At 37.8% G+C, this 57671-nt stretch carries 53 protein-coding genes (1 of these 53 running past the window's edge); 26 read left to right on the forward strand and 27 right to left on the reverse strand.

The genetic code is table 11. The features are described 5' to 3' along the window. Nucleotides 1–68: 68 nt before the first annotated feature. Both ACESK1_RS00650 and ACESK1_RS00655 read right to left on the reverse strand, forming a co-directional pair. Entirely contained in the window at nt 69–695 is a 627-nt protein-coding gene (locus ACESK1_RS00650) for a type II CAAX prenyl endopeptidase Rce1 family protein (RefSeq protein WP_372916866.1), read from the reverse strand. A 120-nt stretch (nt 696–815) separates the two neighbouring features. Further along, nucleotides 816–1256 (reverse strand): 3D domain-containing protein, encoded by a 441-nt coding sequence (locus ACESK1_RS00655; RefSeq protein ID WP_372916868.1) that lies wholly within the window; start codon nt 1254–1256, stop codon nt 816–818. 370 nt (nt 1257–1626) lie between these two features. Here ACESK1_RS00655 and ACESK1_RS00660 point away from each other — a divergent pair, with 370 nt between their 5' ends. Beyond that, nucleotides 1627–2058, forward strand: coding sequence for a peptidylprolyl isomerase (locus tag ACESK1_RS00660; protein WP_372916870.1), 432 nt, complete (start codon nt 1627–1629; stop codon nt 2056–2058). A 56-nt stretch (nt 2059–2114) separates the two neighbouring features. Here the strand turns inward: ACESK1_RS00660 and ACESK1_RS00665 are convergent, their stop codons facing one another. From ACESK1_RS00665 to ACESK1_RS00680, 4 genes are all read right to left on the reverse strand, one after another. Beyond that, entirely contained in the window at nt 2115–2288 is a 174-nt protein-coding gene (locus tag ACESK1_RS00665) for a hypothetical protein (protein ID WP_372916873.1), read from the reverse strand. A gap of 77 nt (nt 2289–2365) precedes the next feature. Next, the gene (locus ACESK1_RS00670) at nt 2366–3052 is read right to left on the reverse strand and encodes an N-formylglutamate amidohydrolase (protein WP_372916875.1); all 687 of its coding nucleotides are present in this window, start codon (nt 3050–3052) and stop codon (nt 2366–2368) included. Then, nucleotides 3049–4269, reverse strand: a complete 1221-nt coding sequence (locus ACESK1_RS00675) for a glutamate-cysteine ligase family protein (RefSeq protein ID WP_372916877.1) — start codon at nt 4267–4269, stop codon at nt 3049–3051. Before ACESK1_RS00675 ends, ACESK1_RS00670 begins: the two co-directional genes overlap by 4 nt. Before the next feature lie 2 nt (nt 4270–4271). Beyond that, complete coding sequence (locus ACESK1_RS00680) at nt 4272–5723, reverse strand: RimK family protein (RefSeq protein WP_372916878.1); 1452 nt, start codon at nt 5721–5723, stop codon at nt 4272–4274. Nucleotides 5724–5913: 190 nt separating this feature from the next. On the opposite strand from ACESK1_RS00680, the gene ACESK1_RS00685 reads away from it, so the two are divergent. Then, entirely contained in the window at nt 5914–7200 is a 1287-nt protein-coding gene (locus ACESK1_RS00685; protein ID WP_372916880.1) for a dipeptidase, read from the forward strand. An 866-nt stretch (nt 7201–8066) separates the two neighbouring features. Further along, complete coding sequence (locus ACESK1_RS00690) at nt 8067–10382, forward strand: penicillin-binding protein 1A (protein WP_372916882.1); 2316 nt, start codon at nt 8067–8069, stop codon at nt 10380–10382. Nucleotides 10383–10435: 53 nt separating this feature from the next. Here the strand turns inward: ACESK1_RS00690 and ACESK1_RS00695 are convergent, their stop codons facing one another. Continuing rightward, the gene (locus ACESK1_RS00695) at nt 10436–12607 is read right to left on the reverse strand and encodes a catalase (protein WP_372916884.1); all 2172 of its coding nucleotides are present in this window, start codon (nt 12605–12607) and stop codon (nt 10436–10438) included. Nucleotides 12608–12755: 148 nt separating this feature from the next. On the opposite strand from ACESK1_RS00695, the gene ACESK1_RS00700 reads away from it, so the two are divergent. After that, nucleotides 12756–13244, forward strand: coding sequence for a hypothetical protein (locus ACESK1_RS00700; RefSeq protein WP_372916886.1), 489 nt, complete (start codon nt 12756–12758; stop codon nt 13242–13244). Nucleotides 13245–13296: 52 nt separating this feature from the next. Here the strand turns inward: ACESK1_RS00700 and ACESK1_RS00705 are convergent, their stop codons facing one another. After that, complete coding sequence (locus tag ACESK1_RS00705; RefSeq protein ID WP_372916888.1) at nt 13297–14811, reverse strand: DEAD/DEAH box helicase; 1515 nt, start codon at nt 14809–14811, stop codon at nt 13297–13299. A gap of 196 nt (nt 14812–15007) precedes the next feature. Here ACESK1_RS00705 and ACESK1_RS00710 point away from each other — a divergent pair, with 196 nt between their 5' ends. Both ACESK1_RS00710 and ACESK1_RS00715 read left to right on the forward strand, forming a co-directional pair. Beyond that, on the forward strand, nt 15008–15706 hold the full coding sequence (locus tag ACESK1_RS00710; RefSeq protein ID WP_372916890.1) for a Crp/Fnr family transcriptional regulator: 699 nt from the start codon (nt 15008–15010) through the stop codon (nt 15704–15706). 107 nt (nt 15707–15813) lie between these two features. Beyond that, the gene (locus ACESK1_RS00715) at nt 15814–16371 is read left to right on the forward strand and encodes a hypothetical protein (RefSeq protein WP_372916892.1); all 558 of its coding nucleotides are present in this window, start codon (nt 15814–15816) and stop codon (nt 16369–16371) included. Between the two features lie 52 nt (nt 16372–16423). Here ACESK1_RS00715 and cysM read toward each other — a convergent pair whose 3' ends face one another. Beyond that, entirely contained in the window at nt 16424–17311 is an 888-nt protein-coding gene (gene cysM, locus ACESK1_RS00720) for a cysteine synthase CysM (protein WP_372916894.1), read from the reverse strand. Continuing rightward, the gene (epsC, locus tag ACESK1_RS00725) at nt 17304–18098 is read right to left on the reverse strand and encodes a serine O-acetyltransferase EpsC (protein WP_372916896.1); all 795 of its coding nucleotides are present in this window, start codon (nt 18096–18098) and stop codon (nt 17304–17306) included. The genes cysM and epsC overlap by 8 nt, the downstream gene beginning before the upstream one ends. Before the next feature lie 251 nt (nt 18099–18349). Between epsC and ACESK1_RS00730 the strand changes: the two genes are divergently transcribed. Then, the gene (locus tag ACESK1_RS00730) at nt 18350–19543 is read left to right on the forward strand and encodes an MFS transporter (protein WP_372916898.1); all 1194 of its coding nucleotides are present in this window, start codon (nt 18350–18352) and stop codon (nt 19541–19543) included. Here the strand turns inward: ACESK1_RS00730 and ACESK1_RS00735 are convergent. Together ACESK1_RS00735 and ACESK1_RS00740 are read right to left on the reverse strand one after the other, a co-directional pair. After that, the gene (locus tag ACESK1_RS00735; protein ID WP_372916900.1) at nt 19537–21399 is read right to left on the reverse strand and encodes a T9SS type B sorting domain-containing protein; all 1863 of its coding nucleotides are present in this window, start codon (nt 21397–21399) and stop codon (nt 19537–19539) included. The two genes, ACESK1_RS00730 and ACESK1_RS00735, sit on opposite strands and share 7 nt — an antisense overlap. Before the next feature lie 45 nt (nt 21400–21444). After that, nucleotides 21445–23685: an FUSC family membrane protein gene (locus ACESK1_RS00740; protein ID WP_372916902.1), complete on the reverse strand. Its 2241-nt coding sequence runs from the start codon at nt 23683–23685 to the stop codon at nt 21445–21447. Nucleotides 23686–23852: 167 nt separating this feature from the next. On the opposite strand from ACESK1_RS00740, the gene ACESK1_RS00745 reads away from it, so the two are divergent. Next, nucleotides 23853–24848, forward strand: a complete 996-nt coding sequence (locus tag ACESK1_RS00745; protein WP_372916904.1) for an NADP-dependent oxidoreductase — start codon at nt 23853–23855, stop codon at nt 24846–24848. On the opposite strand, the gene ACESK1_RS00750 is transcribed toward ACESK1_RS00745, so the two are convergent. Next, nucleotides 24845–25249, reverse strand: coding sequence for a hypothetical protein (locus ACESK1_RS00750; protein ID WP_372916906.1), 405 nt, complete (start codon nt 25247–25249; stop codon nt 24845–24847). The two genes, ACESK1_RS00745 and ACESK1_RS00750, sit on opposite strands and share 4 nt — an antisense overlap. Nucleotides 25250–25404: 155 nt before the next feature. Further along, a complete protein-coding gene (locus tag ACESK1_RS00755; RefSeq protein ID WP_372916908.1) occupies nt 25405–26118 on the reverse strand; it encodes an SDR family oxidoreductase in 714 nt (237 codons plus the stop codon). Nucleotides 26119–26329: 211 nt separating this feature from the next. Between ACESK1_RS00755 and ACESK1_RS00760 the strand changes: the two genes are divergently transcribed. From ACESK1_RS00760 to ACESK1_RS00775, 4 genes are all read left to right on the forward strand, one after another. Continuing rightward, on the forward strand, nt 26330–26707 hold the full coding sequence (locus ACESK1_RS00760; RefSeq protein ID WP_372916910.1) for a hypothetical protein: 378 nt from the start codon (nt 26330–26332) through the stop codon (nt 26705–26707). A gap of 88 nt (nt 26708–26795) precedes the next feature. Beyond that, nucleotides 26796–27416, forward strand: a complete 621-nt coding sequence (locus tag ACESK1_RS00765; RefSeq protein ID WP_372916912.1) for a YqaA family protein — start codon at nt 26796–26798, stop codon at nt 27414–27416. Nucleotides 27417–27520: 104 nt separating this feature from the next. After that, nucleotides 27521–28312 carry a DUF1206 domain-containing protein gene (locus ACESK1_RS00770; RefSeq protein ID WP_372916914.1) on the forward strand — a complete coding sequence of 264 codons (792 nt, stop codon included), beginning with the start codon at nt 27521–27523 and terminating at the stop codon, nt 28310–28312. A 97-nt stretch (nt 28313–28409) separates the two neighbouring features. After that, a complete protein-coding gene (locus tag ACESK1_RS00775) occupies nt 28410–28568 on the forward strand; it encodes a YqaE/Pmp3 family membrane protein (protein ID WP_372916916.1) in 159 nt (52 codons plus the stop codon). 81 nt (nt 28569–28649) lie between these two features. On the opposite strand, the gene galE is transcribed toward ACESK1_RS00775, so the two are convergent. Continuing rightward, nucleotides 28650–29690 (reverse strand): UDP-glucose 4-epimerase GalE, encoded by a 1041-nt coding sequence (gene galE / locus ACESK1_RS00780; RefSeq protein ID WP_372916918.1) that lies wholly within the window; start codon nt 29688–29690, stop codon nt 28650–28652. A gap of 166 nt (nt 29691–29856) precedes the next feature. On the opposite strand from galE, the gene ACESK1_RS00785 reads away from it, so the two are divergent. From ACESK1_RS00785 to ACESK1_RS00795, 3 genes are read left to right on the forward strand one after another with little or no spacing between them, the layout of a single operon-like run. Continuing rightward, a complete protein-coding gene (locus ACESK1_RS00785; protein ID WP_372916920.1) occupies nt 29857–30135 on the forward strand; it encodes a DUF3817 domain-containing protein in 279 nt (92 codons plus the stop codon). Between the two features lie 2 nt (nt 30136–30137). Then, on the forward strand, nt 30138–31433 hold the full coding sequence (locus tag ACESK1_RS00790; RefSeq protein ID WP_372916922.1) for a mechanosensitive ion channel family protein: 1296 nt from the start codon (nt 30138–30140) through the stop codon (nt 31431–31433). 33 nt (nt 31434–31466) lie between these two features. Further along, nucleotides 31467–32567, forward strand: coding sequence for an endonuclease/exonuclease/phosphatase family protein (locus ACESK1_RS00795; protein WP_372916924.1), 1101 nt, complete (start codon nt 31467–31469; stop codon nt 32565–32567). On the opposite strand, the gene ACESK1_RS00800 is transcribed toward ACESK1_RS00795, so the two are convergent. The 3 genes from ACESK1_RS00800 to ACESK1_RS00810 all read right to left on the reverse strand — a co-directional run bounded on the left by ACESK1_RS00800 (nt 32564) and on the right by ACESK1_RS00810 (nt 34861). After that, on the reverse strand, nt 32564–32959 hold the full coding sequence (locus ACESK1_RS00800) for an acyl-CoA thioesterase (RefSeq protein WP_372916926.1): 396 nt from the start codon (nt 32957–32959) through the stop codon (nt 32564–32566). The genes ACESK1_RS00795 and ACESK1_RS00800 overlap by 4 nt on opposite strands. A 130-nt stretch (nt 32960–33089) precedes the next feature. Further along, on the reverse strand, nt 33090–33503 hold the full coding sequence (locus tag ACESK1_RS00805) for an NUDIX domain-containing protein (RefSeq protein WP_372916928.1): 414 nt from the start codon (nt 33501–33503) through the stop codon (nt 33090–33092). 5 nt (nt 33504–33508) lie between these two features. Continuing rightward, nucleotides 33509–34861: an NAD-dependent succinate-semialdehyde dehydrogenase gene (locus ACESK1_RS00810; RefSeq protein ID WP_372916930.1), complete on the reverse strand. Its 1353-nt coding sequence runs from the start codon at nt 34859–34861 to the stop codon at nt 33509–33511. A 178-nt stretch (nt 34862–35039) separates the two neighbouring features. Between ACESK1_RS00810 and ACESK1_RS00815 the strand changes: the two genes are divergently transcribed. Beyond that, nucleotides 35040–35447 carry a glyoxalase gene (locus ACESK1_RS00815; protein ID WP_372916932.1) on the forward strand — a complete coding sequence of 136 codons (408 nt, stop codon included), beginning with the start codon at nt 35040–35042 and terminating at the stop codon, nt 35445–35447. Here the strand turns inward: ACESK1_RS00815 and ACESK1_RS00820 are convergent. Further along, a complete protein-coding gene (locus tag ACESK1_RS00820; protein ID WP_372916934.1) occupies nt 35424–36155 on the reverse strand; it encodes a DUF3307 domain-containing protein in 732 nt (243 codons plus the stop codon). The two genes, ACESK1_RS00815 and ACESK1_RS00820, sit on opposite strands and share 24 nt — an antisense overlap. Then, on the reverse strand, nt 36152–36802 hold the full coding sequence (locus tag ACESK1_RS00825; RefSeq protein ID WP_372916936.1) for a hypothetical protein: 651 nt from the start codon (nt 36800–36802) through the stop codon (nt 36152–36154). The genes ACESK1_RS00820 and ACESK1_RS00825 overlap by 4 nt, the downstream gene beginning before the upstream one ends. 203 nt (nt 36803–37005) lie before the next feature. On the opposite strand from ACESK1_RS00825, the gene ACESK1_RS00830 reads away from it, so the two are divergent. Continuing rightward, complete coding sequence (locus tag ACESK1_RS00830; protein ID WP_372916938.1) at nt 37006–37455, forward strand: transcription elongation factor; 450 nt, start codon at nt 37006–37008, stop codon at nt 37453–37455. 12 nt (nt 37456–37467) lie between these two features. On the opposite strand, the gene ACESK1_RS00835 is transcribed toward ACESK1_RS00830, so the two are convergent. Further along, complete coding sequence (locus ACESK1_RS00835) at nt 37468–39513, reverse strand: HD family phosphohydrolase (RefSeq protein ID WP_372916940.1); 2046 nt, start codon at nt 39511–39513, stop codon at nt 37468–37470. A 114-nt stretch (nt 39514–39627) separates the two neighbouring features. Here ACESK1_RS00835 and ACESK1_RS00840 point away from each other — a divergent pair, with 114 nt between their 5' ends. Both ACESK1_RS00840 and ACESK1_RS00845 read left to right on the forward strand, forming a co-directional pair. After that, the gene (locus ACESK1_RS00840) at nt 39628–40809 is read left to right on the forward strand and encodes an acetyl-CoA C-acyltransferase (protein WP_372917117.1); all 1182 of its coding nucleotides are present in this window, start codon (nt 39628–39630) and stop codon (nt 40807–40809) included. Nucleotides 40810–40833: 24 nt separating this feature from the next. Further along, nucleotides 40834–41583, forward strand: coding sequence for an NlpC/P60 family protein (locus ACESK1_RS00845; RefSeq protein ID WP_372916942.1), 750 nt, complete (start codon nt 40834–40836; stop codon nt 41581–41583). 50 nt (nt 41584–41633) lie between these two features. On the opposite strand, the gene ACESK1_RS00850 is transcribed toward ACESK1_RS00845, so the two are convergent. Beyond that, nucleotides 41634–42878 carry a tetratricopeptide repeat protein gene (locus ACESK1_RS00850; RefSeq protein ID WP_372916944.1) on the reverse strand — a complete coding sequence of 415 codons (1245 nt, stop codon included), beginning with the start codon at nt 42876–42878 and terminating at the stop codon, nt 41634–41636. A gap of 23 nt (nt 42879–42901) precedes the next feature. Next, on the reverse strand, nt 42902–45433 hold the full coding sequence (gene gyrA / locus ACESK1_RS00855) for a DNA gyrase subunit A (protein ID WP_372916946.1): 2532 nt from the start codon (nt 45431–45433) through the stop codon (nt 42902–42904). 247 nt (nt 45434–45680) lie between these two features. Here gyrA and ACESK1_RS00860 point away from each other — a divergent pair, with 247 nt between their 5' ends. Next, entirely contained in the window at nt 45681–48242 is a 2562-nt protein-coding gene (locus tag ACESK1_RS00860; protein ID WP_372916948.1) for an ATP-dependent Clp protease ATP-binding subunit, read from the forward strand. Nucleotides 48243–48316: 74 nt separating this feature from the next. Here ACESK1_RS00860 and hutH read toward each other — a convergent pair whose 3' ends face one another. After that, entirely contained in the window at nt 48317–49828 is a 1512-nt protein-coding gene (gene hutH, locus ACESK1_RS00865) for a histidine ammonia-lyase (RefSeq protein WP_372916951.1), read from the reverse strand. A gap of 112 nt (nt 49829–49940) precedes the next feature. Then, the gene (locus ACESK1_RS00870; RefSeq protein WP_372916954.1) at nt 49941–51467 is read right to left on the reverse strand and encodes an NAD(P)H-hydrate dehydratase; all 1527 of its coding nucleotides are present in this window, start codon (nt 51465–51467) and stop codon (nt 49941–49943) included. A gap of 126 nt (nt 51468–51593) precedes the next feature. On the opposite strand from ACESK1_RS00870, the gene gcvT reads away from it, so the two are divergent. From gcvT to ACESK1_RS00890, 4 genes are all read left to right on the forward strand, one after another. Next, a complete protein-coding gene (gene gcvT, locus ACESK1_RS00875) occupies nt 51594–52676 on the forward strand; it encodes a glycine cleavage system aminomethyltransferase GcvT (RefSeq protein WP_372916956.1) in 1083 nt (360 codons plus the stop codon). A gap of 5 nt (nt 52677–52681) precedes the next feature. Then, on the forward strand, nt 52682–53497 hold the full coding sequence (locus ACESK1_RS00880; RefSeq protein WP_372916958.1) for a sugar nucleotide-binding protein: 816 nt from the start codon (nt 52682–52684) through the stop codon (nt 53495–53497). Between the two features lie 80 nt (nt 53498–53577). Then, a complete protein-coding gene (locus ACESK1_RS00885; protein ID WP_372916960.1) occupies nt 53578–53865 on the forward strand; it encodes a 4a-hydroxytetrahydrobiopterin dehydratase in 288 nt (95 codons plus the stop codon). A 96-nt stretch (nt 53866–53961) separates the two neighbouring features. Further along, complete coding sequence (locus ACESK1_RS00890) at nt 53962–54681, forward strand: YebC/PmpR family DNA-binding transcriptional regulator (protein ID WP_372916962.1); 720 nt, start codon at nt 53962–53964, stop codon at nt 54679–54681. A 75-nt stretch (nt 54682–54756) separates the two neighbouring features. Here ACESK1_RS00890 and ACESK1_RS00895 read toward each other — a convergent pair whose 3' ends face one another. Continuing rightward, nucleotides 54757–55959, reverse strand: a complete 1203-nt coding sequence (locus ACESK1_RS00895; protein ID WP_372916963.1) for a proline dehydrogenase family protein — start codon at nt 55957–55959, stop codon at nt 54757–54759. A gap of 107 nt (nt 55960–56066) precedes the next feature. Here ACESK1_RS00895 and aroB point away from each other — a divergent pair, with 107 nt between their 5' ends. Both aroB and ACESK1_RS00905 read left to right on the forward strand, forming a co-directional pair. Continuing rightward, complete coding sequence (gene aroB / locus ACESK1_RS00900) at nt 56067–57134, forward strand: 3-dehydroquinate synthase (RefSeq protein WP_372916965.1); 1068 nt, start codon at nt 56067–56069, stop codon at nt 57132–57134. A 79-nt stretch (nt 57135–57213) separates the two neighbouring features. Continuing rightward, nucleotides 57214–57519: a hypothetical protein gene (locus ACESK1_RS00905; RefSeq protein ID WP_372916967.1), complete on the forward strand. Its 306-nt coding sequence runs from the start codon at nt 57214–57216 to the stop codon at nt 57517–57519. A 71-nt stretch (nt 57520–57590) separates the two neighbouring features. Here the strand turns inward: ACESK1_RS00905 and ACESK1_RS00910 are convergent, their stop codons facing one another. Next, on the reverse strand, nt 57591–57671 hold the 3' portion of the coding sequence (locus ACESK1_RS00910) for a type 1 glutamine amidotransferase domain-containing protein (protein WP_372916970.1). The gene runs 468 nt beyond the window's last position; the window shows 81 of its 549 coding nt (coding positions 469–549); its start codon lies off the right edge, out of view; its stop codon occupies nt 57591–57593.

The following is a 57671-nucleotide window of genomic DNA, read 5'->3' on the forward strand; positions in this document are numbered from 1 at the left end:
TTCGGAATGATCGTTGTTTTTTTAATCCTTTGGTGGTTATTAGGTAATCTTGGTCTTTAGGAAAGTGTTTACTTAAAAAATTGCCCTAAACCCACCGTAAATATTACAAACCCATAATAATAATGTTCAAGACAAACATTTAGGAAACTTTTAGTTGAAAAGTAGTTAAAGATAAAAATCCAGGCTGCCAGGAAGGTAGCTACTGGCGCTATCCAATTATCATAAATTAAATGGGTAAGGCCAAAAATGAGTGCATTGGCAAACATCAACAGATACTTTGAAGGAATTAGGTTCTTATACCTCTCGAAAAAATACACTCTGTAAATGAATTCCTGAGGCACTACTGAAGCTATAGGATACAGGAAGAAAGTGATTAAGTATTTCTTCGATTCTTCTACGGGATATTCAAATAACAAATCGGGAAATAACCAGCCGGTAAATAATATTATTAACAGTGTAATGAGAAACATCCGCGGCAGGCTTTTCGTGAAATATTCCTTATCAAAACGGAAGAAAATGACATTATTAAAATTGGTATAGCGTTGAAGTAAAAGAAAGAAAAAAGCAGCAATGAATACCAGGGGAATAATTTTTTTCCACCCCTCCAGGTACATTCCGGTTAAATAAGGTGCCAATCCAAAGAAGACCAGAAGTTCTAAAACTTTAAAAGGAATGGAAAAATATATTCTTTTCATATTCATTCTATAGATACCTTCTTAAAAAACCTATTCTAATATCAAACTTTAAAATTGAACCGATAAATTTAAATTTTTTCAGCTTATCAGGTTTAAACCGGGTCACCTGTTGTTAAATTACTATTTAAGCGTATCTTCTTCTTTCTTCGCGAAATAGATTTTCACTTTGCGCCTACCCCATTCCCTGGCTTTTTCCACATCGATTCCCATATAAATATCTATCTTATTTTTCCAGCGGTAATGCATTTTATCCTTTACAAGAAAAACCCCGTCAAAACCTTCGATTTTAACAGCGGTATTATGATCAAGGCCTCTTTGGATAAGATCCCGGGATACAGCTATCGCTTTTAACCCCGGTTTCAAGGTATCTCCCCAGGCTGTGACGGCAGGATTCCCGGGGCCGGTCTGCCAGCTAAGTGAATTATATGCAGAAGCAGTAACTTTAAGGCTATCCCACACTACTTTAGGCTCAGAAGATTTTTCAGCTTCAAAATTACAACCTGAAATACCTGTAAGCATATAGAGAAACATACAGAAAATTACGGTCGACAATAGACGCATTCCAATCATTATTGCTGAAATTAAAATTTTATGCTGAACGCAGAAATATCTAAGTTATTAGTAAAAATTACCAATCCCTAATTTGTTTTGTCTTAAAACCTGGATTGAAACCGCAAAAATGGATGCTTTAGAAATTGAGCTATTAAAGGTACCTCGGATCACAATTCTGTCTTTATATCTAAAAAACAGTCTGTTGGAATCATTTTTATAATTCCTGATTTCTGAAAACTAATGTTTTGTGATTCTGTTAATCTTTACAAAAGAAAAAGGTATTCCCCGTCGGTTAATTTGGGTTTTATCTTAATAACTGTACCTTTGCAGCTTTAAAAGGCTGAAGATTAGCCTATTTTTAAACTCGAAAAATATTATTATGAGTCAAGTAAAGCAAAATGACACGGTAAAGGTACATTACACCGGAAAACTAACTGACGGACAGGTTTTTGACAGCTCTGTTGAACGTGGGGAGCCAATTGAGTTCACTATGGGTCAGGGACAGTTAATTCCAGGTTTTGAAAAAGGCCTTATCGATATGGAAGTGAATGAGAAAAAGACCATCAATATTCCTAAGGAAGAAGCTTACGGAGAACCAAGAGAAGAGCTTGTTCAGGAGGTGCCAAAATCTCAACTTCCGGAAGAGATCAAACCAGAAGTTGGAATGGGACTGGTATCAAAAAGTCCTGACGGAAATGAAATGAACCTTGTGGTAAAAGAAGTAAAAGACGAATCTATCGTGGTAGACGGAAATCACCCGCTTGCTGGAAAAGATCTTGTTTTTGACCTTGAAGTAGTGGAGATCAAGTAATCATCACACTTTTATATAAAAAACCCCTGAAGTCTAATGATTTCAGGGGTTTTTTATTAATCGTCAACGAGGTCTTTTAGTTCTTCGTAGCTGGCATTTGTTTTAATCTGCAACCCATTGCTAAGGCCCACATGACAGCCGGAGTCTTCCTGGTATGCGATATACATGACTTGCGCCTTATTTAGATAAAACGTATCGTCGTTCAGGTCTTTGATTTCTATAAATTTCATTTTTCAAAAATTTATTCAATTTATGAAATATTCATGAGTTTTACGGTTATGTTAATGTGGGAAAGTTTGTAATTCCTCTATTTCCTTAAAGTTTCCTTAAGGGCCTTAAAGATGGCTTCCTTCAGTTTTTCATTCATCCTTTTTTTCTCGACGAAACTCTGATTCACCTCCAGTTCTATACCTGTATAATTCTCGGGAAATTTCTTTCTCAAATAGGTTGTAAATCCATCAGCCTTTCCCAGGTATGGATAATTAAACCTTATTTTTAAAGAGGAATCTTCTTCTCTTAACTTTGATTTTAAATCTTTACAGAATACTTTCTCCGCCTTACGGGATGAATCATAAAGCAGACCTATATCTGCATTCCGCGTTTCACCGTTTAGAACCGGCGTAAAACTATGTACAGAAAAATGGATCACCTTCTCCCCTTTTTCAATTAGTTTATTAATTCGATTTTCCACTTCAGCCCTGTATGGATTATACCAAGTGGCGATTAATTTATTTTTTTCTACTGAAGAAAGTCCTTTCGTAAATTCTGAAAATAAATGAGGGTGACCAATGGAGCGGTTCACTTCTACCAATAACCTGCTAACATTATGAGCAGCATTAAAATCTCCCAAAACTTTAAGGTGCTCAAATAAGTCTTTAGCCCCTGGATCGTAGCCACGGTGAGAATTCAGTATTTGAACTTCTTCAGTAAAGAGGTGATTAAATTCCTTCGGAATTTCATTAGACGCGTGTTCGCAGGTTATGACTAGCTTCACACTTTAAATAATTGATTGTCAGCCAGGCATTCTCCAAGTTCACTATATACTTTCTTTATCTTTTCTTCTGAAAAATCCCCATCGAGTTTTTTGAGAATCCGGGTTGAAAGGCTTCCGTTCTTTAAAATATATTCAATAGTATGCTGATGTTTCGCTGAAATTTGTGATTGTACCCTCTCGTATAATTTTTCCCAGATCTGCTTAACACTCGTCTCTTCTTTAATTCCGAAGATTGCTAAAAAAGCTTCATTCTGAATTTTAGTTTCTTCAGCATCCCGAATAACCATATTAAAAATTCCCAAGAGATCATCTTCATGCCATTTCTTAAGATCTTCCAGAGCGATCCATTCTCCAGTTATCAACAACTTCAGGCTTTCGATAATTAAAACTGCTATTGCAATATCAGCGGCGGGACATTCCTGGATATCGACCACCCTTATTTCTATAGCATTACGGTCAAAACGGGCTATGGCTCCTCTTGAATTGAGAAAATGATGATCAAGGATATTTTCAATATCGAAGGGTTTTATAGCGGTATTAATGGGTTTAAAGATTCGCTGGTAATAATCGCTTTTGTTGAACACCTGCTCCGGAATAACTTTTCCGGTCATTTGTGGGATCTCTTTCTGATTGGTTTTGTAAACTTCCAGGCGTGAATCCTTAAAACCTGTTGCCTTTCCTTCAAAAATAGGCGAGCTCGCACTCAATCCCGGAATTATCGGCAATAAAACCCTCACGGCTGCGTGTAGTTTTTCAAACTCAGCATCGTTATAAAATGGTAGGTTAATATGCATGCTTTGCACATTGCTCCACCCGTGTCCGCTGCAGTCAAAAATTCGGTTGTATAAGGCGTAGATCTTGCTGTAACTATGTTTCCAAAGTTGAGTTTCGGTTTTAGGGAGCATCAATGGATGCGAGGCCGAAGGTAATAGCAGCGTATCAAATTCTTCCAGCAGGGAATTGATTTCCTGAATATTTTCGGCGAAAAGCAAATCGAGATCTTCCAGATTGGCGGTAGGTCCATTGGTTTTAAGTTCGAGAACATGAGCCACCAGTTCGTTGCTCCATTCAATTTCACCGTTATCAATATCTGCAGATAAAGTTCCGTTTTTCTTTGTGAGTAGTTGGTCTACGATCGGGTTTACTCTCAGGCTTTTCTTTCGTACCAGCATATATTCCAGCTCTATACCAAAAACTTCAAATAGATGATACTTCATAATTATTTTTTTTCAAGACGGCTTTTTAAAGCCCCGAGAATATCTATATAAACCTGGTCGCCATAAAATGCATCTTCCACCCCGAAATCAATATTAGGATTGTCATTTATTTCAATTACCAGAGCTTTTCCATTGATCTCTTTCACGTCAATACCATAAAGGCCCTTCCCCATTATTTTCGCTGACTTCATAGCTACTTCCAATACTTTTTTAGGGATGTCCTCAATTGAAAAACTATCGGCATTTCCATCCTGGTTTTCTTTCTCGGCAGCCTTCCAGTTGTATATTTGCCAGTGATCTTTAGCCATATAATACCTACAGGCATAAAAGGGTTTATCATCCAGAATTCCTATACGCCAATCGAATTCTGAAGGCATAAATTCCTGCGCAATCACCAGATCAGATTTTTTTAACATGGCAGAAACCATTTCCTGATATTCCTCGGGCGTGGTTGCTTTTTTTACCCCGAAGGAAAAAGTAGAATCCGGCGATTTTAAGACAACAGGTAAGCCTGTGGTTTTAAGAACTGAATTTTTATTATCCTTATGTACGACCACCGTTTTTGGTGTAGGAATGCCAGCATTGTCCAAAGCTTCGGCCATAAAAACCTTATTACAGCACTTTAAAATAGCCTCAGGATAATCTATAATGGCGATTTCCTCCTGTTGGGCCTTTCGGGCAAAGGCATAAGCCTCGTTATTGACCTCGGTGCTTTGTCTTATAAATAAAGCATCGAAAGCCGATAAACGGGAAAGATCTTTTGGCACGACAACTTCAACATAGAAGCCCATTTTTTCTCCAATTTCAATGAATTTTTTAATGGCTTTAGCATTACTTGGGGGCGCCGGATCATCCGGGTTAACCAGGATTGCCAGATCATAATCGGCATTAACCGATCGCGGAGTATCATATCGCTTTTTGGCAAAATACTGGGTTGCGAATTCACGCATACTTTCTTTATGTTCTTCGGGAATTTCAGCTTCAGAAATTGCTTTAATATTCTTTACATTCCATTTGGTGGTAAAGTTGAATTTTACTCGTAGAAAGGGTATCTGAAAATGTCGATGAAACATTGTACTCAATTCGCGGTATTTTTGAGCAACGTTTTGACCAAAATATATACTGAGGGTGAATTCCTGGTTTTTTATATTCTTTAAACTTTTTTGAATGAGATCATCAAATTCTTCAGAAACTATTTTCACGAGCTTAGGCTCACGAAGGTCTACCAAATTTGTTACCGTAGGAATCGCAAGATGCCCTCGGGCTTCTGCTAAAAGCGAGACATAATATCCCCTGGATTGATAGGAATAATCTTTGCAAAGGTTAAATATGCGAGCTTTTTTTATCCTGGCGTATTCAGGATTGGTAAGGTAGGCTTGAGCTGAAATTATTTGAATATTTTCAAGTTCTAAATTCCAGGTTTCAGGTTGGTTAACTACTATAAATTTATTCATTTAATACTTTAAATTGTTATCAAATTTAGCTGAAAATCTTATTCCATTTACAAAGAAATCGGCAGGACAGTAAAAATAAATAGGATTGAAAATTACCAAAATTTTTCCTTCTTAAACCAAACCAAGTGCTCCTTCTATGCTTCATTAGAAAAATATTCCTATTTTCAGCAATTATAAATCAACAGCTATCATGAAAATTTTTAAAACCTCTTTTTTATTACTTTTTGGTGCCTTGAGTATGCAGGCACAGGATTATAACCAGGAAACTCTGGATAAGGCCAGGGAAATTCAGGATAAAATAATTACCATAGATACCCACGCCGATATTAACGTTAAGAATTTTACCAATGAATCTAACTACACTATGGATCTTGATACCCAGGTGACCCTTCCGAAAATGGAAGCCGGCGGACTTGATGTAGCATGGTTTATTGTTTACACGGGCCAGGACGAACTTAATGAAGAAGGTTTTGAAGCTGCATATACCAATGCAATGCAAAAATTCATCGCCATCCATAAATTGGTAAATGAACTCGCTCCCAATAAAATTGGTCTTGCCACTAACTCAGAAGAAGTAAGACAAATCTACGCTTCCGGAAAAAAAGTAGCCATGATTGGAATCGAAAACGGATATCCTATTGGGGAAAATATAGAAAATGTAAAGAAATTCTACGATCTGGGCGGGCGGTATATGTCACTTTCTCATAATGGGCATAGCCAGCTTTGTGACTCTAATACTGGAGAGGAAAATGACGAATGGCTCCATAATGGTGTGAGCGATCTGGGAAAAGAAGTTATTGCTGAAATGAACAAATACGGGATGATGATAGACGTTTCGCATCCTTCTAAGGAATCGATAAAACAAATGTTTGAGCTTTCTAAAGCACCACTTATAGCTTCCCATTCTTCTGCCAGAGAACTTTGTGACCATAGCAGAAATTTAGATGATGAGCTTTTGCTGCTTTTTAAAGAACACGGCGGTGTTGTGCAGACGGTTGCCTTTAGTGCATACGTGAATACTGAAAAAAATAATGCTTTTTCTGAGGCTTCGAGAAAGGTCTACGAGAAGAAAGCTCAGGAAATGAATTTCCAGCTTCTGGAACGCGACAGTGTTAGAAAACTTTCTCAGGATGACAGAAATATATATTATTCTGAATTCCAAAAAATAAGAAATGCAGCTCAGCCCGATGTTGAAAAACTTAAAGAAAAAATAGAACCGGTTGGGGTTAGCGATTTTGTAGACCATATAGATTATATGGTAGAACTGATTGGTATTGATCACGTAGGTATCAGCTCAGATTTTGATGGTGGTGGTGGAATTGACGGCTGGATGGATGCTTCAGAAACACTAAATGTAACGGCAGAACTTGTAAAAAGAGGATATACCGAAGAGGAAATAGCAAAACTCTGGGGAGAAAACCTGCTTAGAGTTATGGACGAGGTTGAAGCTGTTGCTGAAGAAATTCAGAGGAGTTAATTTATCAAACCTTCTTACTTATATAAAAATGCGGACCAAACGTCCGCATTTTTTTTGTTTAAAACTTCTACCTCTCCTATTCATTTTCTATTGAAAATCAGCCGAATAGTTAATAATATGTTAATATACTACTGTTTTATGCATAGTACTGTAACAAACCAATAAAACAAAAGTCTATTTGGTAAACAATAAAACTTTTAAACGATGAAAACTTTCAAAACCACCAGAAGAGCATTTTTAAACACAGAGAAAACAAATAGCCGAAGCAGCTGGGATAATCAGAGACGCTATTCAAGTTAGTAATTCAATTCTAAAATAAAATATCATGAAAACTTCAAAGATCAACCGTAGAGAATTTTTAAACACGACGAAGCAAAACAGCAGAAGTAGCTGGGATAAACAAAGACGTTATTTAAGTTAATAGTGCAACCTTTAAAATCAAGTATTATGAAACCTTCAAAAATTAACCGCAGAACATTTTTAAACACAAAGAAACAAAACAGCCGAAGCAGCTGGGATAGCCAAAGACGCTATTTAAGTTAATAATTCAACCATTTAATTTTATAGATTATGAAAACCCTGGAGAATATAATGATGGAAATTGGACAACGCAAGGCAGGGTTCTTAAAACGCAGGAAGCATTTCCGCGAAATTAAAAACAACCATTTTGCATCAGCCTGGAAACATCACAAAATTTTAGTAATAGAACCATAAACAACAAGTCTTATGAACTTTGCCCAAAAGTAGCCGGCACAATTAAATTTGTGGCCGGCTTTTTTATATCCCCAGATAAAAACTTAAAGTTGGCATAAATAGTGAAATACTTATTTTAAGTCTTCGTTAATTTGTTGCAGTTAATTTAACCTATGTCATTGTTATTAAAGATTAAAAAATCCCCAAAGCTAAAACTGGGTTTAATTATAATTGGAAGTTTATTCGCGCTGGGGATCCTTTTTTTTGCGAGCATTTATTTTGGAGCCTGGGGCAAATTGCCTTCTTCAAAAGAATTAAGCGAATTACAACAAAGCCGTGCTACCCAGGTACTTTCCTCGGAAGGGGAATTAATAGGTAAATTTTTTATTCACGACAGGCAACCTGTAAAATACGAAGATTTTCCACAGCATCTTTTGGACGCCCTTATCGCAACCGAAGATATTCGGTATTATGATCATAACGGGATTGACTCCAGGAGTCTCCTAAGGGTATTTTTTAAATCAATTTTACTTCAGGACGATTCAGCTGGAGGTGGGAGCACTATAACACTTCAGCTTGCAAAAAATATATACGGAAGAAAAGATTATGGAATCCTGGGAATTGTAGTGAATAAGTTTCAAGAAGTGGTAATAGCCAATAGGCTGGAACGCCTTTACGACAAAGAAGAAATTCTTAGTCTCTATTTCAACACTGTGCCCTTTAGCGATAACACTTTTGGAATAGAAAGTGCCGCGATGAAATTCTTCGGAAAACCCACTTCAGAATTAAATCTTGAAGAAGCGGCAGTTTTAGTTGGGATGCTAAAAGCCTCCCACTATTATAATCCGCGCATCTTTCCTGAACGCAGCAAGCTAAGGCGGAATGTAGTGCTCTCTCAAATGGAGAAATATGATTTTATTTCTGAAGAAAAAGAAAAGAAAGCCCAGGATGCAGACCTGGTCCTAAATTATAAAAATTACGGCCATGACAAAGGTTTGGCCCCCTATTTTAGAGAACAGGTTAGAAAAGATGTAAGCAAGGTTCTGGATACCCTAAAAAATAAAGACGGAAAGAAATATAATATTTACAGAGATGGTCTAATTGTGCACACCACCCTTAATTACAGGATGCAAGAGCTAGCTGAAGAAGCTATGAAAGAACATATGGCGGCTTTGCAGGAGCAACATGAGAAATCCTACGGTGAAGCACCACCATGGAAAAGGAATCCGAAAATACTTGAAGATGCCATTAAAAGCTCTAAACCATATAAAAGCCTGGAAAAGGAAGGTTTATCTGAAGAAGAAATAATGGCTGAGCTTGATAAAACCCAGCCCATGGAACTTTTTAATTATTCAGGGACGGTTACTAAAACTGCTAGTGTTAAAGACAGTATAGCGCATTATTTGAAATTTCTAAATTCAGGAATGCTGGCAGTAGAACCCGGCACCGGAGCCGTTCAGGCTTGGGTGGGCGGTATTGATTACAGGTATTTCCAGTACGATCATGTTTCTCAGAGTAAGCGCCAGGTTGGTTCTACTTTTAAACCCATAGTTTATTCTGCGGCTATTGAAAACGGGATTGAACCCTGCACCTATTTTTCTGCCCGTGAGGTTACCTATGCCAAAGGTTGGCGGCCTGCTAATTCTGCCAGCGATAATGACGATCCGCATATGAATTATAATATGAAGGAGGCCCTAAGCAAGTCAATGAATACTATCGCGGTGAAGGTGCTTATGGAAGCAGGGATAGGTAAGGTCATTCACCAGGCCAGGAAAATGGGAATCGAGTCTGAAATTCCGGCCGTACCATCAATTGCATTGGGCACGGCATCTTTGGGCCTTGACGAACTCACTACGGCCTTCACACCTTTTGCTAATGGCGGAAAATACAGCAAGCCATTTTTGATCACAAAAATAGAAGACGGCAACGGCAATCTCTTGGCTGAATTTCAACCTAAAAACGGAACCTCCCCTGCCCTTTCTGAAACAAACAGACAGATAATGGTAGAGATGATGAAAGCTACGGTTAATGAAGGTACGGCATACCGTCTTAGAAGCACTTACGGATTGAGAAATGACATTGCGGGTAAAACCGGAACAACTCAAAATAATAAAGACGGATGGTTTGTAGGAATGACACCTAACCTTGTAAGCGTAACCTGGGTGGGTAGCGATGATCATCGAATTGGTTTCCGGAATACGGCTATTGGCCAGGGCGCAAATTCTGCTTTACCAATCTTTGGTAAACTGATGCAAAAAATGAATGCTGAACCTCAGTTTAATAAAATCACCCAGGCGAGATTCCCGGTTTCCCCTGAAGTAATTGAAATGCTGGATTGTGAACCAGAAAAACGTGACGGTTTCTTTAAACGGCTTTTTGGTAAAAATGATCAGAACCAGGAGACTGGTGAACGCACAGAAAAACCTGAAGAAAAAAAGGAGAAAAAAGGTTTTTTTAAAAGATTATTTGGAGGTAAGAAAAATAATTAAAGGTTTAAAGCGCCGGAACTCTTTAAACCTTTAATTACCAATTTCAATTTAAATTAAGCGGGAATATCATCTGTTTTTTCTCTTTCCCAGAACCGGCTCTTTTTGATAGACTCTATAAAATCTTTGGACAATTGAATGAAATTTTCCTTTTCATTAGAAAGAACTCCAAGTTCTGGTAAGTTCTGATCTTTTATCTTTTTCCAGAAAAAAGTTTCCGTCAAAATTGAATCTTCTGGTTTCGAATCGGCAGCAATGGGTTTACAATGTTTAAAGGCCTCGTTAAGGAAAAATACGGCTTCCGGCATGTCCCTCAGTTTATTTATGGCCTTCTCTCCTGCCGGCAGATAAATCGCATCATATAAAACCGACGCAGTAGTGATATAACTGTTATCAATTTTCACTTCTTTATCTCCTGAAAGTTTCAATGTTCCTGAATGTGGCGCAATAATATCTACTTTTGCCCCTTCATCTTCCAGAGTCTTTTTCATGGCCATCACTGATTTTTCATCAGAACCTTCGGCGCAAAGGAAAGCCACTTTTTTGCTTTTTACGAATTCCACCAGATTCTTCTGCATGCTTAATGCTTTAGATGATTTGGTTTGCTGTTCCACAAAAGTAGATTCATATTTATCTCCGGCATCTGCTGGCACCCCTTTATTCATTGGTTTTTCCGGTTCTCTCGGGAAATCCACTCCAAGGTTCTTTGCAACTCTTTCAGCCAAATTCTTATCTACCTGGGTTAACAAACCTACCAGGCGTTCCCTAATTTCAACAGTTTTAACCTTTCCTAATTCGAAACTGAAAGCATCAATAATATGTTTTTTCTCTATTGGTGTCTGGCTGTCGTAAAACATTTTTACCTGGCTGAAATGATCGGAAAAGCTTTTACTTCTGGTTCTGATCTTATTCCCATCAACCCTTTCAGTATGGGATACAAAGCCCCCTTCAGACATTTTCGCCTGAAATGGACATCCTCCTTCCAAAGAATTGGGATCGTAGCTGGTTCGGCCTTTATTGATCTCCTGCCGCATATGCCCGTCCCGCTGATTATTATGGGTGGGAGCCAGTGGCCTGTTAATAGGTATTTCGTGAAAATTAGGTCCTCCCAAGCGCTTCAACTGGGTATCCAAATAGGAAAATAATCTTCCCTGTAATAAGGGATCATTAGTGAAGTCAATACCCGGTACCACGTGGCCCGGGTGGAAAGCAACCTGTTCAGTTTCAGCAAAGAAATTATCGGGATTTCGGTTTAGTACCATTTTCCCGATTATTTTCACAGGAACTTCTTCTTCCGGTACGAGCTTTGTTGGATCCAGCAGGTCGAAAGAAAATTTATGTTCATCCTCTTCGGGTATTAGTTGCACTCCTAATTCAAATTCAGGATAATTTCCGTCTTCTATGGCCGTCCAGAGATCTTTTCGGTGGAAATCGGGATTATAACCTGATATCTTCTGGGCTTCATCCCATACCACCCCATGCACCCCAAGAACCGGTTTCCAGTGGAATTTGACGAAAGTAGCTTTTCCTTCTTTATTGATAAATCTAAAAGTATGCACCCCAAAACCTTCCATCATTCGGAAACTGCGAGGGATAGCCCTATCAGACATTGCCCAGATCACAGTATGCAGTGACTCCGGCATGAGAGAAACAAAATCCCAAAAGGTATCATGAGCAGCAGATGCCTGGGGGATTTCATTATTAGGTTCGGGTTTAATAGAATGTACCAGATCGGGGAATTTCATGGCATCCTGAATAAAAAATACAGGCATATTATTCCCTACCAAGTCGTAGTTCCCTTCATCGGTATAAAATTTTGTAGCGAAGCCCCGAACGTCACGTGCAAGATCGGTAGAGCCTTTAAAACCTACTACAGTAGAGAAACGTACAAATACGGGAGTCTTTTTTGAGGGATCCTGTAGAAATCCGGCTTTGGTGTATTTTTCCATAGATTCATACACCTGGAAATAACCATGTGCCCCGGACCCTCTGGGATGGACAATTCTTTCAGGGATTCTTTCATGATCAAAATGGGTCATTTTTTCCCTGAAAATAAAGTCTTCCAACAAAGAAGGTCCCCTTTCTCCTGCACTTAGAGTGTTTTGATTATCGTTAATCCTCACCCCTTGATTAGTGGTTAAAAACTGATCTGTCCCGTCTTCCTTATTGAATTCCAGGTCCTTCTGCTTTTTATCTTGCTCAGGAGTTTTTTTCTTTTCTTCTTTCATGATTGTATATTTTAGATGGTTTCCCTAAATTTCATAAATTAAGTGTAGATTAGGAATTTGAGCCTGTTAAATAAATCCTATAATTGAAACTGAATATCAACGGGTTAAAATAATTTTTCCAACTTGTTATTCAGCTAAAATGAAGAAAATGGAAGTAGATAAAACTCAGAAATTAGGAAAGATAGATTATAAGGTAACTCGCTGGATGTACAAATACGGCAAACCCTTGCTTAGGATTTCCATCGCTGTTGTTTTTATCTGGTTTGGGGGCCTAAAAATAGTTTTAGACAGCCCTGCCCAGGAACTAATCGCCGCTACGGTCTTCTGGTTCGATCCTGAAATATTCATTCCCGTTCTTGGAATTTGGGAAGTATTAATAGGCTTGCTAATGCTTTTCCGAAAGACCTTAAGAATCGCCGTGATTTTATTGTTTCTTCAGATACCGGGAACCTTCCTGCCTTTGATAATTTTACCGGAAATAAGTTTTGAAAAATTCCCTTTTGTACTCACAACCGAAGGCCAATACATCATTAAAAATCTGGTGATAATTGCCGCGGCAATTGTGGCCGGAGGTTCAGTTCGGGAAAGAGAATTCGTAGAGCAAGACCTAAAATCGGTTGATGCTGAAGATGATTAAATAAAAAGCCGGAAAGAATGTTCTTTCCGGCTCAGTCTATTTTTTACCTTTTTTAAAACTCCTGGTTAATAGCCAATCTAAGTTTACGGGAGTAATCTTCTTCCAGCCAGTCCCTGTAGTTCTGAGTGCTTTTACTAATACAATAGGAATATTGTTTGATCCTTGATGAAATATCATCCTTGAGCTCCTTTATCAACAGCCTGGCGTCAAATACATCTTCACTATTCTCAACACACATTTTTACATGTTGCTCCATAGACCATTCTAACACGGCCTTAGATCTTAAGCCTTCTTTTATTACTCTATCATAGGCAGCTTCAATATCAAAATCTACTTTTTCGGTTTTAGCAAATTTCTCTCTGATCTCCGGAGGCATCTCATATTTGAATTCCCTTTCAATCTCTTCATCGCTAAGCAGATTTTCGAAATAGAAATCAGGAGCTCTGAATATTTGTCGCCAATCCACCGGGGCACTCCATTCCCCAAAGCGGGAAAGATTGTTCCCCAGGTCTAATACCGAAAACTCAGATTTTCCCGGTAAAATCCTGGAACCTCTGCCTATCATCTGGAAATAAAGAGTAAGCGATTTAGTAGCCCGGTTCAGAATAATAGTTTCTACGGTGGGTTCATCAAAACCTGTGGTTAAAATACTTACTGAAGTGACAATGGCACCCGGGGTATGTTTGAACCATTTTAGAATATCTTTCCGGTCCTGCTTTCCTGTGGTATTATCCAGGTGCCGTATAGGCAAGCCGGCGTTTTTAAAAGTTTCGTAAACCTCAATAGAAGTGTTGATACCGTTATTGAAAATAAGAGTTTTTTTACCTCTGGATTTGTCGTAATAAGCATTCAGGAGTTTTTCCTGCATACTATAGTTTGTATAAAGCTCTTCGGAAGATTTGACAGTATAGTCTCCGTTCATCCCTACCTTCAGGCTTGTTAATCCTACATTGTAGCTATAAGTGTTGGCCTTAGCAAGAAATCCTTTATCTATTAACGAAGCAATGGAGTCTCCCACGATGAGCTCGCGATAATTATCCTTCATGGGTAATTTGATGTTTGAACTCAAAGGAGTTGCGGTAACCCCAAGGATAAAACATCTTTCAAAAAATTTAAAAAGTTTTCGGAAGGAATTATAATGAGCTTCATCGATAATTACCATTCCGATATCATCCATTTCCAGCTTTTCATCATTCAGACGATTATTCAGAGTTTCTACCATAGCCACAAAGCACATATAATCTTCCTGATCTGGTAGTTCTTTGACTTTGCTGTTAATTATTTTGTTACGAACACCGAAATCTGTAAGCATGGTAGAAGTTTGCTTACAAAGTTCAATCCTGTGTGTAAGAATTAAAACCTTTTTTTGTGTACGTTGAATATACTCCCGGACCATTTGGGAAAAAATAACGGTCTTACCTCCACCTGTAGGCAACTGATACAGCAAATTGTAGTGCTCAGGGTGCTTATCGATCACCTTGAAGATCTTATCTATATCTTCCTGCTGATAATCATACAATTGCTTATCTACTTTCTTGTCTTCTATTCCAAATGTTTCAACCTCCATAGTATCTTTTAAAAACTCCAATTTTGCAAAAATAGCTGATTTCTTAAGTTTAGGAAAATATTTATGTAGGAAATACGAAATTGATTTTTTACTTTTTTTTAAATTTATAGAATTAATCTTCGTTCACTACAAATCGAAAGTTCCTCATTCCCCCCTTGTTTTTCTGTATTGGTTGAAATTTTTAAAATGCACTTCTATGGTCGGGGAAAAATATTTAGACTTATTAAGGGAGAATATACTTTTTAAAGATCTGGAAGAAGATAAACTTCCCGCTTTTTTAACTGAATTTCAGGAGGAAGTCTGGCCAAAAAACACCTGCAATATCAGCAAAACCCCTACTCTTTTTCGATTTTACATTATTGCCGGCGGGAGGGTTAAGATTTATCGGGTAGATCCCCAAGGTGGAAGAGAATTTACTATGTTCCTTCTAACAAAGAATGATGTTTTCGATATTTTATGTTTGCTTGAAAATTGTGAGCACAGAGTTTTTTATGAATCTTTAGATGAAGTTGTTCTGCTGTCAGTGCCCATTGAAATTATGCGGAATTGGATAAGAGAATATCCTCAAATCAACAAGTCTCTCCTGCCTTATATGGGAAAACAGATCCGTGCTCTGGAAGAATACACATCAAATGTTATACTGGCAGATATTTCCAGCCGGTTAGCAAAATTAATTCTCACCCATATTAATCATAAATCAAATAAACTGGAGTTAATTAATGATCTTACCAATGACGAACTGGCGAATCTCATAGGTTCTACGCGAGCAGTTGTAAACAGGCACCTTCAGCAATTCAAAAAGGATGGGATTCTTAAAATCAGCAGAAAAAAAGTTGAGATTCAAAATCTTGAATTGCTTTTAAAACAAGCTGAAAAAAATCACTCCCAGGATTAAACTGAACATCTGTTAATTAATATATAATATTGATTAAGTGCTACTTACGTAGTATTTTCTGAGTTATAATCAAGATATCTTTACTTTAATCTAAAAAATATACTGTCATGAGAAAGTTAATTTTCAGCATGGTATTTATGGGGATTGTATTCTCCAGCTATGCACAAAAAACCATCCGTCTGGATGAAGTAACAATGGAGTTAAGCTCCGAAGCACTCAGGTTAGATCCTGCATCAAATTCATTGATCGTGGATATTCCTGAAAAATACACCGGTCACTTTAATGAGAGTCCTTTGAGGTTTTTGCGCGAAAATTTTGATATTCAAAAATTTATTGTCGCCAACCGGGATTCCTACTATGATGTTTATGATGTTTCCTTTAAAACAAATAAAGGAAATTTAAAAGTGAGATTTAATGCTAAAGGCGATCTTTTAACCAGTCACCAGGTTTTTAAAAATGTAAAAATGCCTTATGCAACCACCGTTAGTGTATTAAGACAAAATCCTGATTACTCAATTATAGCAAACAAGCACATTGCTTCTTCGAGAAACAGCTGGACTTTAAACAAGGAATTTTATAAGATTAAACTTAAAAACGGAACTAAAACTAAAAATATTAAAGTTGACCTGGATAAATCAGGAATGGGTAAACTCGCAGCAATGTAAGTTTAAGTTTTTCAGAAGGGAGCACGGCCCCTGGTCAGGGCCGTGTATTTATTTATACGTCAAAAAGATCAGAAGACAAATAACGATCGCCGCGATCGCAAACAATACTTACCACAAGACCGCTATCCAGTTCCTCACATAATCTTACAGCAGCTGCAGCAGCTCCACCACTACTCATCCCTGCAAAGATACTTTCCTGGCGTGCAAGTTTAATAGTCATTTGTTTGGCTTCTTCTTCACTCACTTCAAGAATCCGGTCTACTTTCTCTTTCTTAAAGATTTTAGGAAGATATTCTTCTTTCCATTTTCTGATTCCCGGAATTCTGGAATCATCGGTGGGTTGAACTCCTACGATTTGAATATTCTTATTTTTTTCTTTTAAATACGTTGAAGTTCCCATTATTGTTCCAGTAGTACCCATGGAAGAAACAAAATGAGTGATCTTATGCTTGGTTTCGTTCCAAATTTCCGGTCCGGTGCTTTTATAATGAGCTTTCCAGTTATCATCATTGGCAAACTGATTAATCATAAAATGGTCGCCATCTTTGAGTTTGGCTTCAGCATAATCCCGGGCTCCTTCAATGCCACCTTCAGCATCTGTCAGGGTTACCGTTGCGCCATAAGCTCTCATGGTTTGAACACGTTCAATAGTAGAATTTTCAGGCATAACAAGTTCCAAATTCAAATGAAATATTCCTGCTATCATAGCGAGAGCAATCCCCGTATTTCCACTGGTAGCTTCAATTAATTTGGATTCTTTGTTGATGTCTCCTCTTTCCAGGGCATTTTTTATCATACTGTATGCTGCCCTGTCTTTCACACTACCCCCGGGATTCTGACCCTCAAGTTTAAAATATAGCTGAACATTAGGATTCTTCACCAGTCTGTTAGCCTTTACCAAAGGAGTATTTCCAATTAGATCTAATATAGAGTCATTCATTACTCGTGTTGTTTTTAATGTTAATCTGTGGATTATGGGTGACGATAGAATTCTGGGGAACCGATTTGGTTAACCAAACATTTCCTCCAATCATACTATTTGCACCTACAACTGTCTCCCCACCAAGAATGGTAGCATTGGCGTAAATGGTTACATTATCTTCAATGGTGGGATGTCTCTTGGTGTCTCTTAAATTACGATCTACGTAAAGAGCTCCAAGGGTAACACCCTGGTAGATCTTTACATTGTTTTTTATTATTGCAGTCTCGCCTATAACAACTCCAGTAGCGTGATCTATGAAAAAGGGGACACCGATCTCTGCTCCCGGATTAATATCGGTTCCCGTTAATGTATGTGCACATTCGGTCATCAATCTTGGGACTAAAGGAAAGCCAACTTTATAAAATTCATGGCTTAACCTGTAAATCGCAATAGCAAAGAATCCGGGATAAGACAAATAAACCTCTTCAATTGAGTTTGCTGCCGGATCATTTTGAGCTATAGCAGTAGCATCTTTATTTAATTTGGTTAAAATTTCAGGCAGTAATCTAAGATAATCACACCATATTTCATGACAGGATTTATCGGGTTGCCAACATACGAGTTCGGCAAGTTCAGAAAAATCTTTCTCCAACTGTTCAATATTGCCTTTCACCGAGGTGTCGGCATCAAAAAGCGTATAAAAGATTTTATGTACAAAAGCTTCTGTTTTATCTTTTATACTCAATCTTAAATTGGGAAGTCTCTTTTGCTCTTCAATATTAGCAATAACATGTTTTTCTATCATACTGCAGTTAATCTATGGTTGGCTTCTATTCAAAAGTAATCAATAGAAAAATAAATTTTCTTGATTTTTCCTTAAATACTTAACTACGGCTTCAGATTAATAAATTAGAGGGTTATTCTGATTTTACGATTTCCTTTACTTGCACAGAATCCAAAGCGAAGAGAAGAGAAAAAGACTTTAAAATTATGCGAAATAGTATTTGGTTTTAAGCTATAGACTTTAACTTTGACTGCTGAAATTAAATAATCGGTTTGAAGGAGTTTTACTATTTCGCAAAAGAACATTTTAAAAAAGTAAGTTTTGGTTGGTTATTAACTTTTCTCTCCAGCTTTGGTCAGACCTTTTTAATTTCCCTTTATGTTCCTGAGATCATTAGAGATTTCAACTTAACTGAAGGTTCTTTCGGTGCCATTTATGCAGGGTGTACTATGGCAGCATCCATAATAATGCTCACCGTGGGGCATACGGTAGATCACAAACCTGCAAAAAAGGTCACCACATATACTGTATTGGGCCTTGCCTTCTCTACAATTTTATTAGGATTTTCCTTCAACATCTTTCTTCTATTTATAGCCTTAATGGGATTAAGATTAATGGGCCAGGGATTACTGAGTCATATTAGTATGACAATAATTTCGAAGTATTTTGATAAAAACCGCGGAAAAGCCCTCAGTATTTCATCTCTTGGTTATTCCTTTGGTGAGGCCATATTCCCTGTGATAATAGCGCTGGTAATTTCCTGGTTCGATTGGCGGGTGGCGGCTATTGTTAGCGGAATTGGTTTATTGCTCTACCTCATAAGGTTGCATTTTACCGATCTAAGTGAATTCGACAAACAACTATCTTCCACTAAAAGACCCTCAACCTGGAGCTTGCTTAAGGGTTATAAGAGCGTGGTTTTTGAAAGGAAATTTGGCATAATGATGCCGGCTAGTTTTATCCTTAGTTTTTCCATTACCGCCATATTTTTCTATCAATATGTATTTGTTGAAAATAAAGGTTGGTCAGTTCAGCTTTATGCAAGCTTTTTTACGGTATACGCGATCACCAGGCTACTATTCTCGATTTTCGGTGGAATGTGGGTCGATAAATTTACGGCCAGAAAAATGTTTCGTTGGTTTCTTATCCCCATGGTTTTGGGCTTAATTCCTTTCGCATTTATGGACAGTATTATGGGAGCTTTTATCTTCCTTATCCTGGCTGGGATTACCGTCGGGATGTCCGGTACTATTCAAACCTCACTTATTGCTGAAATGTATGGCACAGAGCGAATGGGAGCTATCAGAAGTGTGTTTACAATGTTCATGGTTATAAGCACTGCCCTTGGTCCTCTTCTGGTTGGTTTCCTTTTGGATTTAAATATAGATTTCAGTTATATTATGCTGATGTTTATCGGGTTAATGACTTTAGTGGTGCTAAATAATCAACGGATTAAAAACTATTGACGTATCAGGCTGAAATGCCCTTTCTGCGTTGGGAAACCTCCTATTTCTATTTCGTACCAGTAATCATTTGAAGGTAAAGCACGGCCGTTCAGTGTGCCGTCCCAACTAAAATTTTCACCAGCTCCCGATTTCAGCAATTTCCCATAGCGATCAAAAATTCGTATGGTAGAATTTTTGAAATATTCAAGGCCATTAACCTTAAAAACATCATTATACCCATCGCCGTTTGGGGTTATAAATCTCGGAAACACAATATGAGGAAATTCCTGATCAATCATTTTACAACCAGCCTTATCCCGCATGTAAACAGTATAAATTCCCCCGGGAACATCAAACTCCGGAGAATCCTGGAAATTTGTTCCATCCAGCGAATACTCAAAATCTCCGTCTTCCGTAGGTTTAATAATTATTTTTCTCTCTTCTGAAAAAATGTCTTCTATTCCCACTTTGTCTACCGCACGTACCTCTATTTCCTTTCCTACGGAACATCCATTAGCATTGGTCAATTTTACACTATAAGTGCCGGGATTTGTTACAGAAATTTCCTTTGTGGTTTCTCCGGTATTCCATAAGTAATCTAAAACTTCATCACCTGCATCCAGCTCCAGCGCTTCGTCTTCGCAGATCTGAAGTTCTTCATCTTCAACATCCGGGATCTCAAATATTTGCAGTTTTACCGGGATACGGGAACTTGGCGTACACTCGAAACCCTCTTTAATAGCTTCAGCATAAAATGTACCCGGAGTTTGCGGCTTATAACTGTGGGAATTTTCAAGCAGTAGATCTGTTCCGTTTTCTGAGGCATACCAATTCACAGTTTCATCATCAGCTGTTTCTACGCTAAGGGAAGGAATTGCTTCTCCTTCACAAATGGCTTTATCCCCAGTATTGACAGGTGGTGCCGGAGTTTCTACAATATTAACCAGAAAAGCTTCTGATACGGTACTACAAAGATTATTGGAAAGATTGACAGGGTCTTCGGCAACCATAACTCTGTAGAATTTAGAGTTACCTAATTGAGAAATCGAAAATTCATTAGAATTTTCCCCGGGAATATCTTCCCAGTCCTGATTATCCTCACTTTCCTGCCACTGAAAATAATGATCCTGGTAAGCAGAAAAATCGGGCGTGGCGGTTAGGTCCAGACTTACAGGGGCATTCTCTTCACACACGTTCAATTCCATGCCGTCAGTTGCAGGGGTACTTATTTCTGTAAGATCGCCACACGACCTGAAAATTATATCGTCTATAGCAAGATCATTCCCGCAGCCACCATCTGCGTTATTGAACATCCTTAATATTACCGAACCCTGACCCGGTTCACTTTTAAAGGTTAAGGCATATTGTTCCCATTCTGGAGAACTTTTGGTTTGTATATCTCCTGTGCTGCCTTCAGCAAGTATTTCGGTATCGGTTTCATCCCAAATTTCAAATTTAACATTAATGGGAATGCCCCCGTTTTCACAGGTACTCGTAGGACTTAATATATTCATTAGAAATGCTGAAAATTCGTAACTGGTATTTTCACATAACCCGGAAACTTCATACTGATAAAACTGTCCGGCAGTATAATCGGCATTTACAATTAGCGCATCGTTGTTAGATATCGTGGAATTAGGTAAGTAAGTAAACCAACCGCCAATAGTGTTTCCAATTTCGTCAGAAATAGTGTATTCCCCGTCGTTGGGATCAAATCCCTCAACGTAATCATAACTGGTGGTTCCATTTGGCAAGGGTCCTCCCCCACTAAAATCTTCATGAAAAATAGGATCTCCCTTGCTTCCCTCGCAAAAACCCAATTGGGAAAACACCTGAGAAGTGGTTAAAAATAAGGTGAAAAGGAAGAAAATTTTCATTCACAGCAAATCTATTAATACTCCCCTCAAGGAAAAAAATTAAAGCTAATAAAGTCGCGTTTTTATGATCTTGGTCTGAAGTTTTTCTGAAAGTTCAAGCAACCAGTTCAACTGATTGATCACTAAATGTGCTTCACGAAGTTGCTCCCGAAGATTTTCATCCGGTTCATTGCCATTTATCTCCTGTTCTTCACTTTTTAAAAGGAGTTCATTAAAATTACGGTTTAGTGCTTTTCCGGCTTCCTTTGAAACTTCTTTATCAGGCTGTGATTCTATTTTCAGTGAAGAAAGTATATTTTCAGTATTGCTGAGATTTTGCAGAGTATGTTGTACCAAAACTTCAAAATCCTCAGAAGCGGTGGTGGTTTTATGGTTTCTGATAAATGTTCCAAGGGAAGCCAAAGCACTCAGAAAAGTCTGATTAATTCCAACAATCTCATAAATGCCACTTATTTCTTTCTGTTTGGATTTAGGCTCCTGGGTCATTCTTTGAAATGCCGTACTTAAATTCCCGGTTTCGAGGAAAGCTTGTTTCCTGGCCAGTTTATACGAAACAGGCAATTTTCTCTTATTCCGATAGAAAGCTGCTATTTCTTCAAGGTAAGTTTTATTTGCCTGGACGCTCTTCAGCATTACATTTTTAATACCTTTTACTTCCCATGCAGGCCAAAGAACAAGATTTCCTAAAGTGGCAAGGCCGGCACCTACCAAAGTATCTACTATTCTGTACTGTATTACATTATAGATGTCGGGTTGCAATAATGAGTAGATAAAAACAATACTAAGGGTAATAAAAACCGCGGCAGTTTTATAATTTTTCTGAACCAGGGAAAATGCCAGCGTTAGAGAAATCAAACCCAAAATGGCATAAACTATCTGGTTCTTTATAAAAAAGACAATTCCAATAGCAATGGCCCCACCTATTAACGTCCCGATAATTCGTTGTTTTGAGCGTTCTTTGGTAAGACCATAGTTTGGTCTCATGATTACAATTATCGTCAAAAGGATCCAATATGCATTTTCAAGGGAAAAATACGCTCCAACCGAAAAACCCACAAGTACAACCACTGCAAGCCTCAATGAATGCCTGAAAATAGTGGATTCAAAGTTTAAATTTTCAACCAAAATTTTAGGATCATAATCCTGGGGTGTAATAAATTTCACCACCTCTTTTCGCTTCAGAAAAACCCGTTTCTTATCATCAAGATTATACAGAATTCTTACCACCGTATTAATTTTTTGAGCTTGTTTTTCCAAATAATCATAAAGATTCTGAAGTAAAAACATATTCTCTCTCTTATCATCGGCATCAAGGCTTTCTCTGAAGTTTTTAAATCCGATTTCTATTTTTTCCAGATCATCTCTTATTTCATTTTGGGTATAATTAGCATTTTTCTGAAGTGTAGTAGCTAAATCGTCTAACTGAAGTGCAAGACTATTTATCAATGAACTAAGTTTTTGAGGCATGTCCGAATCTTCTCCAAACAGCTCATCCATTTTTTTATAATCTACCGGATTGGCGATAGCAAGTTCCAGAATATCCACCAATTCAATAAAAATGAGCAATCTTTTCCGTGCGTAATTCGAATTGCCGAAACTCAGCCTGGATCTTATAAGAATATCCCTTAAACTTTCGTGTTTCTCGTTAAGTTCACCTTGTATTTTAAATAGCTCTTTCTTTAGGTTTTCTCTGGTTCCTACATTGGTTAATAACTTAGAACGGGTTTTCAAATAAAGTGCGGTAAGCTCCAGGGTTTCCGTAAGGAGTTGTTCGGTGGCTCGTTTAGGATTCAAAAAGTGCCAGGTGATACTTAGACTTAAATACCATAATCCTCCAACCACAATCAGGAGTGCGCGCTCCCAAATTTCAAGAACCGTAGAGATATTAGCAAAACTCAGAACAATGGCAAATAATCCTGAAAAAGCCACAAGAGAAGCTCTAAATCCGAATACGGCAAAATAAGAAATAACAAAAACCATAATGGCTAAAACGGGCAGAAGAATCCAGAGTTCCACTGTTGCATATCCTAAAATAACCGAAACCAGTCCCGCCAGAAGGGCAGCCAGAAAAACACCCATGACCTTATGATTAAAGCTGCCTTGAATATCACTGGGAGAACTCAAAAGACTGCCTAATGCAATCGCTACCCCAATTTCATAATTACCCAGATAACTAAAAACAGCAATTGGCAAACTTATGGCAATACTTAAAATTACCGCCTTTGAAAAGTCCGGACTGCGGAAAAATTTAGAAAGTTGATTAAAATAGTTAGTTATTCTTCCCAAGCTAAAGTTATATTACTATACAAAAGTACAAGCAATTTAGATCTTATCCGGTATGATTAACCTCGATTTATCAATGGAACTTTTAGTTTTAAAATAGTATTAAAAGCTTGCTTAAAATTGTCATTAATGGTAAATTAAGCACACTTCAAAAAATAATAACTCAAACAATGAATCAAACTATAATTTTACAGTCCAGACCTCAAGGAACGCCTAAACTTGAAAATTTTAAAATTATTGAGGAGAAAAAACCCGAACCAGGTTCAGGTGAGGTTTTGCTCCAAGCTAAGTACATTTCTGTTGACCCTTATTTACGGGGAAGAATGCGGGATGAAGAGTCGTATATTCCACCTTTTAAAGTTGGGGAACCAATAGATTCTATGGTGATTGCTGAAGTAATAAGTTCTAACAACCCAAATTTTAAAGAAGGAGAATTTGTTAGCGGAATGCTTCAATGGAAGCAATTTCAAATTTCCAATGGTGCCGGACTCAATAAAATAGATGAGCAAAGGGCTCCCCTTACTGCCTATTTAGGGGTACTGGGATTAACAGGATTAACAGCATATATAGCTTTAGATAAAATAGGAAAACTAAAATCAGGAGAAACATTAGTCGTTTCCGGTGCTGCAGGAGCAGTAGGAAGTGTAGCTGGACAAATTGGAAAAATAAATGGATGCAGGGTAATTGGAATTGCCGGTAGTGATGAAAAAATTAAAAAGATCAAAGATGATTTCGGTTTTGATGGAGGAATAAATTATAAAAGCACCTCAAATATGAAAAAAGCCCTTGCCGAAAAATGTTCTGATGGAATTGATGTTTACTACGATAATGTTGGAGGGGAAATTCTTGATGCAGTGATGCAAAACATAAATGATTTCGCACGAATAATAAATTGCGGTGCCATTTCCCTGTATAATAAGGAAGAAATGCCCACCGGCCCCCGATTAGAAGGAATTCTTATCAAGAAAAGTGCCTTGATGCAAGGTTTCCTGGTTAGAAACCACGTCAAGGATTTTGGACCTGCTATTAACCAATTGGGTACCTGGCTAAAAGAGGGCAAATTAAAATATGATGAAACGATAATTAAAGGCTTTGAAAATACGCCACAGGCTTTTCTCGATCTTTTTGATGGAAAGAATACAGGCAAAATGATTGTGGAAGTTTAATTCCAGATTGAATTTCCTTTCATCTTTCGCCATTCTGTCCTGTCATCAGTTTTTACGAGAAGAGTATTGTTTTTCACCTCAAAGATTATTTCTCCGGAAGGAATCTCAAAATTAGGTTCCATGGAAATTATTATTTTCTTATTTACCACCTCGTAGGTACCTCTCCAAATGATATCAGTAAGCATGATTTCTACCATATTATCTTGATAAAAATCTAATTGCTGGTGACAGTTAATAAAAAAATCAGGGGGTTGGGCATCCATGCACTCTTCCTCTGAATTAAAGAAAAGCCTAACATAGGATTTATCCTCAAATTGTTTTTCCAGCCCCGATGTGGTTAATTTATTACAGGAAGTGAATATTGTTAAAACAGTTACGATATAAATAATTTTCTTTTTCATGAGCCATCATCATTTATCATTTAAGTTAATGAATATGAAGGAGATATATGTAAACAGATTTATAAAATAAATATAAAAAATGAGTTTATGATGCGAAGGCAAAAACCTTGGAAAATAAAAAAGCAGCCCAATTATTGAGCTGCTTTTTTATCATTTTATTTCTTAGGTGGTTGGGATGGCCTTACCTCAATTTTACTAGGTAGGGTCCTTGGATTCATTTTTAAAAGATCTACCACCAGTTCTCCAATGTCCTGGGGTTGAATCTTCCAGGCATCTTCTTCAGTTGGAGTATGATCATTAAAATAGGTAGCAACCGAGCCGGGCATTATTGTGCTCACTTTAATACCTCTATCTCTTAGGTCCAGCATCACAGCCTGGGAAAATCCTGTCACTCCAAATTTACTGGCATTATAGGCTGCTCCTCCCGAGAAAAAATTGGTTCCGGCAAGACTGGAAATCGTTATCACGTAGCCTTCAGATTGTTTTAGAGCCTCGAGGGAAGATTTAATACTATAAAATACCCCGCTTAAATTGGTGTCTATAGTTTCCTGCCATTGCTTAACAGATAATTCATCAATATTTCCGAAATGGCCTATTCCAGCATTTGCGATAAGAACATCCAACTGCCCCCATTTATCAATTAAGGAGTCCACAGCTTTTTGCTGACTTTTAAAATCCCGAACATCGGCTTCAAGAGCTAAAACTTTATCTTCGTTTCCTAGTTTGGCCGCAGCTTTTTTCGCATTTTCCAGAGAGCGGCTTGTAATTGCAACCTTCATTCCCAGATCAAGGAGAGACTTGGCGACGCCGAAGCCTATTCCCTTACTTCCACCGGTTATTAAGGCAACTTTGTTTTCTAATGATTTCATCTTCAATTTTTTATTAAAATTTAATTCTAAAGCTACTAAAGATTGCCAATCTGCTAAAATTAACTAGACTAAGATATTGTTAATTTTAAGGCTTAAAAGCGGCAATAATTCTGTGTTAAATAGTTTCAAAAAAGACTGAAAGAAGTAACTTTGCAAAAATTAAAAGCCCCCAATGGGTAATTGATAAGTTTAATCAGAAAAAATCTTTCTTTTGAAAAATTTAAAGGCACAAAAGTTACTCAATAAAATTCAGCGCGATCTAATGCGTAATGGTATCATAATAAATACCCTGGTAGAAGATCTTAAAAATCTTAGGACTATTATTATTGAAGAAGAAGAGAATCCGCTTCTTGCTAAGGTTCTAAGACTAACTTATGAACACATTGAAGAATTTAAAGGCTTTGAAATTCCCGTTCCCGATGATGAACCTCTTGAAGAAGGGGAAGAAGCTCCTGAAAATACTGCAGAAACCGGGCAGGAAAGTCTAGATTATCTTTTATCTCTAGTTGCAGATCCTGAAAATAAAATCAATAAGATTGAACTAAGGGAGTATGTAAACGCTCTTAATACGTACGCAGAAGAAAATTAATTCTTCAAGAAACATTTAGGTCCGGAATTTGAGATAGCTGCACTTTTAAAGGTGTCCAAACGCCAGAAATACTGAAATACTTTTTTTAATGAAAAAAGAAGCGAAATCTAAAAAAAAGAAGTCGCGTATACGATTATTGCACCAGTACTATAGCTATACAGGTTTTTATATATTTGTATGGCGCAGCGTAAAAAAAGCAATAATTCCAGTATTATTATTTCTTGCTGCCATATTTGCATTAGACAGATACGTTCTGGATATTGACCACATGCTAATTACCGTTACTGAAACTTATTCCCCCCTAGGTATTCTGGCTGTTTTCTTTCTTTCTGAATCTCTTTTAGGCTTAATTCCTCCTGAATTATTTATCGCATGGTCTGGTAAATCCTCCAGCCCGATACTCTATCTTTCTTTACTTGCCCTCGCATCTTATCTTGGAGGTATCGTTTCTTATTTTATTGGAAGAGGTGTCACTAAAATTCCCGCAGTTCATGAGGATATTGAAGTAAAAATGGCGCCACATATTAAAAACACACGTAAATGGGGAGGTTTCTTAATAATAGTAGGTGCATTGCTGCCCATTCCCTTTGCTATGACAAGTATTGCAGCTGGGATTATAAAATTTCCTTTTCCAAGCTTCTTAATGTTTGGTTTGCTTCGATTTGTCCGATTTTATCTTTACGCGCTGGTTATTTTTGAAATGGTTTAACCAGTATTCATACCTCCGGAAAATTCTAAACTTTTGCTAATACCACCAACTTTTAGATAAAATTGAAGTAGTTTTAAGTAAAACCAATCAAAAACTTCAATTTTATGGACTCAAAGATTAAAAAGCTTGCGCGCACCGGTTATGTAGCCAAAGGTGTCGTATACGGATTAATTGGAATATTAACTTTTATGGCAGCTTTTAATATGGGAGGTCAAACTTCCGGCCAACTTCAGGTGATCGATTTTATTGAGAAACAAACTTTCGGAAATATTTTACTGGTTTTAATCACTCTTGGTTTATTGTCTTATTCTTTCTGGCGGTTTTTTCAGGCTATTACAGATCCTGAAGATATAGGGAAAGACAAAAAGGGTAAAGCCAAACGGGTTGGATTCTTTATAAGTGCAATAATTTATTTAAGTATTGCAGGTTACGCAATTATGAAACTTGTAAATATCGGAGCTTCTTCAGGAAGTGGATCAACGCAAAACGGGATGATGTCATTTTTAACAGGGGATATAGGAGTCTATATTTTTGCCGTAATAGGAATTGGCCTTGTAGCAACTAGTTTCTTTCAATTTAAGAAAGCCATTAATAAAGATTTTCTGGAAAAGTTCGACTATAAATCAATTACAGAGGAAAAAAGAAGAAAAACCATAAAGAATATGGGCTATCTTGGTCTTATTTCCAGGGGAATTATCTTTGGAATTCTTGCCTTTTTCTTTATTAGAGCCGCGATAGAACACAATACCGGAAACATTAAAAGTACTACTGATGCCTTCGCCTTTTTACATGAATCACCAATGGGATCCTGGTTAATGGGTATTGTAGCAGCAGGGATGGTGTGCTATTCGATTTATGTTTTCATGATGGCAAAATACCGAAAATTCAGAACTTAAGCCCCTGTTAAACTAACGCTAAAGCATCTTAAAGGTAGAATATAATCTCTTGATAATATTTACCTTGAATAAACTAATCAACTAAAAACTTTAAACTATGTCTCTACTTACGATAATACTGAATATTCTTTTACCACCTCTGGCGGTATTTTTGAAACACGGCTTAAGCGGCACATTTTTAATTAGCTTGATCCTCACCGCCCTTGGATGGTTACCTGGAGTAATTCATGCCTTCCTTGTAAATGGAACGGATTAAAGATAAAACTCCTGAATATTTTGAAAACAATAAGCCCCGATCCATTTGGATTGGGGCTTATTTATTGATTAAATGATAGTCTTAGTTCTCGTTTTCTGCTCTTCTTTTTACTTCTTTTTGCCACTCCCAGGCACTCTCTAACGCCTCATCAAGACTAAGTTCGGCTTTCCAATTGAGTATCTTATTAGCTTTTGTAGTATCAGCATAAGCAGCTGTTATATCCCCTTCTCTTCTTCCAATAATTTTATAAGGCAGTTTTTCTCCACTCACCCTTTCAAAACTATTAATCACCTCAAGAACAGAATTCCCTTTTCCGGTGCCAAGATTAAAAACTTCATAATTGGATTCTTCTTTATTGGCTATAAGGCGTTCCAGGGCCGCAACGTGGGCTTGTGCAAGATCCATTACATGAATATAATCCCGAATACATGTTCCGTCTGGTGTAGGATAATCATCCCCAAAGACTGATAATTGCTCCCGATCTCCAATAGCCGTTTGGGTTATAAACGGAATTAGATTTTGGGGAATCCCCAGGGGTAATTCGCCAATTTCAGCACTGGGATGAGCACCAATTGGGTTGAAGTATCGCAGTGAGATTGCCCTGAAACCAGGATTGGCTTTACAGGTATCTGCAATTATCTCCTCACCTATCTGTTTGGTATTCCCATACGGTGATTCGGCAGTTTTTACAGGTGCATCTTCCGTAATCGGCAGCTCATCTGCCTGACCGTAAACCGTACACGAGGAACTAAAAATAAACCCGGGATTTTCTCTTTTATTAAGTTCTTTTAAAAGATATAAGAGACTGGCCAGGTTATTTTCATAATACAGTAATGGGTTAATTACACTTTCTCCTACCGCTTTAGATGCAGCAAAGTGTATAATTCCCTCGATGTCTGGATGCCTTTCAAAAAAATCTTTCACCCTGGCCTTATCTCTGAGATCAAAATTCTCGAATACCGGGGTTTTCTGACTTATTTTCGTTATCCCACCCAGTACCTCGATACTGGTATTAGACAGGTTATCTATTATTACAACGTCAAATCCTTTTTCCTGAAGAGCCACAACTGTATGTGATCCGATAAATCCAAGACCACCGGTGACCAATATTTTAGAGTTCATTTTTATTTCTTTGGTATGAGTGCAAATTAAGAAAAATGTGAAACAAGGGGTCGTTAATGAAACCATAAATTGGAAGATATTGTTATCTATTTTTACAAAATGACAAATCACATCCTGCTAAAATCACCCTATAAAACCTATCTTTGCCCAGTAAAAAATTATTACTGTGGAAAAGCAAAAGAAAATTTTCAGATGGGTTAGTCTCCTGGAAGGACTGTCATTTTTATTATTGTTATTTATTGCAATGCCTTTAAAATATTTACTAGACCAACCGGCAATGGTGGAAAATATTGGCATGGCTCACGGACTTCTGTTCATAGCTTATGTTGTGGGCGCTGTCTATTTGTTCAAACCAATGAACTGGAACTTCAAGGAGCTTTTTATAATCCTTACTTGTTCCCTGATCCCTTTCGGGCCATTTTATGTTGAAAGAAAATATCTTTAGAAATGGAGTTTAACGGGCGGGTTAAAAACCTTGTTTGTCTCGTTGAGGATATGCTCATTGATAACGGGGTAGATCCTGTTCTTGCACAATACATTAATCTAGCGATCAATATCCTGGTTCTTATTTTCCTGATTCTAGGGATAAACTACCTGATAAAAACATTTGTAATTGAGGCTTTTAAAGCCTTTACCAATAAGACCAAAACCACCTTTGATGATTTTCTTATCAAAACCAAATTTCCAAAATATATAGGCCAGGTAATACCATTGTTTATCCTATATTATTTGGTGCCTCTTATTTTTATTGATTTCCCACTTGTCATCAGGATATTTGATTTCGTATTACATATATACATAATAATTCTATCCGTATGGATCTTTCGCAGTTTCATGCGTACACTCAAAAGTTACCTTAAAACCAAGGAAACCTTTAGAGATAAACCTGTAGAGAGTTACATCCAGGTGGTGATGATCGTGATCTGGATCATTGCTATACTTTTTATATTTGCCGAAATCACAGGGGAATCAGTAGTGAAATTTATAATTTCCCTCGGTGCGGCTTCAGCCATATTATTATTGGTCTTTAAAGATACTATTCTTGGGTTTGTTGCCTCTATTCAGGTTACGGTAAACGATATTGTTAGAATTGGGGACTGGATTACCTTCAGTAAGTATGGTGCTGATGGAACTGTTACTGAGATCAACCTTTCAACAGTGAGGGTTCAGAATTTTGATAATACGTTCACCACAATTCCTACCTATAGCCTAATCTCTGATTCTTTCCAGAATTGGCGCGGAATGCAGGAATCTCCGGGCAGGAGAATTAAAAGAGCTGTTTATATCAAACAGAATTCAGTGAAATTCATGACCGATACTGATCTGGAACAACTAAAAAAAATAAGATTAATTGAGCCTTACCTGGAGACACGTCAAAACGAGATAAATTCCTATAATGAATCTAATAATATTGATCGTACTCTTCCTATAAACGGACGGAATCAGACCAACCTTGGGATTTTCAGAAAGTATGTAGATACTTATCTTCAAAATCATTCTGCGATTCATAAAGAGCTCTATATTATTGTAAGACACCTCGCTCCTACACCTAATGGGATACCGGTAGAAATTTTGTGTTTTAGTCGTGATAAACGATGGGCAAATTTTGAATACATCTCCGCCGATATCTTTGACCACGTAATAGCTGCAGTTCCGTATTTCGGGCTTCAACTATTCGAATCTCCATCTGGCGATGATATCACCAAATATTTACACCAGGTTTCCACACCACCCAAAAATTAAATCTGCTATATTTAGTTGATAAAAACTTAACCTATGAAGTTCAAAAACTTTCTGCAGATCTTTGGTGTCATTGCCGTACTTCTCACCTTAATTCCACTGGTCGCAGCTGATTTCTGGTGGATAAGAGTATTTGATTATATGCATATTCAGTTAACCTTGTTAACACTAACCGCAATTGCTGCCTATTTCATTCGCTTTGACATAAAGTGGGTCCAGGATTATATTTTTATGGGTATCCTGCTGGCTTGTTTTGCATTTCAGTTTCTGAAGATCTATCCTTACACTCCTTTATCTGCTCATGAAATTGGAGATAGCCAAAATTCAGAAGCCCCTCAGATTAGTCTTTTTACCGCAAATGTCCTTCAGAAGAATGAAGAGCATCAAAAAGTAGTCGATGAAATAAATAGGTTTGATCCCGATGTAATGGTTTTTACAGAAACCAATACCCGGTGGAAAAATGAAATTTCAAAAAACCTGGATGAGTCTTATCGTTATAAAGTGGAAGTTCCTTTAGATAACACATATGGGATGCTAGTGTATTCCAAACTTGAACTTATTGACCCACAGGTACAATACATGATTGATGATAGTATTCCTTCCATTCACACCAAAATAAGACTCCCTGAGGGTAATTTAATTCAACTTTTTGCAATTCATCCTACACCTCCTATGCCACAGCATAATCCCAGTTCGTCTGACAGGGATGCTGAAATGATGAAAATCGCAAAAATGAGTTTGGAAAGAGAAGTTCCGGTAGTCGTAATCGGAGATTTTAATGATGTGGCCTGGTCTGAAACAACTTCACTCTTTCAGAGTGTTGGTAAGCTATTAGATATAAGAGTTGGCCGTGGTTTTTACAATACTTTTAATGCTAATAATTTACTAATGAGATGGCCCCTGGATTATATCTATACTTCCGAAGAATTCAGGCTTAAAGAAATTAAACTAGGAGAAAATATAGGTTCTGATCATTTTCCTCTCTTCGCCTCCCTGAGCTTTGAACCGGAAAAAGCTGAAGAACAGGAACCAGAGCCTCCTAATGAAAATCAGTTGGAAAGAGTAAATAAACAAATTGAGGAAGAAGAAGAGGAAAATGTTGAAAAAGCTAAAGAAGAAAAGGAAGAAGAAGACTAAATTTTCTTATTAAGCCTGTCCTTTACAAATTCAATTTCCGTTTTGCCGTGTGGCATTGGCTGCCCTTCTTTGTCCAGGGTAACCATAATTATTTTTTCAATACTGATTATCACAGACCGTGTCATCTTATTTCTTACTTCACAGCGTAAACTGAGAGAAGTAGATCCAAACTTTAGAACATCTATTCCAATCTCAATAATATCTCCTTCGTGAGCAGAATTCTGAAAATTGATCTCACTCATATATTTGGTGACGGTTCGTGGATTTTCCAGCTGAATAATGCTATAAAGTGCACATTCTTCATCTATCCATTCTAAAAGTCTGCCACCAAATAGTGTTCCGTTAGGATTTAGATCCTGGGGTTTCACCCATTTTCTCGTATGAAATCTCATTTTTTATTTTAAAGGTAAGAAACAAAATACGGGCAATCGAAAACTCAAATCATTTTTATGAAATTCCATATTTTCCAATAGGAAATAATTGAAAATTATTTTTTTTAAAAGATTTTTTCCTGATTCTGCATTAAAGATAATTCTCAGCAGTCTGAATTATTTTAGCGTGGTCAAAAGCTAATTCTTCAGGAAGATCATCTAATTCAAACCATTTTGCTTCAGCAGCATCATCACCGGCCACAGGATTATCTTCACAATCAATCCAGCCTAAAAAAGCTATGGAAATGGTTCGACCTCTTGGGTCTCTTCCGGGAGCCCCAAAAGCTTTTACCTGTTCTATGGTTTTTACTTTAATTCCGGTTTCTTCAGCTAACTCACGTTTGGCGGCATCTTCAAGATTTTCATCTTCTTCTACGAAACCTCCCGGAATTGCCCATTGACCTTTAAAAGGATCATTTTTTCTTTTTATCAATAAGACATTTATTTTATTATTTGCGTTGCAAAATATGGCTATATCTACTGTTACAGCTATTTCCTGTTTCATAACTTCTATTTAATATAAACGGTTTTACGATTAACAAATTCCCTGATTCCGTGTTCTGATAATTCTCTACCATAACCTGATACCTTGGTCCCTCCAAAAGGTAAGCGTGGATCACTTTTTACTAGATCATTAATAAAAACTGCGCCGTCCTCAAATTGAGGGATCAACCCTTTAGCAAAGTCCATATTATTGGTAAAAATGGACACTCCTAATCCAAATTTAGAGAGGTTTACAAGGTTCACGGCTTCCTTTTCATCCTTAAAAGTAGTAACTCCTATAACAGGTCCAAAGGTTTCTTCATCGAAAACAGGCATCCCCGGTTTCACATTTAGTAAAATAGTAGGTTCGTAATATGCTGCATCCCGGTTTCCGCCCAGAATAATTTTTGCACCCATGTTTACAGATTTCTGAACCTGCTCGTCGATATCTTCAGCCAGATCTTCCCGTGCCAGTACTCCAATGAAGGATTCCTCATCCATCGGATCACCGGCTTTAAGTTCTCTCACCTGTTTAGTAAATTCTTCCAGAAAATCATCAGCTATATTTTTATGAAGCAGAAGACGTTTTCCGGCAATACAACTTTGTCCGGTATTTTGAAACCTGGCCATCACACAGGTTTTTATGGTTTCTTCAAGATCGGCATCCTCAAAAACAACCAGGGCATTACTTCCACCGAGTTCAAGAACTGTTTTTTTGATCTCTTCTCCTGCAACAGATGCAACAGCGCTTCCGGCAGGGTTACTACCGGTTAGAGTTGCCGCCTTTACTCTGGGATCTCTTATAATATCTTCCACTTTATCACTTCCAATCACCAGACTTTGAAAACAATCTTTGGGAAATCCTGCTCTCTCAAAGGCTTTCTGAATATTTTCGGCCGACTTCATCACATTACTAGCATGTTTTAGAACAGCGATATTTCCGGCCATGAGTGCCGGAGCCGCAAATCTAAAAACCTGCCAGAAAGGATAATTCCATGGCATTATAGCCAGGATTATCCCTAGCGGTTCAAAGCTCACATAGGATTCTGATGCATCGGTTTTTATGATCTGGTTTGCAAGCTGTTTTTCTGCATTTTCAGCATAATATTCACAAACCCAGGCACATTTTTCAATTTCGGCTATTGCCTGGGAAATTGGTTTTCCCATTTCCAGACTTATATCTGTTGCATATTCTTTTGAGTTTTTTTTCAATTCTTTGGCCAGTTCCTGCATTAGCTTTGCTCTTTCCGTAAAGCCGGTAGTTTTCCAGGACTGAAATCTATTATCGGCATTATTCAAGGCAGTTTCGATATCTTTCTTGGTGAATTCCTTGAATTTGGAAATCTCTTCTCCGGTATAGGGATTTTTGGAAATTATCATTTCAGAATATTAATTTTTTATTGTAATTCTCTTAAAGATAAAAAGAAGTTCATGGCCTTTCGGGGCGATTAAGAGGATTTTAACTGAAATGCTATTGTTTATAAGTGGTTTACAAGTCTTTAAGATTACATCTAAAATCAAGGGGAGAATTTCTTAAATTTAAGAAACTCTATTAGCTATGAACCTACGAGATCTACAAGTGGTTGAAATGAGACCCGAAATTCCTTCGGCTAAAATTTCAGAAAAAATGAGTTCGGATGAGCATTTTCAAAACCAGACTCTGCGACCCGTTACTAAACTTCAAGAAGACCTTATCCTGGAAGTTTTTAGAAATTACATCGTTAAGCACAAGAATTCATTTTATGAGCTTAAAATTGAGAAGCGCCTGGAATTTATTGAAAATGCGATTACCAGGGACATCAAGTTCAGAAATAGCTTGAAAGGGATTATTATTGGACAATTCAGCCTTGAAGAATACCGTAAATACATTTTGAATTCTTCAGCCCTGAATAAGCGAATGATGAATATTGTAAAACAAAACCTCCAGGGAAGAATACAGCTTTTAGAACGCGAACTGGCGTATTAAAAGGCCTATCACTATTGTGATTGCAAAACTCATTAAAGTGCCAATGAGAACATATTCGGTTTGTTTTCTCGCACCTGTTTCGCTTTTATCGCTAAACCGAAGAATTGATTTGGCCGCGATCAAAAAGCCTATTGCCGAAAAATTATCTGTAAGGATGAATGTGAGCACCAGAATTCTTTCAAAAATACCTATATAGCGCCCGGCAGCCTCTAGGCTGTTCTTTTTGTGAGATATTTCTATTTCCTCCTGCCATCGCTGGGTGGCCTTGCCAATAAGAAATCCTGTGGGGAAGATTATAAGCAGATATCCAATTAAAGCGGCTAGAAAATAGGTGTCTGTAAGCAGGTTATTCAACAAGGGAAAGATTTTGTCAAAACCATTTATTATATACAACCAGGCCAGAACAATAATTACTAAATGAAGAAACTGGTCCAGAAGAAAAAATTTTAGATTGTCCTTATTCTGCTGAAGTTTCCAAAGATCAATTATAAAATGTGTCACTCCTATAAATACGGCTGTTAACCATAGTTCCAGATTTTGCAAAAAAAGTAAGCTTAGAAAACCGGCGAGAAATGCGTGGATATATAAAAACCAGGATTTTCCTTTAAGCTGTCTTTTATGCCTGATCAAACTTGAAGGTTGCAACACAAAATCTGTAAGAATATGTGCCAGAAGTAGCTGAAGTAAAATAATAATTGCCGGGTTCATTCAGTAAAACTTTTTGAAATTATATTATTATACCGTGCTAAAAGTGCATTTACCGCGTCCCAACCGGCAGCTTTTTTACGTTGATTCACTGCAGACTGACTTATTCCCAATTCCGCTGCAATTTCTTTCTCTTTTAATCCTTTCAGTAGAAAATAGATAACCTCTGCCGAGGCGGTACTCCACCTATCGGTTATTTCATCAAGCAGGAAAAAGCTCGCATCAAACTCGGCGTTTATATCTTCGTCAGGAGTTTTTAAACGGGTTTTACGGCCTTCATATTTCATTTCGTCTAAAGATCTTCCGGAAAACTGAAAAGCTTGCCCATTAGATTCTTCTATGGTTTTGCCTCGGTAATCCAGGCTTCCAATACCGATAGCTATTCTAAGGTCGGCTTCTCTGGTTTTTCCTTTTTCTTTTGTTGAAATACTTAAAATAGTGCTCTTCAGTAGAAGCACAATAGCCAATGCATTCACTGGGTTTTGTAGTACTCCCTGAAAACTATCTCCCCGGTAAATATTGAACTCAGATTTGGGGTAATGCTCTTCAAGGCGTAAAAATTCTTCTCTCAAAACAGTCATTACCCTTTCCAATAAGGTTTCGGAGTAATTTGTTGAATCTATTAAATCGGCGGTTAATACAGCTATCATGTTTCAAATATAATAAATATTAGAATAAAACCTTATATTAAATAAATATAAGTTTATTAACTTATTATATCGCTTTATAAGATAAATAACTTATAGAAAGTCCAATCCATTTTTTTCAGCTTTGGATATTAAATTTTTCCTAAATGTTCTTGTAGTGGAATTGCGATACTTAATTTTAAAGAAATCATCTAAAAAATTAAGAAATGGCGATCAATAAAAAAGAGATTTATTACAAATGCCTTGATGCGGTAAACCAGAAGATTGAAAAATATCAAAACGAAATGGATATGATTAAAGAATCCATGGAGGCCAATGATGTAAAAACCGATTATGACGAGGACAATAGAGGTCAATTATTGGGAGACTTTGAAAAATATGCAGAATACCTTAACCAGGCCCAGGAAATGAAAGAAAAACTAGCTAACCTGGACCTGGATCACTACAGCGAAATTGTAAATTTTGGGAGTGTCGTAGAAACAAATAAAGATTATTATTTTGTAGCCGTTCCTGTAGGTGAAATTATCCTTGAAGACGGAAGGCAGGTTTATGCAATTTCAACTGAAGCTCCTATCTATCAGATGATGAAGGATAAAAAAGCCGGAGATAGTTTTAACTTTAAGGATAAGGAAAGAGAAATAAAAAGGGTGCATTAGAAGTACCCTTTCTTATTCCGGATATTCAACCCTAAGATGATATATATTTTTAAGTTTCCTTTTCAGGATCTTCTTAATTAGCTGAATTTCCTTAAAGGTAATATTAGCATTGAGGAATTGCCCCTCCTCCATTTGTTTATTAACGATCTTCTCTACAAAATTGTCTATTAAACCGGCCGTAGGCTCTCTTAAACTCTTACTGGCAGCCTCAACCCCATCACACATCATTAGAATAGCTGTTTCCTTACTAAAAGGAATAGGTCCCGGATAGCGAAAAGCATCGGAAGAAACATTTTCGTCTTTTTCCCTGGCTTTCTTAAAGAAGAAATATACCGTACTGGTACCATGATGGGTTCTTATAAAATCAATCACACGATCTGGTAAATTATTTTTCTTCCCAATTTCGATCCCCTTGATCACGTGTTCAATAATTATCTGAGCACTTTCTTGTGGATCCAGGTCATCGTGGGTATTTACATTACTGGTTTGATTTTCAGAAAAATAGGTAGGGTTATGCATCTTTCCAATATCATGATACAGTGCACCAACTCTCACAAGCATTGCATTGGCTCCTATCTCATTGGCCGCAGCTTCTGCCAGATTGGCAACATTAAGAGAATGGTGGAAAGTTCCGGGAGCTTTTTCAGCCATTTCCTTCAGAAGTTTCGAATTCGTATCTGAAAGTTCCAGCAAAGACATATCTGAAACCAATCCGAAGATCTTTTCATAAATATAAATGAGCGGTTGTACAAACAGGGTTGCCAGACCACCTAGTAAAAAGGTTAGAAATACTTCGGCTTCAATTTCAGCAATACTACCTTCCTGGATTAAGGTAAAAGCAAAATAACTAAGAATGTAAACCAGAGTGATTTCCCCAACCGATATAAATAGGTTTGCCCGCTTATATAATTCAGAAACAGTGAGAATAGTCACAATTCCTGCAATAATTTGAAGGAACATATACTCATAGCTGTTGGGCACAATAAAACCAAGCAAGAGAACGGTTACCACGTGCGTAAAAAGACCTAGCCGGGAATCAAAAAATGCTTTTAAGGTTAAAGGCAGAATAGCAAGAGGAACTACATATACATAGTCTATATTGAACCTAACCACAAGTGTGGTAAGCATTACCATAAAAAGGATATTGAAGAAAATAAAAGTAACTTTCACATTATTTTCAAAAATATCATACCTGTATTTTCTTATAAAAAGAAGCAGCATCAGTAATGCCAGGGCTACAAGGGCACTATATCCTACAATAACCCAATTATAGTTACTACCACTCCAAACTTGTGATTCATATTCGGTTTTAAGAGATCTTAGAATATCGTATTTGTTTCCCTCAACCACCTCACCTTTGGCAATAATTCGGCTTCCCTGTTCAATATTTCCGCGGGTATAAGAAATATTATTAAGCTTGCTTTCGAGTTCCCGTTGGGTAAGTTGATTATCGAACTGAACATTGGGTTCTACGGAATTGAAAAAGACTTCCAGTAATGCATCTGACAATGACGAGAGATTTGAATCTTCAATCTCAGCATTCAGGAAATCCCTAACCTGATTTAATTTCAGAATTCTTTTATAGGGAATTTCAAAGGCTTCATTTCCACGACGAAGGTACACCAGTTGATCGGGGTCTAAACGATTACTCTCCTGAAGTATGCCGTTCTCATATAATTTGTCGAGCGTAGAATTTACAAATTCTTCGATTGGCTTTCGTTTGATATTGAGGATACTATCAGTAAAAACCAGGTCGATTTCGGTTTCCGCCTGTTTTTTAATTTCCGGAAGTACAGTTTCGTCAAGCTGAAAATACGGCGTATGATTCCGAGTTATTTCCTGTCTCTCGGCCTGGATTTCTTCTTCTGTCTTCAGAATAGCAAAATCAAAGGGCGCGTACAGGTTTTCATACTGCCAGGGTTTTCCTTTAGGAATTTCATATTTGAACTTTCCTCCTTTGGGCAGTAGGTACACAATTAAAACTGCAGTAAGTGCAAACAGGAATACTTTGTAAAAAAGAGCCTGATTTTTATACAGACTATTTACGAATTTTGCCATACAAAAAGTACTATGGCTCAAATGTACTAAAAAATAGGCGTGAAAAGTGAGCGGTATGTCAAGTTCGTTTTAAAATCACTAAATTCGCATTGAAGGAAAAATAAAACAAAACATATTATGAAAGAAGTTGTAATCGTAAGCGCTGCACGTACTCCAATTGGGAGTTTCTTAGGCAGTCTTTCAACCGTTCCAGCCACAAAATTAGGATCTGTTGCCATTAAAGGCGCCTTAGATAAAATTAAACTGAAGCCGGAATTGGTTGAAGAGGTATTGATGGGAAATGTAGTTCAGGCCAATGTTGGACAGGCACCGGCAAGACAAGCTGCTCTTGGCGCCGGTATCCCCGATACCGTACCATGTACCACTGTTAATAAGGTATGTGCCAGCGGAATGAAAGCTGTTATGCAGGCAGCACAATCTATTATGCTGGGCGATAATTCCATAGTTGTTGCCGGTGGAATGGAAAACATGAGTTTAATCCCGCATTATGTTCAGATGCGTCAGGGACAAAAATTTGGTCCTGCCACAATGATAGACGGTTTACAGCGCGATGGTCTTGTAGATGCTTATGACCAGAACGCAATGGGGGTTTGCGGTGATTTATGCGCGGCTGAGCATAATTTCTCCAGAGAAGATCAGGATGAATTCGCAAGGCAGTCTTATGAGCGTTCTGCAAAAGCCTGGGCTGATGGGAAATTCGACAATGAAGTAGTTCCTGTGGAAGTGCCACAGCGCAAGGGAGACCCGGTAATAGTAAATGAAGATGAAGAGTATAAGAACGTAAGAATGGATAAGCTTTCGTCTCTAAGACCGGCTTTCTCTAAAGACGGTACCGTTACTGCTGCGAATTCTTCAACCATAAATGATGGTGCTGGTGCAATGGTATTAATGAGTCGTGAAAAAGCTGAAGAACTTGGTTTGAAAGTTCTAGCAACTATCAGGTCTTTTGCTGATGCTGCACAGGAACCAAAATGGTTCACTACCGCTCCGGCAAAAGCTCTACCCCTAGCCCTGGATAAAGCAGGAATCTCTAAAAATGATGTAGATTATTTCGAATTTAATGAAGCTTTCGCTGTAGTAGGTCTTGCGAATATGAAATTACTGGATATAAGTGCAGACAAAACCAATATAAATGGTGGTGCTGTCTCCCTTGGTCATCCATTAGGCTGCAGTGGCGTAAGAATTCTAATTACACTACTGAATGTACTGGAGCAGAATAATGGCAAAATTGGTGCAGCAGCCATTTGTAATGGTGGTGGTGGTGCATCTGCAATGGTTATTGAAAGAAACGCTTAAGAGAGATTCAGAAAAATATATTGAATGCAATACGGAGTTTGCCACCTAAGCATAGTACCGCTTCGCAGTTCTACTTCAGATGAAAGTGAAATGGTATCTCAGATTCTTTATGGAGAATATTTTAAAATTTTAGAAGAACGGGGCCATTGGAGTAGAGTTCGTGTTGCATTCGATAATTATGAAGCCTGGATAAGTAATAAGCAATTCCTTAAGATCCAGGAAGAGTATTATCTGCAACTAAAACAAGCTGAACCTAAGCTTTCGGCAGATGTAATAAATTATATTACCGATGAAAATGGGCACTTAATGCCCATTCCTTTAGGATCAATTTTAAATTCCCTTGCTTTATTTCAGCACGTTTATGAAGGGCACAGTGAAACCGGTGAGAAACCAAAAGCCCATCTTATTGACACCGCCCTACTCTATTTGAACAGTCCGTATACCTGGGGCGGAAAATCCCCACTGGGTATTGATTCCAGTGGTTTTACCCAAATGGTTTACAGGTTAAATGGATATAAACTATTTCGCGATGCTGCGGAACAAGCAAAACAGGGCGAAGCTTTAAGTTTTATTGAAGAAAGTGAAGTTGGAGACCTTGCCTTTTTTGACGACAAAGAAGGAATTATAAACCATGTTGGTATAATTATGACCGATAATTATATAATTCATGCGGATGGAAAAGTAAGAATAGACCGGTTAGACCATTCAGGGATTTTTAATTCTGAACTTCGCCGACATACCCATAAGCTAAGAGTAATAAAAAAGATTATATAAAAAAAGGCCGCTGTAATAAGCGGCCTTTATAATATTAAAGAATAAATTTTTTATTGTAATTCTTCTAGTTTCTCTTTCAAAACTTGTGCTTTTTCTTCTTCATCCAAAGCATTGAAAATATTCATAGCAGTTCTGATAATTTCCGCGTTGGTAGGATCATGTTCAATAGCATCTTCCAGGTAAGGAATAACTTCTTCATATACTTCTAAACGCTCTTCTTCAAGTTCCTCATAACGCTTACTGTCTTCCTTACTCATACCCAAATTGTTCATTTCATCAATAAGCTCTCTTTCCTTAGCAAGAATGGCTACAACAATATTCATTCTGGCCTCACTCAAAGACGGGTCAAGTTCAAGAGCTTTCTCGTAGTATTCTACAGCTCCTTCAGTATCACCTAATTCGGCTGTGGTTACCCCAAGGTTATAGTAAATAGCAGGATCATCAGGACTCTTTTCAAGTACTTCCTTCATGATTTCGTTATATTTCTCCTTATCACCCATTCTGTAATACATATCGGCTTCAGCCTGAAGCAACATTACATTATCAGGATTCTCTCGTTTTGCATCTTCCATAGCCTCTACAGCTTCATCCATTTTTTCCTCATTAATGTAGATAAGCGCTATATTCTTAGCTATCTCACCTTTTTTTGAAGGTAATTCTCTGTCTTCAGGATCGGTATAATTATCGGTTTTAATCATCAGGTCACGTTGTTCCTTTGGCATTGCTTCCTGTTCTCCGGTTTCTACATTTGTAGCAAGATATTCAGTCTCAGCACCATCATAACCAAGGTCTCTTAACTTTTCATAGTATTCAAGAGCAGTATCGAAATCCTGAGCGTTTAACGAGTTTGCCGCTGCAAAATAGAGATAAAGTGTATCCTGAGGGTTTAATTCGTAACTAGTATAAAGTTTGTCTGAAGCGCTTTTGTAGTTTTCAGCACTCTGATCTTCAACAGCACTTTGAACCAGGCTATTTCTTACATTCAACAAACCTTCTTGAGCTTCATTGCTTCCCATTTCCGCCGCTTTTTTGAAAGCTTCTGAAGCAGTTAGCATATCTTCTATGCTTACATTTTCACCAGTTCCAAGGTAAGTATTTCCTTTAGCCACATAGAATCTTTCGGTCCATTTGTCATTAGCATCAGCCAAAAGAGACTCTGCTTTTTCGATTTCAGCCTTAGCCTCGGTATAATTACCTTTATCGACAGCCTTTTCAGCACTTTTAATTTCACTTTTTTGGGCGACTGCCATTAAAGAAAATAATGACAAGGCGACCGTTAGAATATTAGTTTTCATTTTGATTTGGTTTTATATTTAACTTATTCTTCACTATCCTCTGCAATAGTTGTGCCATCGGTCTCTGGGTTAACGTGCTTAGGCGTTTCAGCGTCATCCATGTTCTCTACGTCATCTTCATCATGAAGTACTTTTGCGACCGCAGCGATAGAATCGTCACCCTTAAGGTTTATAAGTCTTACCCCTTGAGTTGCACGTCCCATAACCCTTAAATTAGCTACTTCCATTCTGATTACAATTCCTGATTTATTAATGATCATGATGTCATCTTCATCAGAAACATTTTTGATGGCAACTAAATTCCCGGTTTTTTCGGTTATAGAAATTGTTTTCACTCCTTTTCCTCCCCGGTTTGTAATCCTGTAAGCATCCAGACTAGATCGTTTTCCATATCCGTTTTCTGAAACTACCAGAATATCAGAATTGAAATCATCAACAGCAACCATTCCAACAACCTCATCATCTTTACCGGCGAGGGTAATACCTCTAACCCCGGATGCATTCCTACCCATTGGACGGGTTTTGCTCTCTTCAAACCTAATGGCCTTACCACTTTTAACAGCAAGTAATACCTGGCTTTCCCCATTGGTTAGTCTTGCTTCCATTAATTCATCGTCTTCTCTAATAGTTATGGCATTTATACCATTAGTTCTTGGACGGGAATATTGTTCCAGAGAAGTTTTTTTCACCTGCCCCTTTTTGGTAGCCATAATTACATAATGACTGTTCACATATTCCTCATCTTTGAGGTCCTGAGTGTTTATAAAGGCTTTTACTTTATCATCGGGATCTATATTGATAAGATTCTGAATTGCCCTTCCTTTAGAAGCTTTACTACCTTCCGGAATTTCATATACGCGCATCCAGTAACATTTACCTTTTTGGGTGAAGAAAAGCATATACTGGTGATTGGTTCCTGCGAACAGATATTCGAGGAAATCCTCATTTCGGGTAGTAGAACCTTTTTGGCCAACTCCTCCCCTGTTTTGGGTTTTATATTCAGTTAGCGATGTTCTTTTTATGTAACCGGCGTGAGAAATGGTAATTACCACCTGCTCATCCGGGATCATATCTTCTATACTAAGATCACCACCGGCGTATTCTATTACAGAACGACGCTCATCGCCATATTTCTCTCTAATTTCTATAAGTTCGTCCTTAATAACTTCCATTCGGCGTTCCTTACGTGCCAAAATGTCTTTAAGGTCTTCAATAGTTTCTTTGATCTCGTCGTATTCTGCACGTAGTTTATCCTGCTCCAGCCCTGTTAACTGACGCAAACGCATTTCTACAATGGCTTTTGCTTGCAGTTCACTTAATTCAAAGCGGTCAATTAATTTATTTCTGGCTTCTTCGGCATTATTTGAAGATCGAATTAAGGCAATAACCTCATCAATATTATCTGAAGCGATAATTAAGCCTTCCAGGATATGAGCCCGATCTTCGGCTTTTTTGAGTTCGAATTCGGTTCTCCTTACTACGACTTCATGACGGTGTTCAACGAAGTGAAAAATAATATCCTTAAGATTAAGCATTTCAGGACGCCCTTTAACTAAGGCAATATTATTTACGCTAAAGGAAGACTGAAGTGCCGTATGCTTATATAGAGTATTTAATACAATATTTGGAATCGCATCTCTCTTTAATTGGTATACAATACGCATCCCATTCCTGTCTGACTCGTCTCGTATGAGTGAAATTCCTTCTATTTTCTTTTCGTTAACAAGGTCGGCTGTTTTCTTGATCATATCAGCCTTGTTCACCTGGTATGGAATTTCAGTAACCACTATGAATTCCCTACCATTAATTTCTTCCAGAGAAGATTTGGCCCGCAAAACTACCCTTCCTTTTCCGGTTTTAAAAGCTTCTCTAACCCCATCATAACCATAAATAGTTCCGCCTGTAGGGAAATCGGGGGCTTTAATATGTTCTATTAATTCATCAATTTCAATATCATGATTTTCGATATACGCAATGGTTCCGTTAATCACCTCGGTGAGGTTATGTGGCGCCATATTAGTGGCCATACCAACGGCTATTCCACTAGCTCCATTCACCAAAAGGTTTGGTATTCTTGTGGGGAGCACTACAGGTTCTGAAAGGGAATCGTCAAAATTCAATTGGGTATCTACCGTATCCTTATCTATATCAATAAGCATATCTTCGCTTATTTTCCGCATACGGGCTTCGGTATAACGCATTGCTGCCGGGCTATCGCCATCAACAGAGCCAAAGTTACCCTGACCATCTACCAGCATATAACGCATACTCCATTCCTGCGCCATCCTTACCATAGTATCGTAAACCGAAGAATCACCATGTGGGTGATATTTACCTAAGACTTCCCCTACGATCCTGGCAGATTTTTTATAAGACCGGTTAGAGAGAACTCCAAGTTCATGCATACCAAATAAAACCCGGCGGTGGACCGGTTTTAAACCATCTCGTACATCGGGAAGAGCACGTGACACAATGACCGACATTGAATAATCAATGTAAGCCGACTTCATTTCGTCTTCAATGTTGATAGGAATTAACTTTTCTCCTTCAGCCATATTATAAGTTTATTTTAGTTCTAAAATCTAACGTGCCAATTTACATATTTTTTAGGTGTTGGAGGCCTATTTAGGAGCGATAATCGCTATATTTTATTAACAAATTTTTAGTGGAGTATCGTTAATAAGTTCCTTACTTTCCATTTTGATAATTGAAAGTAATTTTGTCAATTAGCTTAAGACTCCCCCATAAGGTATGATTTTTGAATGTTTGAGTTTGAATTAACAGAGAGAAAGGAAGATAAAGATGGATGATAATTTTTCCCCAAGAGTAAAAGACGTAATAGCATACAGCAAGGAGGAAGCTCTTCGGCTGGGGCACGATTTTATAGGAACCGAACATTTAATGCTTGGTTTACTCCGTGATGGCGACGGTAAAGCGATAGATATTTTAAACGCCATGGACATTGATCTTAGCCACCTTAGAAGAAAGGTGGAGATACTTAGTCCTGCAAATCCCAATACAAATAACCTGTCTAACGACAAACGCAATTTGCATTTGACCAGGCAGGCCGAAAGAGCTTTGAAAACTACTTTTCTGGAAGCTAAGCTTTTCCAGAGTTCTTCAATCAATACAGCCCATTTATTGCTGTGCATACTAAGAAATGAAAACGATCCTACTACCAAGCTTTTAAACAAATTAAAGATTGATTATGATGGGGTCAAAGACCAGTTTAAATATATGATCGCAAGCGACGAGAATGATTTTACCGAAGACCCCTCCAGTGCTTTTTCTGATGAAGATAGCGGGGCAGATGACGCCACAAAAGATAATCCCTTTAGCGGCGGAGGCACCGGCGGTCCTGGTAAGACTTCCAAAAAATCGAAAACTCCTGTTTTAGATAACTTTGGAAGAGATCTCACCGCAATGGCTGAAGCCGACAAGTTGGATCCCGTTGTAGGACGGGAAAAGGAAATCGAAAGAGTTTCCCAGATTCTTAGCCGAAGAAAGAAAAACAACCCGCTTTTAATTGGAGAACCAGGGGTAGGTAAATCGGCTATTGCTGAAGGACTCGCCTTAAGGATCATTCAAAGAAAAGTATCAAGAATTCTATTCGACAAGAGAGTAGTCACCCTTGATCTTGCCAGTCTCGTAGCAGGAACAAAATACCGCGGACAATTCGAAGAACGAATGAAAGCGGTAATGAACGAGTTAGAAAAAAATGATGATATCATTCTTTTTATAGATGAAATTCACACAATTGTAGGTGCCGGCGGGGCAACCGGAAGTTTGGATGCAAGTAATATGTTCAAACCAGCACTGGCCCGTGGAGAAATACAATGTATTGGTGCAACCACGCTGGATGAATACCGACAGTATATTGAAAAAGACGGTGCATTGGAGCGAAGGTTCCAAAAAGTAATCATAGAACCAACTACAGTAGAAGAAACTATAGAGATCCTAAATAACATCAAAGATAAATATGAAGATCACCATAATGTGGTCTATACCCCGGAAGCAATTGATGCCTGTGTGAAATTAACTAACAGGTATATGACAGATAGATTCCTTCCGGACAAAGCTATTGATGCTTTGGATGAAGCAGGCTCAAGGGTTCACATTACCAATATTGATGTGCCCAAGCAAATTCTGGACCTGGAAAAGAAACTTGAGGAAGTACGGGACAAAAAGAATTCTGTTGTTAAAAAGCAGAAATACGAGGAAGCAGCAAAATTGAGAGATGATGAGAAAAACCTGGAAAAAGAGCTGCAACTAGCCCAGGAACGCTGGGAAGAGGAATCTAAAAAACATAAGGAAACCGTTCGTGAAGATGATGTTGCCGATGTAGTTTCTATGATAACAGGTGTACCCGTAAACAGGATCGCACAAACTGAAAGTAATAAACTGGTTGAATTACCTAAAAAGATAAAAGGTAAAGTAATTGGCCAGGATGAGGCCGTTGCCAAGGTTGTAAAAGCCATTCAACGTAACCGTGCCGGACTTAAAGATCCTAATAAACCCATCGGATCATTTATTTTCCTTGGTCAAACTGGAGTTGGTAAAACCCAATTAGCAAAAGTACTGGCGAGGGAACTTTTTGACAACGATGATGCACTTATCAGAATAGATATGAGCGAATACATGGAAAAATTCGCGATATCCAGATTAATTGGTGCACCTCCGGGATATGTTGGTTATGAAGAAGGCGGCCAGTTAACTGAGAAAGTTCGTCGTAAGCCATATGCTGTAATATTGTTGGATGAGGTTGAGAAAGCTCACCCAGATGTTTTTAATATGTTATTGCAGGTTCTGGATGACGGGTATCTAACTGATAGTTTAGGTCGAAAGATTGATTTCAGAAATACCATAATTATCATGACCTCAAATATAGGGGCCAGAAAACTGAAGGATTTCGGACAGGGAGTAGGTTTCGGAACCGCTTCTCAACGTTCTCAAGCCGAAGAAAATACCCGAAGTGTGATCGAAAATGCACTTAAAAAAGCATTCGCTCCGGAATTCCTGAACAGGATTGATGACGTAGTGATATTTAATTCGCTGGAAAGAGAAGATATTCATAAAATCATCGATATCGAGTTGGCTAAATTATATGAAAGAATAGGTGGATTAGGCTACGACCTTAAACTTAGCAACAAGGCCAAAGACTTTATTGCTGAAAAAGGGTTTGACAAGCAATATGGAGCTCGTCCTCTTAACAGAGCTATTCAGAAATATATTGAGGATGCTCTGGCTGAAGAGATCATTACTTCAAAAGTTTCAGAAGGCGATACTATATTAATGGATCTGGATGAGAAGAAAGATGAACTGACAATTAAAGTTGAAAAACAGGTGAAGGAAACGGAATCTTAATCAACTATAAATGCAAATAAAAAAAGCCGTTTGAAATTTCAAACGGCTTTTTTTATTTGAGTATAATTCTTTGCTTATTCATAAATAATTTCTTCAGAGAAATTGTACGAATTCAAAAATTCCTTTGCATTTCTAATATGTGGAGCCATAGTAACATCTTCGGTAAGAATCGGTATTTGTTCTCTGAATTCAGAAATAAAATTTTGAAGAAATTCTGAAGTTTTAGCCGGCTCCCTGAAATGAATTGCCTGTGAAGCATTAAACATCTCAATAGCCAGTACAGTATTTACATTTTCTAAAACCTTCATCAGTTTAGTAGCACCGTTGGCGCCCATACTCACATGGTCTTCCTGGCCATTAGAAGAAACAATAGAGTCTACTGATGCCGGTACCGCTAGTTGTTTGTTCTGACTCACAATGCTTGCTGCAGTATATTGAGGAATCATGAAACCGCTATTGAGCCCGGGGTTTTCTACAAGAAAAGTAGGTAGCCCTCGAGAACCAGATACAAGTTGATAGGTCCTTCTTTCTGAAATGTTTGCTAACTCAGCCATTGCGATCGCAAGGTAATCGAGTCCCAAAGCCAATGGCTGTCCGTGAAAGTTTCCTCCGGAAATTATTTTGTCTTCTTCAATAAAAATATTAGGATTATCTGTTACTGAATTAATTTCTGTTTTTACGGTCTTCCTTACAAAGCTTAAAGTGTCCTTGGTAGCGCCATGTACCTGAGGCACACACCTAAAAGAATATGGATCCTGAACATTTTCTTTTTCTTTCCCGGCAATTTCACTTCCTTCTAAGAAGAATTTTACTCTTTCAGCTGTTTTTACTTGTCCGCGATGGGGTCTAACCTGATGTACCAATTCATCGAAGGGCGACAAATTGCAATCGAAAGCATCAATCGAAACAGCACTTATCACATCAGCCAGGTATGAAAGCTGAAAAGCTTTGATCAATCCATAAACTGCATGGGCACTCATAAACTGTGTTCCGTTTAATAAAGCAAGCCCTTCTTTTGACTTCAACTTTAACGGCTCCCACTCCATTCTTTTCAGAATTTCAGCACCGCTTATTTCCTCGCCTTCAAAATAAACTTCTCCTTCTCCTATAAGAGGCAGTGCCAAATGCGCTAAAGGAGCAAGATCTCCTGAAGCTCCCAAAGACCCTTGTTCATAAATAACAGGTAAGATATCTTCATTGTAAAAATCAATCAGGCGTTCCACCGTTTCTAAAGCCACCCCGGAATTTCCATAGCTTAGAGACTGAATTTTTAGAAGTAACATTAACTTTATAATGATTTTCTCTACCCTGTCTCCCGTTCCGCAGGCATGGGACTTCACCAGATTTTCCTGTAATTCCGTGAGTTTTTCAGCAGTGATCTTTACATTACATAAGGCACCAAAGCCGGTATTTATCCCATAAACAGGAATATCACTCTCACTTATCTTTTTATCGAGATAAGCTCTGGATCTTTTAATGTTATAAATCGATTCGTCGCTTAAAGCCAGTTTCCTGTTATTTTCCAGGATACCCTGTATAGTTGCAAGGTCTAAGACGGCTGAACTTATATAATGATGCGACTGCATAGATTTATAGATTATTAAATGGGAGACCAAAAATCCAACATCTGTTAAAGTATTCCAAATAAACTTATCTTAATTTTAATAAATAAGAATTTTATTCAGGTTTAATGAAGCCTCAAGCTTCATTGCTCTCTTCTTTAAATAACTCAAGATAAGCATCCCCCAGATTATTTATAATTTCCCCAGCGATTAGCGCTTCATATCCCATTCTACTAGCGGCTATATCGCCGGATAATCCGTGTAAATAGACTCCCAGAACTGCAGCAATAATAGGGTCGTATTTTTGAGACATTAACCCTGAAATCACTCCTGAAAGCACGTCTCCGGCCCCGGCAGTAGCCATACCTGCATTTCCGGAATTATTAATAAATATCTCTTCTTTACTAAAAACAAAGCTATGCGCTCCTTTTAATACCAGGATCACATTATATTTTTTTATGAACTTCTGAACTTTTTTGATTTTATGGTTGTCGTTATCCCATTTACCGATTAGCCGTTCAAGTTCCTTAGGATGGGGTGTAAGAACAGATCTTTCAGGAAGAAGTTCTAATAGCTCTTTATTTTTCGCCAGCATATTTAAACCGTCGGCGTCAATAAGCATTGATTGTTTTGTGTCTTTTAATAATTTTTTGAATGCACCTAGCGCCTCATCATTTGTACCTGCACCCATTCCAAAACAAATAACATCGGGGTCAAAATCAATATTGATTTCACTAAGTTGTTTCTTGTGTTTATCTGAAATCACCATTGCTTCCGGAAGGGCAGTTTGGATGATCTCATAGCCGCATTCGGGACTGAATACGCTACACAAACCTGCTCCCGATTTAAGAGCTGCTTTTGCCGAAAGTACAATACTGCCAATTTTGCCATAACTACCACCAACAATAAGAGTATGACCATAATCTCCCTTATGGGAGTTCTTTTCTCTGTTTTTATATAAAAGCCTGGCTTGCTCTTTTCCTATAAGTCTGGCGCTGGTTTCGGTTTTTAAAAGAAATTCCCTGTCCAGGCCAATATCTAAAATCTGAAAATCACCTACATAATCCATAGATTGAGGAAGAAAAAAAGTAAGCTTCGGACTTTGGAAACTAAGCGTAAAATTTGCTTTAATCACTTTTGCTTTTTTTTCCGGAACCTCTTCAGCATAAAGCCCTGAAGGCATATCTATCGCGAGGATAAATGCTCCGGAATTATTTAGATGGTCCACTAAAGCACCTACCCAACCTTCTATTGGCCGATTTAAACCTATTCCGAACATCGCGTCGATTACAAAATCCCCTTCACCGATCTTTGGAAAATCATTCTGATTTTTAATGAGGGTCGGCCAGTCTTTTGCAATATTCTTATATCGATCGTAATTGATTAGAAAGTCTTTGGAGCGTTTGTCGCTGTAATTCACGACAAAAACCTGAACTTGATACCCCTGCTCTAACAATAATCTTGCTACCACCAGCCCATCACCTCCATTGTTGCCTATTCCACAAAATATTTTAATTGGGATTTCACTACCTTCCAGTCGGGAGTGGATTTGATTAAAAACCATTCCTGCTGCGCGCTCCATAAGATCAGTACTGGAAATCTTCTCATTTTTAATACTTAAGCTGTCTGCTTTATGTAGTTGTTCGGCACTGAATATTTTCATTTTGAAAAAGGTTACTTTTCACTAAAATACACATAATCCAAAAGACAATATGAGATTGCTAATAAAAAAATAGAATTCATCTTTTTTTCAATGGGAAATCGATAAATTTGCTCAAATTTTAAGAAAATGAAAGAAATTGCCCTTGATGCCATTCATAAATCCTTAAATGCTAAAATGGTTCCATTTGCCGGATATAATATGCCGGTTTCCTACGAAGGAGTTAATATAGAACATCAAACTGTACGTGAAAAGTTGGGAGTTTTCGATGTTTCCCATATGGGAGAATTCCTCATCTCAGGAAGTAAGGCTTTAGAGCTTATTCAGAAAGTTTGTTCTAATGACGCTTCCAAATTAACCGATGGAAAAGCCCAATATACCTGTATGCCTAATGAAACCGGCGGGATTGTAGACGATCTTATTGTATACCGGATTAATGAAGAAAAATATTTACTTGTTGTAAATTCTTCCAATATCGAAAAAGATTGGAACTGGATCTCGCAACACAACTCCATGGAAGCTACCATGCGCGATATGAGTGATGAACTTTCCCTCCTCGCTATCCAGGGCCCAAAAGCGGCAGAAGCGATGCAGTCCTTAACCGAAGTGGACCTTCAGAATATGAAATTCTACACCTTTGAAGTTGCTGAATTTGCGGGAGTGGATAAAGTGATTATTTCTGCCACCGGATACACGGGCAGCGGTGGTTTTGAGATCTATTTTAGAAATGAAGACGCAGTAGAAATTTGGGAGAAAATAATGACTGCAGGAAAAGATTTTGGTATAAAGCCAATAGGTTTGGCAGCACGAGATACCTTAAGGTTAGAAATGGGTTATTGCCTCTACGGTAATGATATCGACGATACTACTTCGCCTATTGAAGCAGGGTTGGGCTGGATTACAAAATTCACCAAGGACTTCGTCAACGCTGAAAATCTCAAAAAAGAGAAAGAGGAAGGGCCAAAAAGAAAGCTTATTGCTTTTGAACTGGATGAGCGCGGAATTCCTAGGCAAGGCTACGATATTGCAGATGAAAATGGCAAGGTTATTGGCCAGGTTACTTCGGGTACTATGTCACCATCGTTGGAGAAAGGAATTGGTTTGGGTTATGTACCTGCTGAAGTAGCAGGTATTGGAAATAAAATTCAAATTCAAATTAGAAAGAAAGCCATTCCCGCAACCCAGGTGAAATTACCCTTTTATAAAGGATAATCTTTTTGGAAAGAATATTGATTTTAGGAGCTAGCGGCTTTATAGGCAACGCCTTATATAAAGAGCTATGCTCCTATTTTGATACCCACGGCACGTATTTTACTGAAAGCCCTTCCCTGGAGAAAAATCAGCATTTTCATCATTTTGATCTGGAAACAGAGAACATTGAGATACTTCTTAAAAATATAAAGCCTTCAATTATTATCTCTGCCTTACACGGAAATTTTAACGCCCAGATTAATGCTCATTTTAACCTGATCAATTATGTTTTGGAGACTAATTCCAGGTTAATATTTATATCCTCCTCTAACGTTTTTGATGCTTTTACAAACTTTCCATCTTATGAATACGATAAGACCTTATCCCAAAGCGTTTACGGTAGGTTCAAGATTAAAATTGAAAATGCACTGCTAAGACTTCCTAATAAGAATTACAATATTCTAAGACTTCCCATGGTTTTCGGACAGGATTCTCCGCGGATCAAGGATCTCAAAAACATGCTTTATTTAGGAGAAGCCATTGAGGTATTTCCAAATGTAGTGATAAATGTGACCGAGGCAGACCATTTGGCCAGGCAAGTCCACTATATTATTAACCGAAAGAAAAGCGGAGTATTTCATCTTGGAAGTAGTGATTTAATCCATCAAAAAGATTTTATTGAAGAGGTATGTAATCACTTGGGCTATTCAAACCCTCTCTTTAAAAACGTTTACGATTCCAATAACGACCGGTTTCTGGCGGTCCTGCCAAAAGACAATTTACTCCCAGCCAACCTGCAGCTTAGCGTTCAAAAGGTAATTGAAGCCTCTCAGGTAGTTTGATTCCAAATAAATAAGAAAAAGATGGCTAATTCTGTTCGGCTTGCTTAATTTTAAGCTTGAAACCTTTAAAATACCAAAAAATGGAAAAATTAAGCACTGAGGAAATCAATAAAAGACTGGGAGACCTGGAGGGTTGGACCTATGCAAAAGATGCAATTCATACTTCGTTTAAATTTGACGACTTTAAGGATGCCTTTACAGTTATGACTCGCATAGCTTTCGAGGCTGAAGCTTTACAGCATCATCCAAATTGGGGGAATGTATACAACGAACTAGAAATATCTTTATCAACCCACGATGCAAAAGGAGTAACAGAAAAGGACTTTAAACTCGCCAAAGCCATCGAAAATATAATTGAATCGGCTTAAGATTTTTTAAGTCAGTGGCAACAGGGAACAACATGGCTTTTCGGTTATTATTGGAAGCTTTTTCCTATTTTTGCACCGATTTTTATTCAGAAATAAATGGGAAGAGCATTCGAATTTAGAAAAGCACGAAAGATGAAGCGTTGGTCTGCAATGGCTAAGGCATTCACTCGCATCGGAAAGGATATAGTAATGGCAGTAAAAGAAGGTGGAGCAGATCCTGACACCAATGCCAAACTGCGGGCGGTTATCCAGAACGCCAAGAGCGTTAACATGCCCAAAGATAATATTGAACGCGCCATTAAACGCGCCAGTGACAAAAATCAGGGGGATTATAAAATAGTTTTATTTGAAGGCTATGCACCCCATGGAATTGCAATACTGGTAGAAACTGCTACAGACAATAATAACCGGACTGTTGCAAATGTACGCTCGCATTTCAACAAATGTGACGGAAACCTTGGAACTTCAGGCTCGGTAGAATTTATGTTTGATCACACCTGTAATTTCAGAGTAAATGCTGAGGGGCTTGATGTAGAAGAAATGGAACTTGAATTTATAGATTTTGGTGCCGAAGAGGTTTTCCAGGATGAAGACGGAATTCTTATATATGCCCCTTTTGAGCAATTCGGAGCTATTCAAAAGGAATTGGAAAAACGCGAAATTGAAATTCTTTCCTCCGGTTTCGAGCGAATTCCGCAGGTGACAAAAAAATTATCTCCTGAAGAAGCTGAAGATGTAGAAAAACTTCTTGAGAAATTAGAGGAAGATGACGACGTGCAAAACGTCTATCACACTATGGAAGAAAGTGAGGATTAATTTACTCATTTCCTAAAAATAATAAAGGGCTGTTTCCAATTGAAACAGCCCTTTTGCTTTTCACTTAGTAAAAAATTAAAATTCTTTTCTGTCGTGTTTGGTGGGTTCTCCTTTTCTTCTGCGTTTTTCTTCGCTAAGCAAAGCTAACTCCCTACCCGTTTGCCCTTTAACCGAAGTGTTTTCCTGAGCTCTACGCAACAAATAAGGTACAACGTCGCGTACAGGACCGAAAGGTAAAAGTTTCGCGGCATTATAACCTTTTTTGGCGAGGTTATAACTTATATGATCACTCATACCGTATAATTGGCTAAACCAGATGCGATCATCATTTAATGGCAAGTTTTTATCTTCCATTACCTGAAGTGCCAGGTAATTACTTACCTCGTTGTGCGTACCAATAAAAAGTTCAATCTCATCCAAATGAGCCAGGCAGTATGACATAATACTATTAAAATTCACATCTGTTGCCTCTTTATTCTCACAAATAGGACTAACATATCCGTATTTTTTGGCGCGTGCATTTTCTTTTTCCATGTATGCCCCGCGAACAATCTTTGCTCCAACCTTAAAACCTTCAGCTCTTCCTTTTTCATGAAGATCTTTAAGGTATTCCATTCTGTCCCAACGATAACACTGCAAGGTGTTAAAAATAATAACCTTCTCTTTATTATACTTACGCATCATCTCTTCCATAAGTTCATCAGCAGAGGTTTGCATCCAGGTCTCTTCGGCATCGGCATAAAGACGCACATTGTGATCATAAGCTGTTTGGCAAAGAAGATCTACCCGTTCTTTAACACGCTCCCATTCTTTTTGTTCGGCCTCACTTAAATTAATTCGCTCACTGGTTTTTTCCCAGATCGCAAAACGACCAATTCCTGTAGGTTTAAACAGGGCGAATGGTAATTCCTCCCGTTCTGCAGCATATTTAATAAGGTCCAGTTTCTTGTTTAAAGCAGAATCAAATTGTTCTTCGGTTTCCTTTCCTTCCACGGAATAATCGAGAATACTATGAAGTTTTTTCTCGTACATTTTATGGGTTAAAGGTTTACAATCTTCCTCGGTAATCCCTCCGCAAAATTGTTCGAAAATGGTTTTTTTTATCAACCCTTCAATCGGTAAGTGTAGTTTTAAGGAAAGGTTGGTAAGAAAAATCCCTGCGTCCACCAAAGTTTGCCTATTCATCATGCTAAAAAGGAAAACTGCACGGTCCAACTCTAAATCAGATTTTAGTTTGAAAGCTGTTTTGGTATCATTAAATATCTTTTTTCTTATCATGGTATTTAGAATTCTTATAACAAAGATAAAGCAGAGAGTTTGAATTTTTTAAATATTTCTACTTATTTTCGGAGCTTCTTTAAAGATGCTTAAAAACCTTATAAAATATGGCAAATACTTCACCGGGAGCACCTGTTTTTTACGGCCAAGATGCATACGATAATCTCAATGTTTATTTAACGGAAAACAAGGCCTCACAAATTTTTATTCTGGTAGATTCCAACACTCATAATTATTGTCTTTCTGCATTTATGAGTAAACTCCATACAGACTCGCCTATTGAAGTTATAGAGATTGAAGCCGGCGAGGAAAATAAGAATCTGGATACCTGTAACCAGGTCTGGAATGCACTATCTGAATTGGGTGCAGACCGTAAGAGCATGATTTTGAACCTTGGAGGTGGCGTCGTTACAGATCTTGGGGGCTTCGTAGCCTCCTGCTTTAAACGCGGTATTTCCTACATAAATATTCCTACAACGCTTTTGGCTATGGTAGACGCTTCCGTAGGGGGAAAAACCGGTGTAGACCTTGGTAATCTTAAAAACCAAATTGGTGTGATCAATAACTCCCAAATGGTGCTAATAGATTCTGCTTTTCTGAATAGTCTTCCTGCCAACGAAATGCGTAGTGGTTTGGCCGAAATTTTAAAGCATGGCCTGATAAGCGATGAAGGCTATTGGAATAAATTAATAGCCCTGGCAGACCTAAACCTGGAAGACCTTGATGAAATAATTGAGGAATCAGTAAAGATTAAAGCTGATATAGTAGCCCAGGATCCTGAGGAGAAAAACCTCCGCAAAACGCTTAACTACGGTCATACTTTGGGACACGCCATTGAATCTTATTTTCTCACCCATACTACTAAAAAAAGCCTGTTACATGGAGAAGCCGTCGCAGCAGGAATGGTTCTGGCAACATACATTTCTTCCACGCTAAAGGGATTTCCGCAGGAAAAATTAAAACAGGTAACTTCAAGTATTCTTAATATGTATGGGAAGATAGAATTCAGTCAGGGTGATATCCAGGAGATAATCGAATTGATGAAGTATGACAAGAAAAACGAATACGGAAAAATAAATTTTGTTCTTCTTGAAGACATCGCCAAACCGCACATAGACTGTCTTGTACCAAATGAAGTGATTTTTGATGCTTTTATATTTTACAGAAAATTTTGATTTTTAGGAAATTAATAGTTTAATTTAAAACTATAAAACAGATATCTTTTTTGTTATTATTGCACAAACCATTCTCACTATGAAAAGAATAATTGTTGATTACAAAAAACTTACTCCGGAAATACTTAGCCTGCTTGTAGATAAGTATCCCGATGGATATGATGATGACCAGGTAATTTCTTTTAAAAATGCCAGGAACGAAACCGTTGAGGCGGTTGAAGTTAGGACCGATGATACAGTTTACCTGGTGAAAGTGAGCACGCGACTGGAAAATACAATGGCAAATTATGATGAGGATGATTATGACGATTCAGATTTGAATGAACCTATTGTAGAAATTCCTGAAAAATCAGCCGAAGAGGAAGATACCGAAGAGGAAATATAAGCCGATAAAAATCTAAAATAAAAAAGAGGAGCCTAAAGCTCCTCTTTCTTTTTCATAGCAATCTAATTCCTTTATGCGTGTTGCATATCGTGTCTTCCTTCCTTAATCTCCTCAATAATCTTGCCATTAAAGGCAGGTAGGTCATCAGGATT

The organism is Salegentibacter sp. (genome assembly GCF_041642575.1).
Lineage (GTDB): Bacteria > Bacteroidota > Bacteroidia > Flavobacteriales > Flavobacteriaceae > Salegentibacter.

Excerpts from the sequence above, each read along its gene's own strand:
- ACESK1_RS00650 (WP_372916866.1), bottom strand. The coding sequence starts at position 695 with ATGAAAAGAATATATTTTTCCATTCCTTTTAAAGTTTTAGAACTTCTG.
- ACESK1_RS00655 (WP_372916868.1), bottom strand. The coding sequence starts at position 1,256 with ATGCGTCTATTGTCGACCGTAATTTTCTGTATGTTTCTCTATATGCTT.
- ACESK1_RS00660 (WP_372916870.1), top strand. The coding sequence starts at position 1,627 with ATGAGTCAAGTAAAGCAAAATGACACGGTAAAGGTACATTACACCGGA.
- ACESK1_RS00665 (WP_372916873.1), bottom strand. The coding sequence starts at position 2,288 with ATGAAATTTATAGAAATCAAAGACCTGAACGACGATACGTTTTATCTA.
- ACESK1_RS00675 (WP_372916877.1), bottom strand. The coding sequence starts at position 4,269 with ATGAAGTATCATCTATTTGAAGTTTTTGGTATAGAGCTGGAATATATG.
- ACESK1_RS00680 (WP_372916878.1), bottom strand. The coding sequence starts at position 5,723 with ATGAATAAATTTATAGTAGTTAACCAACCTGAAACCTGGAATTTAGAA.
- ACESK1_RS00685 (WP_372916880.1), top strand. The coding sequence starts at position 5,914 with ATGAAAATTTTTAAAACCTCTTTTTTATTACTTTTTGGTGCCTTGAGT.
- ACESK1_RS00690 (WP_372916882.1), top strand. The coding sequence starts at position 8,067 with ATGTCATTGTTATTAAAGATTAAAAAATCCCCAAAGCTAAAACTGGGT.
- ACESK1_RS00695 (WP_372916884.1), bottom strand. The coding sequence starts at position 12,607 with ATGAAAGAAGAAAAGAAAAAAACTCCTGAGCAAGATAAAAAGCAGAAG.
- ACESK1_RS00700 (WP_372916886.1), top strand. The coding sequence starts at position 12,756 with ATGGAAGTAGATAAAACTCAGAAATTAGGAAAGATAGATTATAAGGTA.
- ACESK1_RS00705 (WP_372916888.1), bottom strand. The coding sequence starts at position 14,811 with ATGGAGGTTGAAACATTTGGAATAGAAGACAAGAAAGTAGATAAGCAA.
- ACESK1_RS00710 (WP_372916890.1), top strand. The coding sequence starts at position 15,008 with ATGGTCGGGGAAAAATATTTAGACTTATTAAGGGAGAATATACTTTTT.
- ACESK1_RS00715 (WP_372916892.1), top strand. The coding sequence starts at position 15,814 with ATGAGAAAGTTAATTTTCAGCATGGTATTTATGGGGATTGTATTCTCC.
- cysM (WP_372916894.1), bottom strand. The coding sequence starts at position 17,311 with ATGAATGACTCTATATTAGATCTAATTGGAAATACTCCTTTGGTAAAG.
- epsC (WP_372916896.1), bottom strand. The coding sequence starts at position 18,098 with ATGATAGAAAAACATGTTATTGCTAATATTGAAGAGCAAAAGAGACTT.
- ACESK1_RS00735 (WP_372916900.1), bottom strand. The coding sequence starts at position 21,399 with ATGAAAATTTTCTTCCTTTTCACCTTATTTTTAACCACTTCTCAGGTG.
- ACESK1_RS00745 (WP_372916904.1), top strand. The coding sequence starts at position 23,853 with ATGAATCAAACTATAATTTTACAGTCCAGACCTCAAGGAACGCCTAAA.
- ACESK1_RS00750 (WP_372916906.1), bottom strand. The coding sequence starts at position 25,249 with ATGAAAAAGAAAATTATTTATATCGTAACTGTTTTAACAATATTCACT.
- ACESK1_RS00755 (WP_372916908.1), bottom strand. The coding sequence starts at position 26,118 with ATGAAATCATTAGAAAACAAAGTTGCCTTAATAACCGGTGGAAGTAAG.
- ACESK1_RS00765 (WP_372916912.1), top strand. The coding sequence starts at position 26,796 with ATGAAAAAAGAAGCGAAATCTAAAAAAAAGAAGTCGCGTATACGATTA.
- ACESK1_RS00770 (WP_372916914.1), top strand. The coding sequence starts at position 27,521 with ATGGACTCAAAGATTAAAAAGCTTGCGCGCACCGGTTATGTAGCCAAA.
- ACESK1_RS00775 (WP_372916916.1), top strand. The coding sequence starts at position 28,410 with ATGTCTCTACTTACGATAATACTGAATATTCTTTTACCACCTCTGGCG.
- galE (WP_372916918.1), bottom strand. The coding sequence starts at position 29,690 with ATGAACTCTAAAATATTGGTCACCGGTGGTCTTGGATTTATCGGATCA.
- ACESK1_RS00790 (WP_372916922.1), top strand. The coding sequence starts at position 30,138 with ATGGAGTTTAACGGGCGGGTTAAAAACCTTGTTTGTCTCGTTGAGGAT.
- ACESK1_RS00795 (WP_372916924.1), top strand. The coding sequence starts at position 31,467 with ATGAAGTTCAAAAACTTTCTGCAGATCTTTGGTGTCATTGCCGTACTT.
- ACESK1_RS00800 (WP_372916926.1), bottom strand. The coding sequence starts at position 32,959 with ATGAGATTTCATACGAGAAAATGGGTGAAACCCCAGGATCTAAATCCT.
- ACESK1_RS00805 (WP_372916928.1), bottom strand. The coding sequence starts at position 33,503 with ATGAAACAGGAAATAGCTGTAACAGTAGATATAGCCATATTTTGCAAC.
- ACESK1_RS00810 (WP_372916930.1), bottom strand. The coding sequence starts at position 34,861 with ATGATAATTTCCAAAAATCCCTATACCGGAGAAGAGATTTCCAAATTC.
- ACESK1_RS00815 (WP_372916932.1), top strand. The coding sequence starts at position 35,040 with ATGAACCTACGAGATCTACAAGTGGTTGAAATGAGACCCGAAATTCCT.
- ACESK1_RS00820 (WP_372916934.1), bottom strand. The coding sequence starts at position 36,155 with ATGAACCCGGCAATTATTATTTTACTTCAGCTACTTCTGGCACATATT.
- ACESK1_RS00825 (WP_372916936.1), bottom strand. The coding sequence starts at position 36,802 with ATGATAGCTGTATTAACCGCCGATTTAATAGATTCAACAAATTACTCC.
- ACESK1_RS00830 (WP_372916938.1), top strand. The coding sequence starts at position 37,006 with ATGGCGATCAATAAAAAAGAGATTTATTACAAATGCCTTGATGCGGTA.
- ACESK1_RS00835 (WP_372916940.1), bottom strand. The coding sequence starts at position 39,513 with ATGGCAAAATTCGTAAATAGTCTGTATAAAAATCAGGCTCTTTTTTAC.
- ACESK1_RS00845 (WP_372916942.1), top strand. The coding sequence starts at position 40,834 with ATGCAATACGGAGTTTGCCACCTAAGCATAGTACCGCTTCGCAGTTCT.
- ACESK1_RS00850 (WP_372916944.1), bottom strand. The coding sequence starts at position 42,878 with ATGAAAACTAATATTCTAACGGTCGCCTTGTCATTATTTTCTTTAATG.
- gyrA (WP_372916946.1), bottom strand. The coding sequence starts at position 45,433 with ATGGCTGAAGGAGAAAAGTTAATTCCTATCAACATTGAAGACGAAATG.
- ACESK1_RS00860 (WP_372916948.1), top strand. The coding sequence starts at position 45,681 with ATGGATGATAATTTTTCCCCAAGAGTAAAAGACGTAATAGCATACAGC.
- hutH (WP_372916951.1), bottom strand. The coding sequence starts at position 49,828 with ATGCAGTCGCATCATTATATAAGTTCAGCCGTCTTAGACCTTGCAACT.
- ACESK1_RS00870 (WP_372916954.1), bottom strand. The coding sequence starts at position 51,467 with ATGAAAATATTCAGTGCCGAACAACTACATAAAGCAGACAGCTTAAGT.
- gcvT (WP_372916956.1), top strand. The coding sequence starts at position 51,594 with ATGAAAGAAATTGCCCTTGATGCCATTCATAAATCCTTAAATGCTAAA.
- ACESK1_RS00885 (WP_372916960.1), top strand. The coding sequence starts at position 53,578 with ATGGAAAAATTAAGCACTGAGGAAATCAATAAAAGACTGGGAGACCTG.
- ACESK1_RS00890 (WP_372916962.1), top strand. The coding sequence starts at position 53,962 with ATGGGAAGAGCATTCGAATTTAGAAAAGCACGAAAGATGAAGCGTTGG.
- ACESK1_RS00895 (WP_372916963.1), bottom strand. The coding sequence starts at position 55,959 with ATGATAAGAAAAAAGATATTTAATGATACCAAAACAGCTTTCAAACTA.
- aroB (WP_372916965.1), top strand. The coding sequence starts at position 56,067 with ATGGCAAATACTTCACCGGGAGCACCTGTTTTTTACGGCCAAGATGCA.
- ACESK1_RS00905 (WP_372916967.1), top strand. The coding sequence starts at position 57,214 with ATGAAAAGAATAATTGTTGATTACAAAAAACTTACTCCGGAAATACTT.